The following is a 57,671-nucleotide window of genomic DNA, read 5'->3' on the forward strand; positions in this document are numbered from 1 at the left end:
ACGATGGGCGGCGTGAATACGATCACGCTCTCTAGGATCGTATCTGCATTGAGATCACGCTGAACAATTTGGGCGCCAGAGGTGAGCGCTGTGGGATGGAGTTCAACCGTTACGGCGTCGCCGAGTGGATCATGCGCGATGATTGGGATTTCCGCTTCTGTTCTGATCGGTACGCGAACCCACGGCGCGACATCAAGGGTCGGGAATGCATCAAGGGTGGGGGCGAGCGTAAATGTTTGGGAAGCTCCGCTGCCGCGACCATCCTCAACGGCCACCGTGACGTCGATCGCCCCAGTGCCAGCTGGCGTCCAGGACAGCAGTCCTGTGGTCGAGTCAATCGACACTCCGGATGATATGGATGCCGGATCTACTGAGAAGAGTAGAGTGTCACCATCCGGATCCGTGGCGACTACCTGGTAGACTACCGGCACGTCGACCGCAGCCGTCCTCGGAGGTGTGCTGGTGATGGTCGGGGCTTGGTTGGCAAACGTAAACTCTGGGGAGAACGTCTGGCGAGCAAAGCCGCTTTTGCCATCGGATACCTGTACCGTGATCGTTCCCACCTGGGCAGTGTGAGGTTCAGGCAGCCAGCGAATTAGACCAGTGATGGGATCAATCGTGATGCCATCGGGGCCATCGAGCAATTGGTAAGTAAGTCGATCTCCATCAGGATCCGTCGCATCCACGTCGTACAGGAACGGCTCAAAGTATCGTGCGGCGAGACCAGGGGTTGTGTTGATGAGAGGGGCGGTGTTCAGACGCGGCCGGGTGTCGACTAGGAAGTCCAACTGAGTGACCGCCTCCGCAGAGGAGACAGTGCCTTGATAAACCAGCGAAGTTGGAGAGATCGTCGCCCACTGATCCCCCCGTACAAAACCAACGCGATAGTCGCCTGCGGGCGAGTCGATGTGATAGATTCCCGCAACATCTGTAGTAGTCGATGCCTCGCCGACATCAAACCGCAAATTGCTGTTGGAATCGAGGTAGACAATGGTGTTTTCCAATGGGGTATCCGTCCCACTGTCGAATATCGCGTTTCCGTTGACATCGTGATAGACGCGACCGCCGAGCTTCGCCGGTGCAGCGTCAATTCCGGCAAGCGTGAATACTTGAAGCGTCGTGTGTCCACGACCATCGCTCACTTGCAGGACGAAATCGTAGGTGGATTCGGCGCCACCAGGCACGTCGAACGACAGCACGCCTGTGGTGCTCATGGCCGCACCTGCGGGACCATGCCGAAGCGAGATCGTTAGCAGGTCACCATCCGGATCCAAGGCGGATGCTTGGTAGTGATAGCTCGTGCCGGTTATGGCTGATGGTGTGGGCAGAGACGTGAATACGGGGGCGTGATTGCCTGCGACAGGCCCTAGTCGTAGCGTATACCGCTGTTTCGCATCGCCGCCACGACCGTCGTCGGCGGTAACAATGACTGCATAATCACCTGCGTCGACTCCATCGGGCAACCAGTTGATTTTGCCCGTGTTGGGGTTGATCGTAATATCGGCATCACTACCAACGACCCCGGCAAGTTGAATAGTCAAGGGATCGTCAATGCTAACGACCGACAAGGAATATTCGAGCACGTCACCATCGGCATCGCGAGCGAACGAGTCATAGGTATAGCGTTGTTCGGCGTCGGACTCGGTCGCAGGTAGGGAGGTAAAAACGGGCGGACGGTTGATCGACCCATCAATGATTGAGATTACGAACGACTGAACGGATTCGGCTCCATGAGAATCACTTAGGCGGAGCGATACCGGATAATTCGATAAGTCAGCTGGGACGTTGTCCCACTGCAAATATCCACTACCATTGCCGATATCGACGAAGGTCATGCCTGCGGGGCCGCTCAAGATTTCGAGCGTCACCGCGTCGCTGTCCGGATCATAGCTGCTCACCCCAGCTGAGTACGTCTCACCAATTCCGCCTCGGGCCGAAATCACGGGGGTTGATGTAAACACGGGTGCTTCGTTCATTGCTCCAAGCAAAACCAGTTCATAGTCGAACGGTTGCCTCTCAGGTACGTGAAACGTGATGGATTCGAGGGTGGTGCTGCCACCGGGAAGTAGCTGATCTGTGTCGACGAGGGGTGACAGGTCGTAGTATGGCGTGCCATCGGTCCATATCCCGTCGAAATCAATTAATTCCACGCTCGGATCGGAGACATTGCGGACGCCAATCCACAGAGGATTCGAAACGGGGGTGTTGCCGCGATTGACAATACTCAGTTCCGCATAAAGCTGGTTGAGCCGTTGGTTGAATGAGGTCGTCGCGTACTGCTCAAGAATCGCCGAAACATCGATCATGGATTCGAGGGCGGAGTTGGCACGATGCGGAAGTAAACCTTCGAGGCGATGAGTGGTGGTCGCCGAGGCACCGAGACTGTTGATTACCTCAAAGTCGTAATGCGATTTACCAAAGGGGAGTTCAATCGAAGTGAAGAAATTGCCTGCCGCATCCACCGTTTCAATGCGCTGGCCATCGATGCTCAGCGAGACAATCGTCGCGTCCTCACTTCCACTACTTGCTCGCCCGCTGATCAGCACGGTCTGCCCAGTCGGGATCGCAGCCCCATCGCTCGGCGACATGACTTCAATGGTAGGCGTCGCGCCGAACCACTCGACCGTTGCTGTGTCGATAACGCCCATAGCGGTCGCAGTAATACTATCAATACCAGCAAACTGACCATCGACCAGGATTGTTGCTCGACCAAAGGCATCGGTGCGGAGGGAGCCCACCTCAGCGTTGGAACCGGCAATGGTATAGTCGACACGAACGCCCGGGAGCGGGATTCCTTGTTGGCCCGAAAGTGTGGCGACGACATGGTGCTGGTTTCCGATGGGCAGCCGCAAGATACTCGGATCGAGATTGATTTCAGGAGCGGCGTCGATGGGAACGAATGACTGACCACCCACGTAGCCATAGGATTCATCATAGCTGTACCCATACGCCGTTACGCCGAATGGAAGTGGGCCGGTGACGCTGTGGCCCGCCTCATCGACGCTGAGGTTCGCGACGGAATACTCTGTTCCCGCGACAGAAACGAAGTGAGTCGGGTCGACGAATAACCCATTGATCTTGATCTCACTGATGACCGAGCTTGGAACGGTCAATCCTAAATAACTATCATTATTTCTCGGGAATTCGGACGAGACCATGTATGACGACAAAAACTGCTCGGTCGGTGGCACGAGCATCATAAACGGATCACCCACCTGGTCATTCTGCGAACCGGTCGCGAACTGAGTCAGCTGAATCGGTTGGTTGGAGATGACGGATGTTGATGCGGCCAGCGTCGCTTCGTGCACATCTCCGGCACTTAATGAGACCTGCGTCTCGCCAATCCAAACCTCTGTCGAATCGTAGACGGCGACGGCTCGGATGACATCAGGGCCTTTGCTCGCGAGTTTGTTTAAAACAAACTGCTTGCCGAGTGTTTCCAGCGGTGGGAGCTGTTCGATTAGCGTGTCGCACGTCGTCAATCCGATGGGCACATTGGCGCAAGTGTGGCCAGAGAGGACGGCTACTTTTTCAGAGGCGTGGATGAGCGTGCCGGTGAAGTCAGCGAGCGCGCGACTGTCCTTTAGCGAGTAGACCTCGCCGCGATCAAGATGCAGCATCGCTCGAGTGCCATCGGGCGAAGTGATTTCGACACTGGTTTGATCGACTGTGCCAATGACCTGAAATTGTGTGCCGAGATTTCCCCCCAGCCGTGGATCGGTGGGATAGGACGTCAAAATATAGTTCTGTCCGATGGTATCAGTGGGCAACGCCATGAATCCATCGGTCGAAGCGAACTGAGCGGCCAGCCCATACACCGCAATTTCGTGGTCTGCAGTTATTCGTATGGCACTTGGCAAGATGGTTCCCTCACCTGTGACACCGGTTGTCCCGCTGCCAATCGGTTCAAGCGATGCCGGCAGATAAAACTGCTGTGTCTCACCTGCCGCGAGTTCAAAATTAATGTCCACCTCTGACCAAGGGGCAGAAATATTCCCAGCCGTATCGAACTCGCTTACCAAGACAACTAAGAATCCATCGCGATCACCGTCTTCATTCGCCGGAGGTTCCTGGTAGGCATTTGCGTTTGGAGGAATGGCAAGAAAGAATTCTCTTCCAAGGTTATCGGGGATTCCAGAATAGTCGTCGTCCACGATGGTGATCGTGGCGGTTTGATTGAGAAGAGTCCCTGCTACTGGTGATGAAAGCGAAACGAAGAAATCTCGCGTGGGGTTGGCGTCTCTATTTCCCGGTGTGGGAATCTCGATCACCCCTTCGCGCTGGCCGGCGGCGATGACGAGCGTTCCACTGGTGTGCTGGTAGTCAACGCCGGCAATCGCCAGCCCATCGCTAGTCGCGTAGTCCATTGATACGGGATACCGGGCTGGGGCATCGAGTGTCACCGGGACAGCGATAACTCGGCTGGGATCGTTGCCCTCAATGGTTCGAATGTCATTGACGACGATCCCAGGACCAGAGTGGCGCAAGACAACTTCGTTACCGGTTCCGCCAGCGTAGGTGAGTCTGAACACTTCACCATCGAGAATCCAAGGCTTCCATTCATCCTTAGCTGCGAAGGTTCCTATCACAGGATCGACCGTATTCTGACCTTGGCCCTCGTCGCGATGATCGTCTTCGTTAACCCATAGTGTGAACTGGTCTCCGATCTGGGTCTGCCCGACACGTTGGATCTCAAGATCACCATCAAGATGGAGCGATCCTGTGACTTGGATCTGTTCGTGGACTGGCCCCAACGCTGCATCCATGACCCTGAGGATTGTTGTCCCCCTGGAGGACTGGATGAAGTTTCCGTCAACCTGGAGAGTTCTGGAAGCATCGCTTATTGAAAAATGGGCGTGATTTTCAATGCTGCCTGCGATTCGACCGCTGACGATAGCCTGTCCCCCATCGATCAGTAGTGTATTGTAATTGTTTTCGTAGTAGCTCGATGCCAGTTGCAACGTGGCGTTATCGAGCGTGAAAAGGCCGTCGCTCATAATGATGGGTTCGTCGGAACCGAGTGCGAGTGTCTTGGTTGGTGCAACGTAAACGTTCCCGCTGGTCTGAAAGGGAAGGTCGATAGAGAACAGATTTGTGCCGTCATGGTTGATCAAGCCCTCGTTGATGAAACTCGCTGTGGAGTTCGGAACACCGAAGTCATCGACGGCGGAAACGACCGCCCCGTCGCCGGTTACATTGAGAGTCCCCAAATTGAGTATTTGAGATGCTCCGTCGACGATGATTCTGCCATGAACCCATTGAGTCGTTCCCTCGAGAAGCAGCCGATGGTCGATCAATTCGGGACTGCCCGTCCACGGCGTCGCCCCAACCCGCATCGTGCCGACAACTCGTGTTGTTGCATCGCCCGTGAGCCTAGGAGTGCCGCTGATTTCGAATTCGTTCTGAATCGTCAGCCCAGAATCATTGTCCAATGTGCCACTCGATAGAGTGACATCGTCAATCGAAACTGGTGCGGAGACGTCAACGCGAACGCTGCCACCGCTGATTTGTAACGAGTGTGCTTGCAGAGTTCCGTCGAAACTCACCCCACCGCTGCTGACGAGGACTGCGCCGACATTCACATCGCTTGATATCTCGCTTACACCTTGGGCGATCTCCAGCGTCCCGTCTCCAGTAACAGCGGCGGTTGGCAAAAGTTTCAGCTGGGGACTGTCCAGGTCCACGGTCCCATAGCTGTCCGCATCCGCCTGAGGCGCCAGTTGCAGGGTGTGATTATTCTCGATAAAGAACTTACCCGAAGACACGCCTATGCCACGGAGTTGCAGTGTTCCCGATTCCACACTCACCAGGCCATTTGAATTCATGCTGCCATCGTTACGAAAGGGAACGTCGATGACAGTAAGTTGGGTTCCCTGCGTTTTCTTGATAGTTCCTTCGTTGTGAAACAGACTGCTGGAGCTCGCCGCGTTGATCGTGTAGTTAGCATCAAACGCATCGATGACGTCTGCGTCAGAACGGATGTCAATTGTCCCGCCAGAGCGATTGTGCCAGGTGCCTGGTTGGTATTCGTATTCGTATTGATCGGACAACAGCAAGCGACCAATGGTGACGTTTCCAGAATCTTGCAGAATGAGCTCACCATCGTTGATCAGGGTCGTTGCTACTGATTTATTTGCTGTCCCATGAATCCATCCAGCTTGAGCTACGGTCAATGACCCGGGACCGACGATCACACCTCCCGACCAATCGAAATTCGCCTCCACTTGCACTTCGCCGTTGCTGTGCAGAATTCCTCCAAACATCGAAAGACTTGCTATCTTTGCGACACCGCCAAGACTGATCGTGCCGTTGGTCGTCAGCGAGGCAATCTCGACGGTACCAGTAACGGAGAGCTGACCCCCAGTGTCGACAGTGATGGGCTCTTCGGAATACAGACTCGCGGCATTGGTACCCGACGACGAACCGCTGTCGATCCGCACGGGAGCGTGACCAGGAACATCGATGAGGACGCTATCGGTACCTGTCGGGACTCGGTGGACCGCTGCTAAATCCGTGGTTGTCCAGTTGCCGGGTTCGTCCCAATGATCATCTACTGCACCTGTCCAGATGATTGTCGGGTTAAACTCTGCGGGAGGTGGATCGGCGATGCCATACGGATTTCGGTTATTTGCATCGAGGGAGAATGTCGCAGCATTGGCATGACTGCCATGTCGAAACGACGTGCCATATGGGAAGTAGTAGACTGCGTCGGTTTTTTTGTCGACCATCCACAGTTCAGTTCCACCTTGCGGATTCGTGGTGATTCCTTGCAAATCGTGATTGCCACGACCGACATCCACTCTCCAGTCGCCTAGATACTCGCCAGCGAGCGTGTACACGAATACTCGGGGAGCGTGATTTTTATCGTTGAGGACGAATAGGCGAGTGCCATCGGTCGCGATACCAGATGAGTCTCGGTTGCTGGGGTGCAGATCGAATTGGCTGGTAGCTCTAATGTCTCCAGCACGATGCGCCGCACCTTCGGCAAAGTAGAGGACTTTGTCTTTGGCTCGATCAACCGCCCAAAGATGGCGACCGTCGGTAGCAATGCCTTCGGCAGCGTTTAAGTTCTTGGCATTCTTCTTCGTGCCGTTGGCTCTGGCCTGCCATCGACCGATTTCGTTGCCGTCGGGTGTGTAAACAACAATCTCGTGGCCTGCGGTGATGGTCCACAGGGTATCGCCTGCTGCATCGGCGGTGATGCCACGCGCGCGGTCGTTGTTGGCATAGTCCCAGTTCTCAATGAAGTCGCCGTTGTCACCGTACTTGAAGATTTCATGGCGACTATGGTCGACGACGTAAAACTTTGCGAACTCCTGCACCGATGCGACGTTGATCGTGATCGTCGCCGGCGCCGAGGTGGTGGCCCCGTCGGTAATTGTGTACTCCCACGTGACCTTGCCATCAAATCCGGGGCTCGGAAGAAAATGAAACGAACCATCCGGACTGGTGCGAAGGATTCCAGCGGATGCGGGAAATGCATCTGTGACAGTGCTGATTCGAATTTCGTCAGCGTCCGAGTCCCAGTCGTTTGCGGTCAGGCCCTCGGAACTTCCGACGTGTAACGCGACACCTGCGTCAGTGACGTAGCCATCATTGATCGCCACGGGAGCATCGTTGACACTGTGAACCGTCAGGTAGACGGTCGCGACGGCTGAGTGAACGTGTCCGTCGAAGACACGATAGGTGAACTGGTCGCTGCCGTGGTAGTTCTCAGCAGGCGTGTAGGTGAACGCGTTGTCCTCAAGGAGTGCGGTGTTTCCGTGAGCGGGATGCGTCATCAGGACCGGGGTGAGAGCGTCACCGTCGCCGTCGAAATCGTTATGGAGAAGGCTCGTGATATCGAGTTGCGTGTCTTCGTCGGTTTCAAAGATATCATCATTCGCTACCGGGGCTTCGTTATAATCGTGTACATTGACGTTGACGGTGTTGGAGCGGTAGCCTCCGCCAGCGACGTACGTTCCACCATCCATGACACCAGAGGGAGTGAATTCGCTGTCGCGACTGAGCGCAATCGTATCCACTGCCGTTCCGTCTTCTCGCATCCACATGTTGAGAGCATGAATGCCGGGCGAGTCAAACGTGATTGTCACGCGGTCGTCTCCGGAGCGATTGTTGACCGCGTTTACCCACGTCCAATCTCCTGAATTGTCAGTCATGCCCAAGTTGCCGAAGGTGACTGGCGTGCCATCAACCCCCAGGTGAACTGAGTCGTCACTATCCGACACACCTTTCAACCGCACCCATACGTAGAACGTTCCTGGTTGGTCGATCTTGATGGAATAGTCGCGGCGCGGACCCTCGGTACTGTCTCCTGTATTCAGCGAAGAATTTGGTGCGGCGAGGAGGTACTGGCCTGATGACGCTTGTTGGTCATACCGTACCGCCCAGTCATGGTTGGCTGCAGTCCCGCTCCCACCGCTTGCGTGTTGGAAATTCTCTGCTTCAACGAGGACCTGCCCTGCTGCTTCATGGAAGAGTCCATCGTGCGGGGCATCCTCGTCGAAGGCTGTGGCATGAATGAAATAAGACCCGGGCTCTGCGAAACGGTGGGCGACCAAATTTGGATTGCCGCCAATCCATTGATCCGGCGTGCCATCACCCCAGTTGATTTGCCATGCATAGATCGTATCTTCGCCGGGATCGATCTCGTGGAGGTCGAGGTCGAATACATCGCCCTGCCGGACCGTGAGGGGAGCGGTAATTGTCAGGAGCGGATCGACATTTTTGACCGTCACTGAAGTGCGAGTCGAGTAGATGCCCGATGTGGTCTCCGCCCAGAAAAACACGTCGCGAGCGACATCGCCGTCGTCGTACACATGGCTCGCGGACATTGATCCATTGGAGATCATTTCATTCGCGCTGTCTCCCCAATCGACGAACCACTGCGTCACCACCTCGGTTGAATGAAGCTGCACAGAGACTGGCGAACCTTCGTCAACCGCGACGGGCATGGCATAATTAACGGGAGGGTCAACATCAGTGCAGAACTGCAGATCCGTTACCGCTCCGCTGCCAGCGAAGACGACCTCCATCCTGGAGACATTTTTTGTATCAAGAGCGAGTCGTTGGAATCCATTGTCACCGACATTGGACGCTTCAACGCGGGCGAGCAGATTATTCTGATTGTCAAAGAGCCGCACTTCGTTTCGACCGTTGTCTACGTCGAGTAAACCGATGGATGTGATCGCGGCGGGGTCATCGAAGTGGAAGAGTAACTTTCCGCCTCTGGCGTTGTCGTCAGGGTCCCCCGAGTCACCGTCTTCGCTGATGATCAGAACCATGCCGAGTGCCGCATCATTCGCGCCAGGAGCGCCTGCCCGTCCGCCACTGCCAATTCCTGGGCCACCGAAGTCTCGGTTGGCCGTCCCTAGATCAGGGTCGCCACCGGTAGGTTGGGCGGAATCGAATAGCATGGGTGGATTGGATGCTTGCGAGCTTTCGATCGTGATGCCCCACTCTGCCCACACGTTTCTGGCAATCATTCCAGCAACATTGTCGGAACCGTCGGAAGCGCTGTCAAAGTTTAGAGCTGGATAGCAAACTGACTCGTGAACGCTCGGGTTGATCGTGACTACGACCGTCCCCACCTCGGTTTGGCCCAGGACATCAGTAGCCCGATAGGTGAAAGTATCGACGCCTGAGTACCTATCGCCGGGCGTGTAGGTAAACCTCCCATTTCCTTCATCAATCACCACACCGTACGTCGCGTCATTCCCTATCGTGTGCACTGTCGAAGCGGAAAAGGTATCGTTGGCAGTGACGTCGCCACTGACAGGAGTTTGGTAGTCAGTAACAAATACATCGTCCAACACGTCTTTGGCAGATGCGATCAATACCGAGACCGTGACAATGTCCGAGCTGTGCAATCCGTCATGGGCTCGATACGTAAAGCTATCGCTGCCATGATAGTCGCCATCGGGCATGTAGGTGAACGAACCGTCGCTAGCAAACTCAAGCGATCCATGTGCAGGCTGAGTTTCGATGACTGCGGTCAGATGATCTCCATCGATGTCGGCGTCATTTGTTAGAACGCCAGGAGCATCTACAACCAGTTGCACGTCCTCCGTACCGTGGTAGGTGTTCGGGCTACCAATGGGTGGCAAATTTGCGCGATCGACGGTAATGTGGACTGTCGCCGCATTGGCGCTACTGAAGACTCCGTTGGATGCGTGATAGTTGAAAAAGTCATCGCCAAAAAATCCTGGATCAGGGGCATAGACGAATTCGCCATTGGAATCGACTGACACGCTGCCATGGGAAGGCTCGGTGACCGACCCCGGGGCTACGGTGATCGCACGCCCCTCCTCATCGAAATCGTTGGAGATCAGTGCCGGGGCGTTTCCAACGAGAACCCTATCTTGGACGGTCGTGTAGTAATCATCCGATGCGGTAGGAATGGGGTGATCGCATGTGATTCGGAACCAAGAGCCGCTATCGCCATCGTTATTCACCAGGCGTAAAACAAGCGACAGTTCTTGACCGACATTCAGCTGGGAAATATCGAGATCCACATATCCGCTGAGGTAGTCATCGGGATCGTTTCGATAGTGGTACGTTGTATCGCCTTCAATCGCTCCCATGCTTTCGGTGATATTGAAGTAGCTGTCACGGTTCAGTTCGATAGTTGGTACCACGCTGTAACCATCTTGATCGAGCAGAGCGACCTCAAACGCATCGTTGATACGATCATTGGCGGTTTCATCAAATAATGCCTCGAAGCCAAACATCAGCCACGATGGATCGTCGGGAACCGTGATTGAACGGGTAATTGAAACTAAGAGCGAATCCCCCTCGCTTACCAAAACTTCAGGCCCATCGGCCACCACTGTTCCGCGACCCGTATCCGTTCCGCCAAACTGTGAGGCCGTCCAGCCGTCTAGCGGATCGCCACCAGCGCAAGACATCGAGATTGAGCCGGCATAGCCGGGGCCGCCAGGATCGATAATGACTCCGTTTGCGATGCCATCGTCGTCGCCTCGACCACCGTCCTGGATGTAGAGCGTGAATCCAGATTGTGTTTGGATCGCACCCGTCGTTCCGTCGAAATAAAACTCACTCAGTCTGCCAGTGATCGGATCTTCCTTGTACCACCCATCGACGGGCTGGTCGTTTGGCAAGTGGACTGTAACCATTTGCACCCCACCGAGAGGAACCTCATGGAGTTCAAACTCAAACAGTCCCAGCGGCAGACGGTGATCCGACATGGCATCCATCGGTGTAACGCTACGCACGCCGTTGAGAGCCACCCCGTTCGCGTCGATGGTCGTTGGTCTTCCCGAGTAAGTATCGGGGATCGTGGCAACGTCCGCTTGGATTGCGTCCAAAATGCCATCGTTGTTTCCGTCACCATCGCTGGCCAGCCGTTCCAGTTCTTCTGGCACTCCATCGTGATCTCCGTCATGACTACTCTCAACTCTGTAGAGTTCTGATACCGAGCCCATGGAACCATCGGCGGGTGCAGCATGCACAAAAATTTCGTCGCCGATGTTGATCTTGCCAGTCCCAACCAATCGGAAAGTACCCGCGTCACCGCCGGAGTCATCCAGAATGGCATCTCCGAGTGAACGGATCAGATCATCCTGGATACTGTAGACATGTAGCTCGTGATTGATTGCTAGCTCATGCGACATACTGCCAGTGACCAAAAATCGTCCGGCGCCACGAGCGTCAGTGGTGGCCGCCAGTTCAATGGTGGGCGAGTTGGGAGCCTTTCCCGCTGCCTCCAATAAATCAGCAGCCGTGTAGCTCGACGGACCGCCGATGAGATCGTTGTCCACGGATGCATCCGAGGTGGGGATTGCATTGACATCACTCTCGTGAGTGCTGCTGCCTTCGCCGTCTTTAGCAATGAATGCCGGGGTGTTGCGCGCGTTCGATAGACTCGCTTCCTGGATGGGGGAATCCGTAGTGAGAACCGGTGCCTCCGTTGCACCAACTGTTTCGATCGTGGGCGTATCGGCACCGCCTATGCTCTGCACTTCCTCAATACTGCCCCCGGTGCTGGTTGTATTGTCGCTACTCGACTGAGAGAACCTAAAATTCATGGCGGTCCCTGCGCGATCGGCAGCTTGGTGCGGAGAGTTGGAGAATCCGCCTCCAGTCGCCCCACCACCGGTCATCCCGCCCCCCAACGAGCCCCCACCGGTGCCCGATCCGATGGAAGATCGTCCGGTAGCAGCTGCCGCTGGAGATCCAAGCGGTTCGTTAATCCCCGCGACCAGAAACGAATCCGAGATCGCCCCCTGCAGCGGACTGGCAATCAATGGATGAGTGCGTGGTCGGGGAAAAAGCAGCGCGTCAATCGCTCTTGCGCGCTGTGCGTGATAGCTGCCACGGTCGCCCAGTGGAGGTTCGGTATGAATCGATGCTCTCTGTGGCTCCCACCGATGGTCGGCGAACGGCTTGGTGAATCGCGAACGTTTGACACCCTGCAAAACTTCGGACTGTTCACGGCTAATCCGCGTGTCCTCAGCGATTCGTAGCATTCGGTCCAGGGGATCTCTGCTCTCGCCCTCCGGCTGTCCCAAAAGCGCGATGGCGGAAATTTCCAGCAGACTGCCGGGATGATCGCGGCGTTCCAGAGTCTCGACGAGATGTTGACGAGCGGGGTGACGAGCCGGGTGATCTGGCTTCCGTCGACGCTTTTCTCGCGCTGCTCGAGTATCGCAGCCTGACGGGTTTTGGCTTAAGAATCGCGACATTGTGGGAGCCTCTTCAAGTTCTACCCAACGAATGCAATGTCCGCCTAAATCCGGTTCAAAGCGTCATTCCAGCGCCGCAACATCACCTTAGCGACGTCTTGTAGTCCCTACAGTCTGCCCGTCCTTATGGGTGTGAAGCTAAGGGGCCACTCAGGCGTTGTCAACAAAATTAATTAATATTTTGCTAATTACTTAATTGATGTGCCGGAGAGTCAGGTCTTCAAACTCTCAATTCGAAGGCGCGATGCGGGTATTCTATTGAGACTGTCCGCGCCCTCACGCAACACACCGACGAGCGATCGCGGTCATCAATAAAACCATCCCCGCTTTCGAAGACAGCAACGACGTTCGATACCGGGTTGCTATCATTGCCCGATGAGAGGTTAGTGGGAATCCAATCGCCGTTCGATGTCGACAAATGCGTCGAGGCAATCTCGGAGCACATCCGTTTCATGGAGCATCCCCGTGTCGTGGCCACTCATCTTGGAAAGGGCTTGCTCGATGGCTGTTCGTCGAATTCTGACGTGCTCGAGGGGCGTGAGCCCTTCTCCATTCTTTAACGAGGCATCGACGCCGTGTCGAAGTAAACTCGAGACGACCGCCGCTGATTGAACGATGACGGCTTGGTGCAAAAGCGATCCGTTGATCGGATCGAATTCGTGTGGATCAGCGCCGATTTCAATCAATGCCACCACGTTCTCGGCGTTGCCCGATTGCACCGCAAGCCGCAGCGGTGACGCTCCGTCGCGGCCCGTCTGCTGCAAATCGGCTCCTAGCGAGACGAGCGTGCGGATCGTTGCGGGACTTGCGTAACTCGCGGCCATCGCGAGGGCGGTGACGGTGAATCCTCGAGGGATGCCGTTGATATCAACTCCGTTGGCGATCAATTGCTCGATGGTCTCAATATCATTGCTAGCTGCGGCCGAATGCAGGGCGGCTCCCCGAAGATCGACTGTTGGCTCATTGTCATCCATGGCGTGATGTTGGTCACCTGACGCGTCTGGATGCTCATAAAGCAGGTGACAGTGCTGTGTCAAAGTTTGCGCTGCTGGATCCTCCAGCCAGTAGCGGTAGCTCAGTTGCGCCAGCGATGAATCACATCCCAACAGGGAGAGAAATGCGGCTAATCCCGCTTCGCCCGTTACGAGCGAGAAGTTTTCAAGCGACGACAGATCGACTGGTTTCAGGACGTCTTCCAACTCCGCGCGCGTCGTCTCGCCGCGGAGGCAATCTTTGAGCAGCTTCCAACGATCCTTAAGGCTCACCGTAGGTTCATGAGGATATCCATCGGCCTCATCATCAATCTCGCCGAGAACGCTGCCAAAATACTCACTTTCGTCCATGCTCGTGAACTGATCGATCGTCAGGCCAGATCGAAAAAATGCATAGGTCCAGAAATCGCTATCGTGGACATGAAAATTGAAGGCGCTGGTGTCGAGAGCTCGCGACAGCGCGGCAGGGGAATCGCTGACCATCGCCGCTGAATCGATTACCGCCACCCAACCGCCACAGGGCTGGCAAACAATGATTCCGCGACGCAAACCGCCGACTCCCCACGTGTCCTCGTCAGCGAGTGGCGTCGTACTCGGCTGCCACCCCTCGTCCGCCATTAGACGCTTGAGTTCGCCGGCGACAGCCTCCGCATCGGAACTGCGGACCAAATAACTTGCTGAAAACCCACCCATATTCAGAACTCCTCAAAACGCAATGTCATCAATCGAGAGCACGATTCTTCTTTGATCTCCTCGCCCCCCACTGTGAACTCAGTCGACGGATTGCGCAGTCTAACAGGATCGTTTGTCAGTATGCCGTCCGCCCACTGCCGGCGAGCTCAAAAACTTTCCGGGCGATTTCACCCGGTCGAAGGGTGTGGTGAGCAACCCTGATGTGGCTGCGTGAGCGGTGGGGCGCCCCTGTGCGAGTTTGGACCCTCGTCGGCAACGTGTTCCCGGCGGGCGCACGATGGGGCGGCTCTTTTTTTTCGAGCGCGGATGATTGACAGATGTGGGACGCGTCGTCATTCTGTGATGAGAATCATTATCACTAAGGTTCGCTCGATCGGAGTTTCATCTCGAGGTCTGCGACAGTGCCACGTCAGGTACTTTCGTAGCCCGCAGGGGACTCTGGCTGTTGGTGCGAACGATAGTTGAGATTGATCGCCGACGACGCAGCCAGCCTCATTGGATGTATCGAGCCACTCTGCCACAGCAGATTACGTTTGCTCGAACTTCTTGCCAGCCACGCTCGGAACTGTAACTGACGCTTCACCGTGAACCGTACAGTAATTCCGTTTTGGTTTTTCCCGGTACAGTGCGCCCGCCATGCCTACGAGCATGCTGTGGCACCTCAGCGAGCCGGGAGTTTGCAAGGAGAATTCGATGAGAATTACAAGTGTGTCTGGTCATCCGCATTCCACTCGACGTGGTTTTACATTGGTTGAGTTGTTGGTGGTCATAGCGATCATCGGCGTATTGGTCGGCCTGCTTTTGCCCGCAGTCCAGTCCGCTCGGGAAGCGGCGCGGCGCATGTCATGTCAAAACAACATGAAGCAGATTGGATTGGCGGTCCACAACTACCACAGCACGTTTAACCGGTTTCCCAACGTCGATGCCAATGGTTCGCTCAGCGGCGGCAGCATCTTCACCTCGGTGTTGCCGATGATCGAACAGGGATCCGCATTCGAGAAATACGATTTCTCCCTGAGCAATTCGGATCCCAAAAACGTGGCCGTGACGGGGCAACAGATACCGTTCTTTCTTTGTCCCTCGTCGCCGATGCGGCGGGAGGTGCCATCGTGCAGTTCCGACTCGGGACGCGCACCGGGCAACTACGCGGCGTCGATCGGATCCAAAGATTACAACCAATACTGGTCCTACTACGGGACACCGCGACCGCAACTCAACGGTGCGATTGTCTATAGCGACACCGTCGACAAGCAGACTGGGTTTCGAGACTTTTTAGATGGATCGTCCAACACACTGATGATCGGCGAAACAGCATACAACCTGCCCGACTATAAGTTCAGCAGCGGCGACTGCGCCGGTTCATCGCGGTTCTCGTTCACCTACTGGGGAAACCCCTATCCTGGTTCAACTGGCATCACAACCCAGTTCGCGTTCAATCCAAAAGACGTGGCCAACGATGGCATCTACGATAGCAACTGGGTTCGCTCGTTCCGCAGCGATCACGTCGGCGGACTGCAATTTCTCTACGCTGATGGATCTGTTCACTTTTTGACCGATAGCTTGGACGCAACCATCATTGATTCACTCGCAACCCGCAATGGCAGTGAGGTTATCGATGCGTTCTAAGCCAAACTCCATGAGCCTGCAGAGCTCGTGGTGTTATTGGGCATCGATTGCGGCGATCTTACTTTGTGGGGGTTGCCGATCCCGCGTGGAGAAAGACTGGGAGACGGCTTCTATCCGTGGCAGTGTGACTGTCGATGGCAAGCCACTCGAAGATGGAACGATTCGATTCGTACCGACCGGTGTTACGCTGGGCCCTAAAACGACATTTGAGATTCACGCGGGTGCGTTTCAAGCTGATGCCGAACATGGACCCAGCGTTGGTAATCACCGTATCGAGATCGAATACGCTGACGACCAGCAACTTGCTTTTGACGACGAGCAGGCATTGGCAGAACTGAAAGGCAAACGGATGAAGCGGGGGGCATATCCGATCCTCCCAGCCATCTATAACACGCAGAGTAGATTGACCGCGACCGTCGAGGCGGAAATGGAGCCGCTCGAATTTTCACTTCGGAGCAAGTAAGCAGACCATGTCTCACATCGCCCCATTTTCTAAATTAAGTTTGGAACCTCGCATGCCGCGCACTCGTCATTTCGCTTTGATGCCAACGGTACTTGCCGCCGGTTTCGGTGCTGTCACTGCGTTCGCTGTTCTCGCTAACGGGCCGGTTTTAGCCGACACATCGGTTTGGCCAGAGTTCCAAAACGGTGGCCAACCTCAGCCAGATAAGTTAGATCTACCGCTCCACTGGACGCCGGAAGCCAACATCGCGTGGACTGCCAGCATTCCGGGGTACGGGCAATCAGCACCGATCGTCGCCCATGATCAAATTGTGGTCACATCCACCAGTGGCGAGAACAAAGACAGCTATCACGTATGCTCCTACGAAATTGAATCGGGCAAACCGAAGTGGCAGATCGATCTCGCGAATCCGTCTCCCTTTAAGAATTCGTCGATGGTCAGCCGCGCTGCACCGACTGCGGTGGCAACGCAGCAAGGCTTCATCGCGTTTTTTGAGGGTGGAATATTGGTCTCAGTCTCAGCCACAGGCGAGCGGCAGTGGGAGAAAAACCTAGTTGATCAGTTCGGTGAGATTGAAGCTCGTCACGGATTGGCAGCGTCTTTAACCCAAGATGCTGAACGCATCTTCGTTTGGGTTGAGCGTAGTGAGGATCCCTATCTGGTGGCGATGGACAAACAGAGTGGCGATCTCGTCTGGAAAGTCGCCGGTCTGGGAACTACATCCTGGGCCTCACCGCGGTTAATCAGCGTTGACCACAAACCTCATTTGGTATGCAGTGGCAGCGGAAAGATTGTTGGACTCAATCCCACCACTGGCGAACGTTTGTGGGAGTTTACCGATATTGCGAATAACAGCTCATGCACGCCGATGCCCGTAGGCGAAAACCTGTTTTTGATCGGAGCATCCGATGGGCGTGGAGAAACCTCCGGTGGATCAGGCGCGGCGTCCAACGGCTTGGTCGAAGTCACCAAGCAGGCTGATGGAAGCTTTCAAGCGGCATTTAAATGGCAAGCCAAGAAAGCGACATCAACGTTTGGAAGCCCGGTCGTAGCGGGAAACACCGCAGCGATCGTTAATCGTACCGGTGTGCTCTATCGCATCGATTTGGAATCAGGGGATCAGGTGTCCATGGATCGCGTCAGCGCAGGCGGCATCTGGGCCACTCCAATCGTTAACGGCGATGTGATCTATGTTTTCGGCCACAAGGGCACGACGTCTGTGATCTCACTGACCAATGGCGATGAGGTCGCCAAGAACCGATGTTGGGCGGAAGCAGGCGACGAAGCTCCTGCCAACGGTAACGAAACGACCAGCGCCAAAGTTTTGTATGCCGCTGCGGCGGCGTCACCGTACCTGATTATCCGCAGCGGCGACGAATTGTTTGCCATCAAGAATTAACTCACTCAGCCTCCGATCGTCGAGATAGAAATCCATGAACAAACGAAACACAATCCTGCTGCTCGCTGCCCTTTCAGCGTGTTTAGTGTCCACGAATCCACTGAGGGCGCAGGACTCTATTGCCGATGCTGCGGCTTCAGCTCCCGCCGGTCTCTACCCCGCTGGAAGCCCTGCGGCCATGATGCTTGCCGGACACAACTCACGTGCTGTGTGGGAGAACTTCCCCGGCTTCACCGCCGATCTTGTGGTGATCACTGACAGCGCATCGCATTCAACGAAGCTGAGGGTGGAGAGCGACTTTGAGTACAGCTACCAACTGCCCGCTGATGCCGACGAGCCTTGGGTGGATGCGAAACTGCGGTCTGTGATTTCGCATCGTCGCCCGGATGACGCCCCCGCCTATGACGTGGTGTTTCTGGATCACAATGAGACGAGTCCGATCGGGCGTTTGATCGGTCAGCGAAACGGATCGGGTGAGTTTCGAATTCAGGACGGTGTGATTCGGGAGGTTCATCGAAAATCAGAGACTTCCTGGATGGAGATCACGAACGTCGAACAGTTTAAAACCACCAACGGCCAGTTCTTACCTGAAACGACCTCGGTAACTTTCCGAGATCCTGGCACGGGCAACTTGAAGTCCAATGGCAGCAACCGCTTCACATGGACGCAAGTCGGTGATTTCTACCTGCCCGAAAGCTCTTTTACAGTTCAGGTCGGTGTGGATGGGGAAAGAGAAATTCGAGAGCTTCATTTCAGCAACCACAAACTGTTGCCAGCGGAATAGTCTTGTCGTTCGTTTGGCACTCCTCGCCGCAATGCGGCGGGGGTTTCGCTGCGAGGTCGTCGTTATTCCGCCAGGGTAGCGGGAGAGAATCCAAACCAGCGACTCCAATGCATTTCAAAGTCGATACGACGCAGAGCGACATCGAGGATCAGTAGGAATGCGGCAGCGGTAAGCAGCCATGGCCACAACGGAGTAGGGCGGTTAGCGATGGCGTCGGTGGTGCGGAACAGCTCAGCAGCGACGGGGTTGTACCGACCGCCAGAGACTTCGGCGATCTGTTTCAGCAGTGTCTCGTCGGTCGGGCGGATGCGCAGTTCGTCGCTGTAACCACGCATCACGCCGCGAGATTGCCGGTACACCGTTTGCCCGTTTTGTTGGACATTGATTTCCATGTGATAGGATCCCGGTGCAGGCAACTCAAAATCGCCTGTATAGCGACCTGGCGCGGATTGCGCGACCGTCATCAGCTGCCGTTTCAAATTAGGATCGATCACCGTCAGTTCGACTTCAGCGTCATTAAGAAACTGGCCGACTTCGTTTGCCGCATCGATGTCGACATGAATGCGGTCAGCCTCACGGACGGTGTGAACTTCGATCCCGCGGGTATCGCTCTTACGCATGACCTGTCGGATCACCTGAGTCCAAAATTTGCCATATCCCGGCCATGTCATCCATTCGGCCGCCCAACGAGATTTTGCATCGGACGTGAATGCTGCCGTCATTCCCAAGCCGTATCGCCACCACGCTAAGAGCGGGTCTCCTTTCTCGGTCGCCAAAATCACTTCGCTCGTCGGCTTGGGTCGCGTCATCACGTATCCCAGCAGAAACGGAGCAGATTCCATATCCAGATCGGCGAGTGCGTGGGTAGCACGGATGACGACGGGGAGAAACGGTTGCTCGTCGATCGCCGATTTACTTGCCGTGACGGTTTCCTTCGCAAAGATCTGTGGCACTTGGGCTGGATCGTCGGTGAAGTAGTAGCGTCCCTTACCAGTACGGGCGATCTGCTCGAGCAGCTCCGTATCGGCCCCGCTACCTGCTGCGACGGTCGACACGGTCATTTTCAACGACGCCATCTGCTGGGCCATCCCTTCAAAGTCGCCTGGAGTAGAGACACCATCGGTCAGCAGGATCACGTGCTTCAGTTTGGCTGATACCGCTTGCAACATACTGAAGGACATTTCCATCGCGGGATACATGCTTGTTCCGCCGCCCGCTTCGATCCTCGCGATTTCGTCACTAATCTTGAGTGAGCTGCTCGCCGGCTGCATATCGCTGATCACAAACGTTTCTCCATCGAACGCAAGTACAGCGACCTTATCTCGACGACCTAACAGCTCGACTGCGGCGCGGGCAGCGGACTTTGCCATCTCGATGGGATCGCCTTGCATCGATCCCGATTTATCGATCACCAATACCATCGCGAGCGAAGGTTTCTCTTTTTCCTTTTCAAAGTCGCTGCGGACTGGCAAGACATCCTCGAGGGCGCTTTTGTAGTAGCCGCCCAACCCAAACGATTGCTCACCTCCGAGCATGATCAACCCACCACCCAATTCCTGAACCCAGGTCCGGGCGATCTGCATCTGCGTCTGCGACAATGCCGTCGCAGGAACATTGGATAACATCAAGCATTCGTAGTTTTGCAGATCAGCCAATGATTCCGGCATTCCCTGAGGAGGGCGGACGTCGACCATGATGCCTTCATCTTCCAGCGCATAGGCAAGTTCGCGAATCAGGTTGGGATCGCTTTCAATAATCAGCACGCGTGGCTTGCCCGCTGAATAAACCAGGCCAATATCAGAGTTATTGTCCAGCAAGGTGTCTTCCTTGACTCCCGATACACGGACCGTGAATGCGGCTAAGCGGTCTCGTTCGATCGATTGTTGAAACTGAAATCGATTCTCGCCCTTCGCGAACTGTTTTGTTTCGCTGATCACCTTGTGGTCGCCGCGGTAGACTTCAACGAGTCCTTCGTCGTCATGATTGGACTGGACCACCACACCGACGTTGAACGGCTCGCCCTCCCGAACTTCTGCTGGCACATCGACAGCCGCAACTTGAATCTCTGGTTCACTCATCGACGGGAGTGCGATGGTCGTGATCGGAACCCGACTCTGTGAGGCGGCTCCGACAGCATCCCCCGCCGTTTGATTCCCGTCGGTTACCAGCACAATCTGAGGAACATAGCCAGGGGGAATGTAGCCGGCCGCTGCTTCGATCGCAGCCGCCACGTTCGTGCCGTCGCGTCGCTGCTTCTCCTCGTCCGCATTCGCGGCATCCTCATTTCCGATGTCGTCCTCGGAAATTTTGCCAACTGCTCGCGGTGGAGGGATTGATGCCTCATCGCTGAGTGAGTGAATGGGGCCGGCCGACGACGCAAATGAAAGCATGGCAAGTTCATTGCCACCCTTACTCGCGACCGCCTGCCGGACAAATTCATCAAGCTGCTGTTGGGCGTCGTCATCAATGCTCAGGCTATCGTCTGTCAGCAGAATGACAAACTGTTCTTGGGTGTCTCGCAATAGCGTCAAACCCGCCAGTGCGGCAACTAACAATGTCGCGATCACCACGCGGACGAAGAGCGAAATCATCCGCTGGCGTGGCGGGAAGTCCGATAGAGAACGGCGGAAATAGACCAAGATCACGACCAAGATCGGAATCAGGGCGAGTAGGAACCACGGTCGTGTCCATTCCAACGGAATCATGGGACTATCCGATCAGCCGGCGTTGATACAAAAACCATTCCACCACCAACAAGAAAAGTGCTAGGCATGCGCAGTAGAACCAAATCGGGCGGGTAAACCAAAACGCCGCGGTGGAGGACGGGCGGTCCGCTTGGGTAGCGGCAGCGGGCCGCAGATCCGATTCAACTGCGTTCGCCAAATTGACCGCAACTTTCTTTTCGGTGATATTCCCCTGGACCGACCAGATGCCCACTTCCGCCAAGGGTCCGACTAGATCGCCGGATACTGGCGAGCGTTCTCCCGACGGTGAAACGAGCGTACGCTTATCATCGGTACTGAACTTGACGGATGCCATCTCTCCAGATGCGATCGCCGGCTCCAGCTCACCGGATTGGTCCGCAAACCATGCGAGCGAGTTCGTAATTAGGATGGGAAATGCCGTGCGGAATGCCAAGTCGCTCTGTTCCAAATTCACGCTCAGGACCAACGCCTTGCCCCCGTCTCGATCGAGCGAGACGTAAATTGGGTCGTCACTCACGGTGGCTGCGAGTGCGTGGACATCCCCCTTGAATTGAAGCTGGCGAGCTTCCGGTACGAGCACATTATCCAGCCGAATGTAAGTCATCAGCGGCGATGTTTCATCCTGCTCAGTCACGATGGGGTTGGCAATGAGTCCGCCCACATCCCACAAATCGCTGCTCGATTCCGGATCAATCATCAGGAAATCATTCGCCGGCATCTGTTCGGGAACGAGTCTGTGCAGCACGACGATCGTGTCATCAGGCCAGGTAGCGGGGATCTCGTCAGCGATGGTCACGCGCACCAAAGGGTTCGCTTCGAAGACCTTTTGCAAAAATAGGTTCCCGGGTGAGACAATCAGCACTTTCTGTAACTCGCGCGGCGGCACGATCGCCCACGCTATGTCGTCGGTCGATAGGTAGTCGGGCTGTGCCAATTGTGTCAACGTCGCCGTGAGCTCACCGCCTTCGAGCGACGTCTTCTCAATGGTGCGTGCCCAAGACTGGTCTGGCTCGAGATCGAAGGGCAACACGTCAATCGGGACGCCGTCGAGCTCCAGCTCCAATCGTCCACGGGCTGGCTCGTCGGACGCGTTCTTCACCTCGACGAGTACTTCATAGCCAACCGGATCGACAAAACTGCGGCGGGTCTGTAACTGCGTGATGCCGAGGTTCCTTGCCGGCGTGCCGACGAAGCGTTGATCGACATCAGCCGGTACCTCCTGCGTACCGTCGCTGATCACGACAACCACCCCGTGAGGATGATCGCCGATGAGTTGTCGCCCCAGTATGACCGCAGAATCAATTGACGACGGCGCATCGGTGGGACGAATCGAATCGAGAGCGCGCCGCAGCGTGGGAGCGTGATTGGCCATCCCTGTGACGACCTTTGGCACGCTCCCGGCCGAGACAATCGCGACCTGATCGTGATCGCGGACGCCATCGACAACGCGGTGCGCCTCGTCGATCGCCAGATCGAAACGTGTGGGTTCCACATCGGTCGCCTGCATACTGGCGGAAGTATCGATGACGATCACCATCCGCCGCGCCCGGGCTGCTTGCCAAGCCAGATAAGGGTCGGCGACGGCGAGCACGAGTAATGCGAGCAACAGCAACTGGGCCAACAACGACAGCCAGTGCCGTAGATTTTGCCACAACGATCGTGGCGGCTTCTCGTCGTAGACCTGTCGCCAAAACATATTGGTCGAAACTGGAATCCGACGCAGTCGGACCTTCAAAATATACAGCCCAATGATCGGCACTGCCAAAGCTGCCAATGTCAAGGCAATCGGTGCGGCAAACGACATGGTGGTTATTCTCCCGTCGCCGAAGTGCGCATCATGCTCAACACCAGTTTATCAAACGGGATTGTTGACGGTGACTGCGTGCACCCCAATCCATAGTTCGCACAGTACTCACGTACCGATTGCTGGTGCGTCTGAAACAGCTTTTTATAGGTGCGGAGGTGTTTCTCAGTAACGGTGACCATGCGAATGGAATCAGTTTCAACGTCAACTAATTCTGCATCACCGAGCAGCATCGGGTCGGCCTCTTTGGGATCATGCAATTGCAACACGTGTGCATCAAAACGCCGCGATCGCAGCAGGTCCAGTCCGGGTTGAAACCCATGGGGGTCAAAGAAGTCGCTGATCACGACCGCCATGCCGGACCGGGCGCCGCGATGAACCAGCCCCTGCACAGCACGCGACAGATTGGTGTCGTGGCCAGCGGTCGAAAGCGACTCTAGAAACCGCATCAGTGTCAAAATGCGTGCCTTGCCACGGGTCACTGGGAACTCTTGCACAATCCCATCGGCATATGCGAGCACTGCGATGCGGTCGAGATCTGCGAGCGCAATGTAGGCCAACGCCGCCGTCAGGTGCCGTGCCAAATCAAACTTTGCCGGATTTCCCACCGCCATACTGGGCGAACAATCGAGCATCAGATAAACGTGTAGATCCTGTTCCTCCTGAAACCGCTTGAGGAGGAGGTCACCATGACGGGCGTAGATATTCCAGTCGAGATAGCGCAGGTCATCGCCGGGTGTGTATTCACGGTGATCCGAGAACTCAATTCCCGAGCCCATCTGTGTCGTCCGGCGTTGGGCCAGGAGAGTGCCCCGGAAGACCCGCTTGGACATGATGGAAAGGTATTCCAATCGCGTCAGAAAATCAGTTGGGAAGAGCACGCTCACGCCACCGCCAATGAATCTTCGGCGACGTCAGCAATGATCTTGCTGATCACGTCGTCAGCACTGATGCCCTCGGCTTGTCCCTCAAAGTTCAATATCAATCGATGCCGCAATACTGGGGTTGCCATCTCACGCAAATCCTCGCGTGCGACATGGTAGCGATTGTCCAAGATCGCTCGGATTTTTGCACCGAGAATTAACGATTGTAGGCCCCGCGGTGAGGCCCCATAGCGTACGTACTTTTTAGTCGACTCGGCTGCCAGCTCGTGATCCGGGTGAGTCGCTACCACCATTGCAATGCCATACCGTCGTACATCCGCAGCGATTGGAATCAGTCGTGACAACGCAGACATCTCTAGAATTCGTTCGCCCGTCATGACCGCCTGAGCTTGCGTTTGCAGCGACTCGGTGGTGCGATCCAAGATCGACTCGAGATCATGGACGCTGGGATACTTGACCAGCAGCTTGCAAAAAAATCGGTCCAATTGGGCTTCGGGCAGCGGATAGGTGCCTTCCATCTCGAGCGGATTCTGGGTCGCCATGACAAAGAACGGCTCGGCCAACCGGTGGGTCGTTCCCGCGACCGTGACGCTGTGCTCCTGCATCGCTTCGAGCAGCGCCGACTGTGTCTTTGGAGTCGCACGATTGATCTCGTCGGCCAACAGCACGTTGGCAAATAACGGACCACGTTGGAACTCGAACCCTTTACGGCCGTCCGCCGATTCCACAATCACTTGAGTGCCAATCAAATCGGCAGGCATCAAATCAGGTGTGAATTGTATGCGGTGAAATTCAAGATGCAGCGCATCAGCCAACGTGCGCACGGTTAAGGTCTTGCCGAGCCCTGGGACCCCTTCGAGTAGTACGTGCCCACCAGCGATCAGCGAGATCAGCATGTCATCGAGGATCTCGTTCTGCCCCACGATCACCTTGGAGATCTCGGATTTCAGCAAGTGAAAATCACGACGAAAGTCGTCGAGTTGCTGTTTCAGTTGATCGTCGATGTTCATCGATGGTTCTCGCGGGGTGTGGGAGGTCATCTCGATTCTATCGGGAATCGTGACATGCTGCAGTTGCGTTGTGTTATTTTATAGGTTGCTCGACTCTCCGAGCCGACGGGGTTAAAGAGTCAGGCGGCGGGCCAAGTGGGCCAAGTGGGTCGGTAAGTCGGTGAGTCGGTGAGTCGGTGGTCAGTAGCTTAAGGTCTTCCACGCGCGATGTGTTTCGCCGCCGAAGAACACGGCCAGCTCTGACTGACTTAGTATATGTTTCGCAGTTGGCTCGGGCCTCCCTGCGACATTCCAACGAGTGGCGAAAGTTTCTATTCAAAGGTTACCAGATGAAGTCGATGAGCGGTTCGAACTGGTTTAGTTTGAGTTTACTCGTGCTCTGCACCACGATCACCTCACCAGGACGCGAGGTGGCCGCGGCACCGCAGAATGCGGCGGATTCTATTTCTGCCGACGCGGACGAACTCTCGGAAGACGAACTTCGCCAGATCAAAACAGCGGAAAGATTCCTGTTCATTTTGAAGCGGAATCCGCGGCGCGGGACGGCTCTTGATCGGGTATACGGGCACCACATCGAATTTGGCACCCTCGATGACTTGATCGATTCGCTTGCGATAGAGGCGACAGAGTCATCTGACGACGGTGCGGCGTGGATGTTGCTGGGGCTCTTTGAATCGCAACGCGGCAACGACGGTGCAGCAGTCGACGCCTTCAAGCACGCTGAATCGCTGCGGCCCGAAGATGCACTGGCACCTTATTACCTCGCGCAATCGCAACTGCGTATTGGCCAGTCCGTCGAGGCTGTCGCATCTATGGAGCGCGCGATCGATTGTCAACCTCCTCGTGCCGACCTGCTAGAAATCTACCAGCAACTTGGACGCGTCCATCAACGCGCCCAGCGCACCGATGAAGCGATGGAAGTGTGGCAACGATTGGAATCGCTGTTTCCGGAGGACCCACGTGTACTGGAACAGATCGCGGCAACGCTGGCCGATGAGGGACAGGCGGCCCAGGCGCTGCCGCGTTATGAAAAGCTGGCCACGCTCGTTAACGATGACTACCGACGTGTGGTCTACGAAGTCGCTGCCGCCGAGTTACGGATTAAATCAGGGAGGCGTGATGCTGGCATCGCCGAACTTGAACAGGTGATGTCGGACTTGAATCCGGATAGCTGGCTGTACCGGGATGTGCGCCGCCGCATCGACGACGTTTTTCTGCGATCGGGTGACCAAGATAACTTAGTGAAGTACTACGAACGGTGGCTCGAGACGCATCCAGATGACATTGACGGAATGTCGCGATTGGCTCGATTCCTGGCTTCGTCGGCGCGGATGCCGGAGGCGATGCAGTGGATGGAGAAGGCCCTTAAACTGGCGCCCTCACGCACCGACCTACGGAAATCGTTCATCGATCAATTGGTCAACGACCGTCAGTTTGACAAAGCGATCTCGCAGTATGAAACGCTTGTGGAAGCCGCGCCGGGGAACCCTGACTTTCTACGGGAGTGGGGCAAGTTAGTACTGCGAAATAAAGACATGCCGCAAGGAGAACGCCAGCAAGAAGCCGAGCGGATTTGGAATCGCATGCTAGCCGGCCACCGCGACGACGCGGTCACCGTCTCACAGGTGGCTGATCTGTATCGGCAGAACAACCTCAACCCGCAGGCCGAACGACTGTACCGCGAAGCGATTGAGCTGGCGCCGAACGACCCGCAGTATCGAGAATACTTGGGCGAGTTTCTCTTCATTCAAAAACGCCCCGAAGAAGCGTTGCAGGTTTGGGCGGGGATTGCGGCAGACGATCGAGCGACCGCGATCAACTTGACCCGGCTCGCTGAGGTGTACAACAGTTTTGGGTTTCCCGAAAAGGCAATTGCGGAAATCGCCGCGGCAGTCAAACTCGATCCAAAGAGTTTCAACCTGCAGATTCGGGCCGCCGACTATCACAGCCGCGCGGGGCGATTTGACGAAGCTCTCGCATACATTGATCAAGCCAAACAGCTCGCGTCGAGCGATGACGAGCATGAGGCGGTGGTAACGCAAAGGATCGAGGTTTTACAAACCAGCCAGCGGCTGGATGAGGAATCGGAGCGATTGGCGGCCGAGGTAAGTGGTAATTCAAAGTCGACTTCCGCAGATTGGTATCGTCTGGCACGTTATTACGAGGCGGCCCGGCGATGGCCGGATGCGACGGCAGCGATCGACACCGCGATTGAGCGCGACCCCAAATCCATCGTTGCGTTGACCGCTGCGGCGCGAATTGCTGAAACATCCGGTGATTATGGCCGTGCGGCAGAGACGAGCCGCAAACTCGCGGTAATTGATCGACGCTCGCGTGGCGATCACCTGATGAACGTGTCGCGTTTGGAAGCACAGCTCGGCCGTGCCGACGAGGCGCTAGCCGCCGCCAAGGAGTTGATCGTGTCGGCCCCCGGCAATACCGACCACTACGAGTTCTACGCCCAGATGTGTTTCCGCATGGGGAGATCCGATGATGGCCTCGAAGCATTGCGGAAAGCGGTTCGTATTAACCCCAACGAGCCACATCTGATCATGGCACTGGCGGCAGCCCTCGCTGATCAGTTGCGTACTGACGAAGCGATCGAAGTGTACTGGCGCGCGTTCGATAAATCCGATGAAGTGGAAGATAAAGTCAGTCTCACCATCAAACTGGCAAACCTCTATCAGCAGACAAATCAATTCGACAAATTGATCGAACGGTTTGAACGCGAACGTCGGGAGGACGACAAACGGCGAGAACTGACGATCTGCTTGGCCCAGGCCTGGCACACCACGGGCGATTTTGGTGCGGCACGGCAAGAACTCGAGAGCTTGCTCAGCGAAGACACCCGGGACACGAATCTCCTCAATCAGCTGGCCAAACTCTGCCAAGACGGTGCCGAACTCGATGCGGCGATCGGCTACCAACGCCAACTCGTCGCAATCGCGCCTGGCCACGAGACCGAGTTTCCCCTTGCCACGATGCTGATGTCCAACGGTCAAATCGACGAGGCGCGGGACATTTTCGTCAAGCTAACTCGGCGCGAAGAGGATCCCATCCGGCAAATCAAAGCAATCGACTCGTTGCTGCGACAGGGCAACAATGAAGCGGTGATTGACGTGATCGAACCGCTGTTGGCTCAGTCACGCGAAGATTGGGAACTTTTGTACCGCGAGGCCGTCGCGTGGGCGAACCTGGAAAAGACTGACGAAGCGAAGAACCGGTTTGACCGAATTCTGTCGCTCAGTTTGCCGTACGACTCCCTGGGCAGGTCGGCCGAGGCACAGTGGCAGCGAGACCAAGCGAAAGCGAAGTCCGACAATCTGAGAGGCGTGACTTCGGTAGCACCGCAGCGGCAGTCTCCGTTGGCAATGCGGACTTCAGCGGGGCAAGTCCGGCAGGCTGCGGGACTGATCGCCGACAATCGCTATTATCAACCTGGGCAGACGCCGCCGACCTGGACGCCTGACGTCTACGGCGTGGCCCGGATGGCTGCGATCGGATGGCTAGTGAAATTCGGACAGGATGCTGAACGTGGAACGGAAACCGACGAGGTCGAGGCAGATGCGACTTCCCACGATTCGATGCCAATTGTCGATCGCCTCTACGAAGCAGGTGACGCTGAGGACGCCCCTCGTAACGCCATCTACGACGCCGTTTATGCAGCATCGGTCACGGAAGACAGCAGGAAGCTATACGAGATCGCTCGAAGATTGGCGAAAGAGGGAGAGAGTGAGGGACAACGATTCTTCCTTGGATCGCTCTCGCTACGCGACGCGCAGCCTACCACGACTCGCCAGAACGCAGAGGGTACCAGCACTCCGCTCTCAGAAGATGATCTGCAGTTGGTTCGCGATTGCTACGCAGCGATTGAAGAAAAGAATAAAAATGTAGATCTGAGGGCGATCTATGGTGGCAACATTGCGTTTGGTACGAACGGGCAGGCCTATATATTGAGCGGTGGCAGCTACCAGATGTTGCCAGGCGTGTTCAAAGGAGAGGGAGCGTTCTTGAACACATTCGTTGGGGAACTTCGCCTAGCGGGTCACGACGGGGAGGCCAAGGAGTTGATCGATCAGCATTTGCAGGAGGCCGAGACCGCTGAGCAACTTGCTAGCGCGATTTCCTTGCTTATGAAAGAGGAGCGAGATGAGGAAGTCGTTGCGTACTTTGAGCGTTGGAAAATGGCGGCGCTGAAGCAGATTGCCGCCGCACCGGTCGAGGCTCCCTCGCGCCGTGGAAACCGCTCGGCAAGCGCTGGAAGCACCGCCAGCGCAAATGTGCTTTCAGCGGCAACCTATACGATCCAGCGGTGGATGGGTGAACTGGCTGCCGAGGAAGAAAACGCACGTCTCTTGACGATCTTAAATGCTGTACTCGATGTGTCGGTTGCCGAAGCAAAACATCGTCGGCTCGTGGATGCGCTCAACACGAGAAAACGCCAGGCCGCCAATAGCGCCTCCGTGAGCGGGCGGACGCAGATTGTTTATGGCAAGGAGACGAGTTATACCAATATCGCGTTTCCCCCGACGAGTCTGTATCTCGATCAGGCTACGCTGACGCTGTTACGGCAAGTCCATGAGAATCTTGTCAAGAACGATGTGGCGAGTGATCTCGTGGACGAATTGCGATCACGAGCGAGTGGCACCAGCGAGTCGCGATCCGATGAAGCATTGTGCAGTCAACTCTACCTCGCCGCGGCTTTATGGTGGGCAGATGACCAGGACGGGGCAATCGAGTCGATGGCCAAGGTCACCGAGGCATTGCCAGATGATCTGCCGATGCGATTCGATATGGCAGCGATGTATGAACAACGCGGCGATTTTGAGGATGCATTGACGTTGATTGAATCCGTGCAACCTCGCGATCAGCAGGTCCTCCAGCGCAAGGAGATCGCGGTACTGCAATTGGCTGAACGGATTGGCGATATCGATCGGGCCCGCACGGCGGCCGAACGCTTGTTTGGGCTGCGGTTAAGTCCTCAACTCCAGCTCAGCCTTGTCGAGCGAATGCGAAGACTGGGGTTGAGCGAAATGGCCGATGCGGTCATCTCACGAATTGAACGGACCAGTAGCAATCAAACGACCTCGATGGCGTCGTTGATGATGCTTTACCAGGGCCAAGGCAAAACGGACAAAGCGAACCAGGTAGCTCATATCCTGCTCCGCCGCACCACTTCGCCAATGTCGATTAACGCGAGATCGTCACGAAGTCCGTTGCAGTACAGCAGCAGTGAGAGCGGAGTGCGTACGCAAGCAATCAATGTGTTGCAGCGGTCGGGCGCGTTGAAAGAAGTCATCACGCAATTAGAGGAACAGTACAACCGCTCGCCTGACTCGGACAAGCTGGTCGAACAATTGCTCGAGTTCTACACCGTCACCGGCCGGAAAGACGCGGCATTGACGCTGGTGCAAGAGGCTGTCGAGCGACGCCCCAATTCACCGATGCTGCGTCTGCAGTTGGCCAAGCAATGGGAATCGGCGGGCAAACGAAGTGAAGCGTGCGACGAGTATCTTGCCGTGCTCCGATTGCAGCCCAACTGGGTCACGTCGGAACTCTACCAGATCGAGCGGGTATTCAGCCAAGCCAAACGCCGTGTCGAGTTGGTCAAAGCACTTAGCGAAATTGACCTGAAACAAGTCACGCAACCGTACTACCTCGCGCGAGCAGCGACGTCACTGTTGCAGGAGGGTGAGAACGTTGACGTTGCGATGGCGTTGCTGGAACGTGCGTTCGATGCGCTACCTCAATATCGTCAATACTTCGTTCAGAATTTCCGCGATCCCAAGCTGCTACAGAATCCCCGTGTCTACGCTTTCGCCAAAAAGATGGTAGTGCCGACGCCTCTGGACATCAAAGCCAATCGATGGACGGGGATGGATTCTATTTACTCCTATTCGGGCGATGGCAATGTCATCACCCACTTCGGCGAATTGTTAAACGGCCTGAAGTCGACTGACAAAATCGAGGATCTCCAAGAAACCATCCGAACGGCTACAGACGCGCATCCGGAATGGTTGGGCGGCCAAGCCATGCTCGCCTTGATTGAGCTGGCGACGGAGAAATCTGAAGCGGGACGCAAGCGTTTGAAGTCCATCGTTGATGATGAGAAAGTGATGAAGACGATTCCGGCGGAAACGTGTTGGATCATTGGCCAGGAACTCGATCAAGACGAGGAAACTCGAGCCCTGGCGTTGAACCTGTTTGAAATAGCAGTGAACAAGCCGCCTCAGAATCGCATGGACCAATTGCAGTATTCTCCCGTCGCGAAACTGGTCATCGCTTACGATGCAACTGGCCGCCGAGACGAGGCGCGAGAGCTATTGCTAAAACAGCTCGATGGTGACGGATCCGATATGTACGATCAGTCTTACGCATCCTACCAACGCCTCCAAAACATGCAGTGGGTGGGTGAACGCTTGCTGGGGATGGACTTCCCTGTTGACGCGATTCGGCTTTATCGTGAGACACTTGACGACACCGACGGGATGAAGGCAGCTGCTCAGTTCACCAGCCGCGGTGATCAGTTCAAGCAGCAGGCGGAAGCGGGCATCAAAAAGGCGCTTGCCGCGATGAAGCCAGAGAAGGCCGACGAGATGATCTCGCAGCTGTTGAAGATCCCAGAGGAAGTCAATCCGGATGCGGCGGCGATTGACTTGATGGTCGGCATTTCAGCAGCTGACGCGTCCACGATCAAACCAATGGATAGCGCCTACGTGGCGTTGTTGAGTCAATTGTCACAGGATCTGCAGACCGAAAACGCAATTGCGAGTCGATTTGATTCCCTGTCCAACCAGTATTCGCAAGATACCTCCCTTGCGATTGCGGTCGCTGATTGGAAGTTGCAGTCCGATCGAGACGATGCCCAAGCTGCCGTTGAGCGATTGGTTTCGATCGTTCAAAATCAGCCTCTCGAGCCAATCGCAGAAGGCCGACGTCCCAATTCCAGGCAGCGCCGCGAGGCAGCCGAGTTGGTACCGATCTGGCTCGTGGCGCGACAGTGCCTGGGCCGTGATGATCTGCGGGACGTTGGAGCCACACTCGCAGAGGTCGCGCTGTCCGCGGCTGAGCGTCAAGTTTCCTTTCAAGAACAGGCTGCCATCTTGTTCGAATGGGGCCAACGTCTCGCCGAGAAGGGCGATACCGAGGGCGGACGCCAGCGGTGGGAGCAGTTGCTCGACGCAGTGACCATTCGTCCTACACGCTCACAGAAAACGGGTGATAAGTCGGCTGACCCCGCGACAGCGTTCGTGCCGCCCTTAACGGTTTCCCAGTTTCGAGTTGCCAGCTTGATCGGGAAGGCCGCAGCGCGGCACGGGATGCCGCAGCTTTCTCGGAGGGCGGTCCAAGAATCTCTACGCGGTGGATTTCCCGTCGCTGACTTATCCGATGATAACTTAAGCACTTCGCAATCGGCAAGCTACGCTCGCGTCGTCACCAGCAGCGAGTCCGCTGCCAATCCGATGGAGGCCGAGGTCGTGGAATCTTTAAAAGAAATCGTCGGACTGTGGACGGGCGACGACTATCCACCGACCGAAACTTTCGACGTCCTGACCGCGATGGTATTGCCTGCCCATCGAGCCACTGAGATCATGATGTACGTCAACGCGGACGTGTTTGACGGCAATGCGAGTAGTTTGGCTGAACCCTTGGTTGCCAGTGCCGTCGCCTCTGACCAACTAGACGAATTGGTACGGCAACTCGATCAGCGAGCAGGCAATCCGGCCACGCGGGTCTCAGTGCCTGTGATGAAAACGCTGGTGGCGATCGCGCAAGATGAGCGTGAGGAGGCCAAGAAGAACCTCGATGAGCTTGCGGCGTTGTCCGCAGCGGGACTGCCAACAGCTGATGCAGGGGCTGCTTTCCTGGCAGCACTACGCGCATTCGATCACCGTGAGCTGAAATCGGCAGCGTTTCCGATCCTACGACGATCTCTCCAAGACCAGATGCAGCAGGCGTCTGGTAACGGAACATCGGAATTGAACCTCTCAGCGGCGCTGCCAAAGCTTGTCAACGAGTACCTCGCATCAACAGGCGATACAAAGTCGGTCAAGGAATACATCGAGACACTCTTGTCCAGCAGGCAGAGCTACTATAGTCGCTTCAGTGGCGACTACGGACTCTACCAACAATGGCGAGATCTAGCCGAGATCGCTAGCCAGACAGCGTCGCTGAATCTGCCGGATCTGACGCTCGATCTCATTGGCCGGGCCATGGATTTTGATGCCGAAAGTTTCTCGCGACCAGACTTGGCGATGCCGCTCTCTGCAGTTGCGACATCTCTGCGAACCGCCACCGCTCAGGAACGCTACCGAGCATGGAAGAAGTGGACGCTGCCCGACGAGGGTCGCCAGACGATTCGGTTCTTAACCGAGATTACCAGGCAACGTTATGTCCCACCTGTGTTCCGCACCGATGGCACAGAAGAGAATAACCTGTCGTCGCCGCGGTTGATGAGCAATTTCACGGAATTGGTCGGTGCGGCGATGGCCGCCGGTCAGCTTGAGGGCCTGCGTGGTGAGCTGGAATCGCTCGTGAAAGCAGAAATAGCCGACGCCGAGTCGCTGTTGGGACTGATTGCAGTTGCCATGGGTGACCAAGAGATCGCGATGGCAACCTACCAATCCTTGTCGAGTTCGATGAAGGAGCGTAGCAAGACGGTGAATACACGTCGCGGAACGCCGATGCTCTTCGGTGATTATCTCTTGCTTCAAGCTTGTCTAAGCTCGGAGGCAATGTCACCGGAGTTTGATGGTCGGTACGCCCAGGTGCGAGCTCAGTTGATCGACGCAAATCAAAGGGACCTCCTGGTTTTTTGGGCACGTGATTGGAATCACCGCAAGTCGTCATCGGCACCGAACGCAGGCGAAGATCTAAAGCTGGCGTACTGGATCTCATCATCGGCAGAAGGGGACAGTGGTACTAGCGAACCATGGTGGACGTCATACGAAAATCAATTGGTTCACCTCGACGGTATCGGCCATGATCGGTTGTTCCTGAAATTTCCCCTGACGGGCGATTTCACTCTTTCGATTGATCGATTCGACGAAAGTTGGGCGGAGTCGAGCATTGGATTCGGGGGGATCAATATTGGAACGGATAATCGCACCACGATCAGCTCCATGGTCGGGCATGAGTCATTCAGCCGGAATGAGTCGCTGAATCGATCCCGCCCAACCTTTGACACGGTCACATTCACGCGTAGGGATGGGGATTTGACCTATGCGATCAACGGACAGACTATCTACGAAGAGGAAGCGGCGACGACGAGCCCTTGGCTAACATTGTCAACGCTGGATGTTCGATCTGCTGCGATGCGAAATCTGCGCATTGCTGGTGAACCGATGATCCCACGCGAAGTCTCACTGATCGGAAAGGGGCGGCTGGACGGTTGGGATTGTTCTGCGTTCGGGGAGTCGCAACCACGGCACCGCTTGATGGCTGAAACTGTGGGAGACGAAAACTCAGCGATTGCATATTATCAGAAGCAGGAGCCGTCTGAATTTGATTGGACTGCTGCGGATGGAGTGCTGAAGGGACGCGCGATTCCTGCTGCGGGCGGGCCACCGCAACAGAGTTGGATTCAGTACGCGCGGCCCCTGGTCGATGGCGATCAAGTGTCGTACGAGTTCTTCTACGTGCCCGGGCAATCGGTGGCTCATCCCACGATTGGCGGTTTGGCGATGATGTTGTTAGGCGATGGAGTAGCGAGTCATTGGGTCACGGTACCGTCATGGGACGGCCCCACACCGCTGGCACCGGACAACTCAGTCATTGAGTCGGACTATCGACGCGGTCCGCAGGAACTCCCGCTCAAGCCCAACGCGTGGAATGCAGTGAACGTGCAGTTGAGTGAATCTGTTGTCCACGTTTCCATCAATGGGGAAATGGTGTTCGAGCGACCTATCGATCCGCAGCTGTCGACCCGGTTGGGTATCTTCCGTTACAAGAATCAAGCGACTCAGGTTCGCAACATGATACTCAGTGGCGACTGGCCGGAGCAGTGGAGTGAGGAGTTAGCGGCCAATATCACCGAGCTCGACCAAGCACCCTCCGACGCCCAGCGGAGCGAAATCGGTACGATGGTCGATGATGTGTCCATTGCATTGCTGGCTGGCGAGGTAGTGGAATTGGCGCGGGATCAAAGTCCCGAAGATGCTTTCCAAATGTTGAGATCATGGGTGCTGCCAAACCCCGATCACGCGAACACGCGGATGTACTTTTCGGTGGGTGAACCGAATGAGAGTGCCGTGCTCGCAAATGTGCTGTGTCCCGCCGTGGAACTGGTCCGCCTGGCCGATGAACTCGATCAACTTGATGAGTTGTCGGCAGAGATTGCGGAGCTAGCCAACGAGGACGGAGCCGGCCTCGACACCCACAATCAGATCGCTTTGAGCGGCTTGATTGTGCTGCGAAAGGGTGCCGAAGAGGGCGTGCGTTTAGCTTTGCAGCAGGCGTGGCGTCTGCTACGCGATCACGCGACCGATGAATGGACATCGCGGGCCAGGGCAGCCGAATTTGTGCTCGCCTGGCAGGCAGCCCACGAACAAAAATATCGCACCGCAGCACTGGATATCGTGCGGGAGCTGCGTTTCGCCGAGCGAGATGGCAAACGCAAATCTGGCGATGACACGTTCTCACGGTACGTTCATGCCCTGTATGGCGATATCGAATTACTGCAAAAGTACCCTGCACCTGAGCGAGCGAAGCTCGCCGGCGAGGGGCTCAATCAGTGGCAAGCGACAACCTACACGGGGCCGGCTGATCGATGGAAAGGGTATCGCCCTTCAACTTGGCGGGGGGCCCAGGGGACGGTGCAACATTTCCCGTCGGAAACATGGAGCCAATTATTCTTTCAGTCGCCACTGCAAGGTGAGTTCACCGTGGAAGCCGAACACTCAAACTTCGGTCATGAGGAAGTCAGTATTGCCTACAGCGAGCATGCCGCCCAACCCTCCTATGATCTTCATGGCGTAAAGGTTTACACAGTCATGCACGGATCAAAAACGGTTGGTGACGATGTGGCACTGCCGCATTGGGATCATCGTGCCAAAACTCGATTCGAAGTTGACGGCAACAAGATTACCACGTTCAGCAATGGAGTGAAAATTCATGAGGAGCAATTCAATTCACCCGCCAATCCGTGGCTGATGTTGCAAGTAAATTGGCCGTCGGACTACGCAACAATTAGCGATCTGCGGATCACGGGTACTCCCGAGATCCCAGACGAGATTGACTTGATCGACATTAATAATCTGTCTGGATGGCGCGCCGACATCTATGGCGGGTGGCATTCCACCGACCGTGCGTCCGGCGCGCCATGGATTCGTGATGGTGACGAGATCGTTGGCAAGCCCCCAGTCAATACCCAAGCTACCGATGTGGAGGGTTTGATTCAGTATCAACGTCCTATGTTTGAAGATGGTGTGATTGAGTTGGAGTACTGGTACGAACCGGGCGTCTTCGAAGTCCATCCGGCTCTCGGACCAGAGGCATTTCAGATCTCGCCGGAGGGAATTCGCCGTCATCTTCTGACGGCTGGACAATACGAGTTAGGTCGCTTGACAGCGGATAACAAGGCTGAGATTGAAGGCGCCGCCGCATCCGTGCCGCTGCGTGAGAAAGATTGGAACCAAGTACGCCTGCAGCTCGCAGGAGATCGATTGACGATCACGGTCAACGATACAGAGGTCGCGAGCGTTGACGTGGAATCGCCGAGCTCTGAGCGACATTTCGGCCTGTTCCGATATGTCAATCGCACAAAGTGCCGCGTGCGGAATGTGATTTATCGTGGGCAATGGCCCAAGACTTTGCCGAAAGTCGATGATCAAGATCTCGCCGCACCGACTGGCGGGGCGTTCAGATTGGAGGGAAAGGCTACTACCTTGAGCACACTCGCGGAGATGAAATCAGCGGGCTTCCAGGTGTTGGGGCCAGCCGATCGAACTATCGACTCTCCCAACGGCGTCAACATGTCCTTGCACGACAGTGAAGGATATTCGTCACTTCCGGGCGTAATCCGACGCCGCGTGATCGAGGGCGATTTTCAAGTCACCGCGGACTACGCCGACCTGACCATGACCCCGGTTAAACAGGGGTGGGGGATCGCGACAGGACTGCGGGTTCAGATGAATGATCCGGAACAATCCGTGTTTGAGCTACAGTTGTCATTGGACGAGCAAGATCGCCTCACCTGTCGCGCTCGGACGGCTCATAACTTTCCCGATCCACAAGAGAAGTATTATGGCGGATTTTCAGTTCACGAGGCGTTGCCATCGGGACGTCTCCGGATGATCCGTCGCGACGGACAAATGCACTGTTTGATCGCAAGTCCTGACTCCGAGGATTTCCGTTGGTTGGCGGCATTCCCTATCGGATCTGCCGCAATCCGGACGGTCGAATTTGGCTGTAAATGCTCTGATAGCGCGTGTACTGCTGAAGTGACGCTGGAGCAATTGAGTCTGATAGATGAAAAATAGTGCGATATTTCTCTCCCCCACCCGGGGCGCTAACGGATATACTTCACAGGGATGAACGGCTCGGCCACTCCACATTGATGGAGCTGGAATCCTTCCATCGATCGGATTACGGCTGCGTTAACGCCCGCGATTCCATTAATTCCGCGACGCCGCTCACACACCCTGACCGATCCACGAATTCGTGAAGCACGATCACACAAGTAACCTTCTCCGTTAGGACTTCTGCTCATGACTCGATTGCAACAACAGATCGAAACCGTTCGTCGCCGCCAACAGCGACAGTGGCAGTGGCGTTGCATCAGCGCAGGACTGCTGGTCAGCGGCACCATTGCCTGTCTGATCGGCGTCGCCGGTTTGTTGTCGAGCGAGGGCGTCGCCCGGATTTGGATCGCGACTGCGGTCGCTGCCGGTCCGCTGATGGGATTGATCTATGCATCGGTTTCCGCACGCTCGACGCGGCATGCCGCAGCGGCGATTGACCGTGTTGGGGGCTTGAAGGACCGCACCAAGACCGCGTTGCAATTTGATGGCGTGACGAAAAGTGAATCCGCCTCGGCCCTCCAACGGCTGCAGCTCGCTGACGCCGATGAACATGTATCGCGGATGAAGGCGGAACAAGTCGCTCCGCTCGCTCGTCCTTCCTCGTGGCCCATTGCGATCGCGATTAGCATTGCGGCAATCGTGTTGGCCATTTTCGCCGGGCCCAAAACAAAATTGACGGCCGCAGAAGTCCGCAACGACGTCGTCAGCCAGCAGGCACTGCGTGTTGAACATGACTTGGACGATCTCAAGGAATTGCAAGAAAAATCGGACGACCCCGAGTTGAAGGAATTGGTTTCGGACCTCGAGGCTCTGATCGAACAGCTGAAAGAACCCGGCCTGGATCCAAAGGAGGCCCTCGCGACGTTGTCGGAGATGGAAGCTTCGCTGCAAGAGATGCAGCAGCAGCTGGATGATCCACAAGTCGCAGCGGAACTGCAACAGGTTGGCAGTGCGTTGGCATTGTCCGAGGCTATGGCCAAAGCAGGGCAATCGCTCGCCAAGGGCGAGATGGAAAAAGCTGCTGAGGAGCTGGAGAAGCTAGAAATGCCGGATCTTGATCGCAAAACCGAGAAAGCGATCACCGAAAAACTCGATAAACTTCAACAGGCTGCGGGTGACGGGAATCAAAAGAAATCGGTCGCCGAAGCAGCCAGCAAGATTAGCCAGGGACTCGGCGAAGGCAAACGCGGCAAGTTCAGCGACGGGATGAAAGGCCTCGCTGGTGAGGCACGCAAACAAGCCCGTCGCAAGTTACTTTCGGATATCCTCAAAAAACAATGCAAGTGCTTGAGCGAGTGCAAGTCCGAATGTGAGAGCGAGTGTCGTAGCCAGAGCGAGTCCAACAAAAAAGGTGGTAGTAAAGCCGGCAGCGGCAAAAGCAACAATGAACCGGGGCTCAAGACTGCTCAATTGAAAACCAATCCCCAGATGAACCTGAAGGGCCAGGAATCCTTGCAAGGCGACGTCGATGTCGAGACCGAGTCGAGCGACCCCAATCAGCAGCAAGCTGTCCGCACTTATCGTGAAAAGGCCGATGAATACGAAGCCCTGAGTGAATCGGTGTTAGATTCCGAATCAATCCCCCTGGGACACCGCCAAACGATTCGAAAGTACTTCGAAATGATCCGCCCCACCGGCGCTGAAGTGGACGCGGTCAACGAAAGTATGCAGTAACAATCGCCGGGACGCGTGTACTTCCGAGGCTGGGAATTTCGGAACGCAGGGATTTCCAAGGCGGGGATTTCCAAGGCGGGTATTTCCGAGTCGGGGATTTCCAAGGCGGTTGTATTTTGGAAGGCGGCTCGCGTTTGCCGCCGCGAAAATTGACTAGGATGCAGCTGCAGGCACAGTACTTTGCGGGACTGCGTGGGGATTCGGCCGCGTTCGTGAGCCGCTGCCAGTCACCGGTCTCGCGGTCCTGCCGGGTTTGGTCGGCTCGGTCTCGCCCACTCAAGTGCACACGACCTCTACGGTTAGTGACTCATACGCTTTGAGAAAAAAATTGGGCACGTCGTCATCAGTTTTATTGGCGTAGCCGGCCGCAGAACGCGAAAAAATGTCGCGGTGTGACGCGCAATCAGGAAGGGTAGTTTCACGGGAGACTCTGAATTCGTTACTCTTTAAGACGTTATTCACCGCTTCGTTTTCTCGCTATCGATTTGCATGATGTCTCAACCCGCAGATGCTACCGTCTCGAACGATTCCATCCGTCCTATTCGCAAGTTGTTGGCGGCTAACCGCAGTGAAATTGCGACCCGAGTGTTTCGTTCGGCTACGGAACTGGGCATTCGCACCGTGGCGATTTATTCTCACGAGGACCGCTACGCTCTGCACCGATTCAAGGCTGACGAGGCGTACCAAATCGGGCAACCGGGCGAGCCGATTCGCTCGTATTTGAATATCGACGCGATCGTCGACATTTGCAAGAAACACGACATCGATGCCGTTCACCCCGGGTATGGGTTCCTGTCGGAAAACCCTGATTTTGCCCAGGCACTTGAGGATGCGGGGATTCTGTTCGTCGGACCCAGCGTGCGATCCCTTCGAGACCTGGGTGACAAAACCAGTGCCCGGCATTTGGCGGAAGTAGCTGGGGTGCCCGTCCTCAGTGGTACTGCGGGAGCCGTTGCCTCACTCGACGAAGCAGAGCAGGCCGCAACGAAACTCGGCTATCCAATCATTCTCAAGGCGTCCAAGGGTGGTGGTGGCCGCGGGATGCGCGTCGTGCAAAAACCAGCAGATCTCGCTCCCGCACTCGAAGCGGCCCAGCGAGAAGCCAAAACCGCCTTTGGCAGCGACGAGGTATTTTTAGAAAAGTTTGTCCAGCGTGCACGACATCTCGAAGTCCAGTTGCTCGGCGACCGACACGGTAATCTCGTTCATCTATGGGAGCGGGACTGCAGCGTTCAACGCCGGCATCAGAAAGTCGTCGAGCTCGCTCCGGCGCCGAATCTATCCCCCGAGATGCGGAAAGACCTGTGCGAAGCCGCCCTCAAAATCGGCCGTGCGGTCGGTGGGGGCACGGGGTATGAAAACGCCGGCACGGTGGAATTCTTACTCGATGTCGATGAAAACAAGTTTTATTTCATCGAAGTCAATCCACGGATCCAAGTCGAACACACCGTCACCGAAGAAGTCACGGGCATCGATATCGTCAGCAGCCAAATCATGATCGCGCAAGGCAGACGGCTTGGCAGTGATGAGGTTGGGCTGGGATCGCAGGACGCGATTCGGACCAATGGCTTTGCAATGCAGTGCCGCGTGACCACGGAAGACCCGGCCGCAGAATTTCGGCCGGACTACGGCCGGATCAGTCACTATCGGTCGGCCGCGGGACTGGGAATCCGACTCGATGCTGGGAGTGCTTACAGCGGCGCCGTTGTGAATCCCTTTTACGATTCCATGTTGGTGAAAGTTACCGCCCGCGCCCCAACGCTCGCCGCCGCTGCCTCACGGATGGATCGTGTGCTGCAGGAGTTCCGAGTTCGCGGAGTGAAGACCAACATTCCTTTCCTACTCAAATTGGTCAATCATCCAACATTTCTCGCCGGTGAAGCGACGACTCGGTTGATTGACACCACGCCCGAACTGTTCCGTTTACCCCGTCGCCGCGACCGGGCGACGAAGCTATTGACGTTCCTGGCCGAAACGATTGTCAACGGCAACCCACTCGTGGCCGGACGCCCCGTCGCCGTACGTACCGAGCCGGCACCGATCCCCGAGTATCCGCAGCGGTCCAAGCCGCCACGTGGTACCGCCGATATCTTCCGTGAAGAGGGAATCGATGGTCTGACCCGCTGGATCGGCCAACAAAAAGGCCTGCTGATCACGGACACGACGATGCGCGACGCTCATCAATCGCTGCTCGCCACCCGGGTCCGTAGTTATGACATGCTGCAGATTGGTCCCGCATACGCCCATCTGGCCCCGGAGTTGTTCTCACTCGAAATGTGGGGTGGGGCAACGTTTGACACCAGCATGCGATTTCTCAACGAATCACCTTGGCAGCGGCTGGCCGATCTCCGCGCCACCGTCCCGAATATTCTGACCCAGATGCTGCTGCGGGCCAGTAACGCGGTCGGCTATACGAACTATCCCGATAACGTCGTCCGCGCATTCGTGCACGAGGCCGTCCAAGCGGGCATGGATATCTTCCGCGTATTCGATGCGTTGAACTGGGAAGAGAACATGCGCGTGGCGATGGATGCTGTTCTCGCCGAAGGCGGGATTTGCGAGGCATCGATCTGCTACACAGGGGATTTGCAGAACCCGGGCCGTACGAAATATGACCTCAAGTACTACGTCGACTTAGCTAAGAAGCTCGAAGCGGGTGGCGCCCACCTGCTCGCCATCAAAGACATGGCGGGACTGCTCAAGCCGGCCGCTGCGGTAACGTTGATGCGGGCCTTGCGTGAAGAAATCGGCATCCCGATCCACCTGCACACCCACGACACTGCCGGGATTCAAGCGTCAACACTATTGGCCGCCGCTAGTGAAGGACTCCAGATCGCCGACGCGGCATTGGCGCCAATGTCTGGTGGCACCAGCCAAGTGAATCTGAATACGCTCGTCGAAGCGCTTCGTTTTACCGAGCGAGAATCGGTACTGAGCACGAACGCACTAACAGACTTGGCCACCTACTGGCAAGCAGCACGTGAGTTCTATCGACCATTTGAAAGTGACGTGCTGCCAGCAACTGGCGATTTGTACGACCACGAAATGCCCGGCGGTCAGTACACCAACCTCTTCCAACAAGCCCGCGCGCTCGGTCTGGCGGATCGCTGGTCGGGGGTGTGCCGCGCTTACGCGGACGTCAATCGCTTGTTCGGCGACATTGTCAAAGTCACGCCAACGAGCAAGGCGGTCGGTGATATGGCGCTGTTTTTAGTTGCCAATGAAATGTCCGCTGATGAAGTCCTGACCTCCAACAAGCAGCACGCATACCCCGCGAGCGTGCTCGACCTGATCGGTGGTCGGATGGGGCAACCACCAGGCGGTTTTCCCACGGAAGTCACGAAGGTCATCTTAGCCGGCGAAGCTCCATTGACCGAGCGTCCGGGTGCCACCATGCCCGCTGCCGATCTGGATGCCGCTCGCGCCACCGCCGCAGAGATGACTAAGGAAAAACCGAGTGACCGGGATGCCGTGACGTACCTGCTTTATCCCAAGGTATTCAAAGAGTTCGCCGCACATCGCGAAAAATTCGGCGATGTCGCTATTCTGCCAACGCCTAACTTCTTGTATGGCCAAGAACCTGGCGACGAGATCGCCGTCGATATCGAGCCTGGCAAACGCTTGATTGTCAAGTTCCTCGCCGTCGGCCAACCGCATCCTGACGGCAGCCGCACTGTGTTCTTTGAACTTAACGGTCAGCCGCGAGAAGTCGCTGTCGTCGATCGATCGCTGGACGTCCAAGTGAAAGCAGCCATTCAAGCGGATGCCGATGATCCAACACACATCGCTGCGTCCATGCCCGGGATGGTGATCACCGTCGCCGTTGCCGTGGGAGATAAGGTCAAAGCAGGACAGAAACTCTTTGTTCTCGAGGCGATGAAGATGGAAACCACCATCAATGCATCGCTCGACGGGACCGTGGAAACGATCCATACGCCCGCGGGAACGCAGGTCGAAGCTGGTAACCTGTTGGCGATTGTCAAATAGGTAAATGGGGTATCATCGTCGTGGCGTCGAAGCCGAAGCTAACGACGTATGGCATTCCTCACCTTTTGCGGTGCGAGAACGCGTCCTCCCGACTGTCGATCCAATCGACTTTGATGACGCGGTTCCGAGTCCTCGCTCCGGAAGATGTCAGTGTTAAGGCGTTCGCGCCTCGCCTGGCACGTACGGATTTCTCTGAGAGTAACCTCTCTGAAATGGATCGCGGGATTTCGTGGTCCAGTGGGCGCAAAGAGCGACGGCGTTAGGACTTAGAGCTGAGCCGTCACCGGCCTCCAGAGGGGAAATGATTGTGCAATCAGTACAATCCTTCCCCGTGAAACGGAGAAATTTCGAGAATTTTGGATCTACGTCCTGACACCTATTGCATGACTCAGCAGCATCGATATACTTCCACCCACACGAACGAAGGAGTCACCCAAGACACTTTCGCTCGACGCCTTTTTCGAAAGGCAAAGCCTCATATGAAGGCGCGGTAGCTCAATTGGTTAGAGCCCCGGACTGTCGATCCGGAGGTTGCGGGTTCGAGTCCCGTCCGCGTCGCTTACGTTTTTTCTCAACTCCACCGCGATGGATGGAGTATTGGCAGGGACGCCACTCGAACTGAAACAGGAGTGGTTATGGCAGAAAACTTTCACCAATTCAATCGCATCGATCAAATCGTTGCGGTGCGAATATCCGAGGTCGAGCAGGTAACGTTTCACTCTGCTGACACCTGTACTGTGCGATTCAAGAGCGGGGCAGTCGAAAAGATCACTCGCAATCAAGGATTCGATCTATCCAGGAAGCTTGGCTTTTCAGTTGACGGGATCCTGCTGGAGAGACTTTCACAGGATCGGAGTACGAGAAGTACGAGCGATGACAATCCTTCTGCGGTGATTGTCTAAAACGAACCACGCGAATCAGGCCTGGTGCGCTAACACTAGTCCGCTAAGATTCGTTGGCGGCGAAAGCCGTTGGCCAGCCCCCGACATCTCTTCAGGTGTTTTGTTACAACCGGGGCGCTGGCTTTTTTCTTTCTCCGTCAAGCTGAATGATCCTCGCGAATGCGAACAAACACGTGACCCTCTTGGGCAGTCACTGGTTGTGGATCTTCCACCGTCGCAGCGATGCGATGGTTAACGACATTGCGATAGTTTCGCATCCGCTAGACAGGGACGTTTGGCGTTCTATTCGAGAACGAGAAATGGAATGTAACCTGTGACTTGTGTAACTGACGGGAACTACTTCCCCGTGCTGCGGCAGAAGAAGTATGAACTGCAAGCGATTGAAAACTTAGCAGCGATCCCAGACGCGGTGGTTTGCCCTGTTATTTCGATAAAGCCGGGATCGGTGAAAGAAAAGCCGAAGGGCCAGCGACAAACCATTGTCGAAACATGGGCGCAAACAGCGACGGAATACCCGATCGTGCTTTGTATCAGTTCCGAGGACTGGCCTAACGCCGAATCTCGCTTGCTCTCATTGCCAAGGGAGCTGAAGGTTGTCGGCGGATGCTACGCCAAGGATCTTCCCGTTTGCCGTGCCTCGCTTAAACGGATGGACGATCGCTTCCGGTGCGGCGTGGCAGTTTTAGGCAATAGTGGAACTCCGGATCAACGATCCGATTCGAAACATCTGGAGCAAATAGCGAAAGAAAGACGCACGCAGTTTATCTGCGAACTCGGCCCATGGGAACGCAGCTTAAGTGACCTAAATCATTGTCTCGCTTCACTTGTGCCGAAACTGTCGAGACTGACGGAAGAAACTCCGGCAATCGTTGCGGGCTCCTATCCGAAGGATCACTCCGGGATTGCGTACAACTCGATAGAAACGATTGAGAGGATCGAATGGTCTGCGTTTTTGCAATCAGATTCGAACGCGATTTACAAGTTTGGCGACTATGGAACTGTTTGGGGCGACCCGGACGAGGGCCAGGGAGGCAACACGTTGGTTTACCCTTCGCTTCGATACACGATAAACGGCCACCATCTCGTGTTCCGAAGCGAAGGCTGCTTTATGAACAAGAACCAGCAAAAGACGCACGACTTAATTCGGACACTCGTTCAAGATAAAAGATTCTGCGGAGCTTCGTTCAGTTGGGGCGACCAGCACTTTGCGGATGCAGCGGTGGGATCACCAACGGCTCTGTCGAACGTGCGTGGACTGGCCCGCCCCTTCGAGTGGAACCATCACTTGGCGTACGTTGCAAGAGACGTTGCCGCTCTCGCCTCGCCGCCAGAGATAGGCGGAGTTCGTCAAGAAGTTCGTTGACCTTGAGACGTTGAACTAAAAACTCTCGTCGCGATTTCCCGTCGAGCTTGCGATTTCCTCGAAGCCACCCGCGACGTTCCATCGCTTCGCCCAGTTCGTCGTACCAGATGAGCTGGGCGATTTTCATTGGATCAATGTCGATTCGAAGGGTAGGTCGAGTTTGCTTTAGCGCGATGGTTCCTGAACGAGTTCGCCTGCCAACGACGATTCCGACGCGCGGCGAAGCGAATTCAGTGACGCCGATAACGTGACGGCTCGTCGTCGCGACGGTCACTGTGTGAAAGTAATCTTCGTAGTGCTCGAGCTGGTTGGGCAATCGAGAGAGATTATCACGATCGCTCTTAATCTCAACACAATGCAGGGCGCCGTTGACCACGGCAAGATCTGCTCGCGCCGAATGTCTTGCTACGCCTAATTCGTCGACGATGAGTGTCGGCGTCTTGACGTGCTTTCGCTGAAGTCGGGCACGCATCGCCTCGCGCAATTCCGTTTCGGTGATCGGCTCGTCCATATGGGAAGTAGTACCATAGAGAGGCAGGAACCGTCTACCGAGATAAAAATAACGCCCCCTGATTGACACGGGCGGCGCAGAGTCTATCGTCGCGGGTGTAACAAAACACCTGCGGCTTGCGTCGCGTGGCTTTAGCGAGCCTTCGGTTTTAGCGAACCGAATATCTAAGACGCGGACCAAGGGTAACACTCAACCCTTGTCGACCCCCATTTCGAAGCGTGGCAATTCGTTGCTGCGCCGAAGATTCGCGGGGTTAATTCGCTATGCGATCAACGGATATCGCCCGCCATCGGTTCAGCCGACCTAGCCTTTCGTGGCTGCCGGTATGGATAGGTGCCAATACATGGATAACAAGATCGCTGCCTGCGCGTGTGGATGATAGGAACGAGCGCGGCAGCAAGACCATTTTGAGGCAACAAGATGAGCCAGGCAACATTGACCGACAAACCGCGCCGAACTCGGCAAAGGGAAGCGACGGCCGAGCCTACCACGAAGACCGACGAACAGAACGCGAGCCTTGCAACGATGCAGGAGTATCTCGACGAAACTTTCATTCCAGAAGCGGAACAACGCGGGCTATCTCGCGACCGGATCGGAGAAATCAGACAAGCCGCGCACCGCTGGCAATGGTGGAGCGAAACCAAGTACCGGATAGCCCGTCCTCTACTTGTGGACGTGACGGCGCGCGGGCTTTCCGAGTTCCGCCGCGAGGTGATCGGCACGGAAATACCAGGGCGAGACGGGAAAATCCGGAAGGTATCGCCGCGGAGTTTGAACAAAACGCTACAAGCGATCGAGCAGATTATCGCGGCCGCGGTGGACGACGGGACGCTGGACGATTCGCGGGGCTTGCTTCGCGTGAAAAAAGTTCAGCAGCCGGAGCAAATCGACAAGTTGATAATTCCAGACGCGGAGCTGTCGCGAATCATGGAAGCCGCGGCCGACGCGAAATGGCCGCGGGAAACCGTCGACGGCCGGCCGATGTCGCCTGGCGTAATGTGGCAAACTGCGGTCGTGCTCTTCGCGACGTACGGGATGAGAACACAAGACTTGATCCGCTACGACTCGACAATGCGCCCGATACGCTGGGGCTGTGTCCGCGGTCCGGGATTGTCGCCGGCCGAAGACGGCGTGATGGAATGCGAACACGGCTGGCTGTCGTGGGTGCCGAACAAGACGCGACGAAAGAAAAACTTCGCGATGTGTTTACCCCTGACACCGGCCGCGAGACACCAGCTAGACCGATGGCGGGAAGCGATGAAGCCGGCCGACGAAGCCGAACCGCTGATGCCGGTCCCGATGACTCGCGACAAAGTTTATCAACAGTGGCGCGAGATACTGAGCGCGGCGAAGGCGAAACCGAAACCGAAGTTAACCTTCGACGAAGACGGGATCCCGCTTTCGATGGATCGCGAGTACAAAATTCGACACCTGCGATGCACGGCAGCAACGCGAGCGGACGAACACGGCGCGAAGCTGTCGCACGGCAGCGTGGGCCGATGGGTGACGGGACACGTCAGCAACGACGTTTTCAGCCGACACTACCGAGGCATGGAACGGCCGATCGTCGAAACTCTAACCTCGTTACCGATGCCCGCGGGATTCTCCCCGGAACCGGAGCCGGACCGACCGCGGCTTCGCGTCGTTGGCTGATCGCTCGAATTCCCCAAACTAAAACCCAGACCCGGCCACGTTCGCGCAGACTGCGCGGGCGTGGCTTTTCTTATGCGCAGGAGGAGACGCCAATGGCAAACGATGGAACCCGGATGATGATCCGAAACCCCTTTGATTGTGTTAGCCGAATAGGACGCGGCGCGAAAGTCGAAAGCTTCGCTTCGATGCTGTGCGTTGATGATCCCGCCGAGTGGCTGGCGGTAATCGGCGGCGCGCTTGTGATGCGAACGAGCACGCAAGACCAAAACGAACCGGACGAAATGGTCCAAGAACTCGCAAAGCTCGACGTGATCGTAACGCGAGCATTCACACCAGAGCAGGAAGCCGAAATTTTCGGAATCTGAGGACAGAAGAAGAAAACCCCAACCCTAGAAACAAAAAGGTAACAACATGCTAGTTTTAAGCCGTCGCGTAGGTGAAACAATTCTGATCGGAAACGGAGTCCAGATCGCAGTAACGCGAATACAAGGAAAGAGCGTAACTATCGGAGTAGTCGCACCGGACGAAGTGAAGGTTCTGCGCGGCGAGATCGAAAACAAATCGCCGCGGCGAAGTGAAGCCTTGCGGCGAGAGCTTTCGCGAGGATCGCGAAAGGTGGTGCGAGATGCCAAATAAAGGCTATTCGGAAACGTGGTTTGCGATCGACGCGAACAACTTGCTTTTCCCTGACGTGTGCATGGGCGACAAGTCGGCTAAGAACTTCGCGGCGCGACTCCAGACATTAAACCGCCAATGGGAGCCCGAGCGAACTATAGTCGCGTTTGATTCAAGCGAGAGCTTTCGCCGAAAGCTTTTCCCTGAATACAAGGCAAAGCGAGGAGCGAAGCCGGAAGGGATCGACGACGCACTAAAAGCCGCGAAGGAAGCCTGCTGGGACGAGTGCGTGGATTGTGTCGCGGTCCCGGAATTCGAAGCCGACGACGTATTGGCGACGATCGCCGCGGCCGCGACTGCAACCGGGCGCCGATGTGTACTGTTCAGCAGCGACAAGGACATGCGCCAACTATTGCGAGCCGGAAAGGTGACCCAGTGTCGGAAGCTAAATCGCGATCGCGATCGCTTTACGGCCGAATGGATGACCGCGGACGACGTGAAACGAAACTTTGACGTGACCGCGGAGCAGTGGGTGGAATTCCAAATGCTCGTTGGCGACGCTTCGGATAATTATCCGGGAGTCGACGGGATCGGACCGAAAACCGCAAAAAGCCTGCTCGCGAAGTACGGGACGCTAGGAAACCTATTCGCAAAAGAGGAACGCGAACAAATTCGACCGCGAGAGGTAAAGAAGCTTTTCGCCGCTCGCGAAAACGGAACGCTCGACCTGATGCGGAAGATTGCAACGCTGCGCGACGATGTCCCGATCAGCGAGGCACTTCTAGAAATGGAGGCGACCCGATGAGCTGCGACCCAGGATTCCCAGACCTGAGCACAGAGCGCCAGCGGTCGCTATGCAATTTGCTGGACCGCGTGAACGATCGCCACAAAAAAACGGCCGAACTGCTCGCGGCAATGGTCGAAGATAAAAGCTACGGCGCAGGAGTGATAAAGAAGGCGCAGGAGACGCGGAAACTTTACGAAGGGCTAGCGGAGCTGATCTGCTTGCAATTCCCATATCGAAGAGTGGAACGCCGCGGAACATTCGGGCCTGAAAGCGCTTGCACGAACGAAGACCTGCTTTCTTCGATGAAGCGACTAGACAGCGAGATCGCTTTCCTAAGCGGAACACAAATACAAGACTTGCGGGCCTGGTTCGATCGCGGATTCGCGATGCCGAGGCTTGCACCGCTGTTCGTAACCGAAGGAAATAAGCGAGAAGCGAAGCGGATTCGCGAGAAGCTGAAAGCGAGGCGCGAAAAAGCATGAACGCCGAAAGCATGACGCTAGACGAAGCGGTGGAACTCGCGAAGCGAGTACAGCAAACAAACGGCTTGAAGCTTCAAGCGATTGGCCGTTTTCTGCCTGATGCCGAACTAACGACGACGCCGGAGCGATGGGGAGTGTCGATCGTGCTCGCGGATGGAAAGCGTAAAGTTCTATGGAATAGCCTGTCGCTCGCGATGATCACGCCACCAGCCAAAGCAAACGCACCGAAAGCGAAGCCGGCGAGACGACGAAGCGCCGACGATCGGCAGGAGGTGCTGTTTTGACCAAGCAAGGCACAGACGACCTGCTAACACTCGCAGAAGAACGCGACGCCGCGGAACGTGAAGCGGCCGCGATCGCGACGGCTAGACGCGCGATGGCTCGCGACCGAATCGCGAGAATGAAAGCCGCACTAGACGAAGCGGAAATATACGAGGGGACGAGTTACTGGAACGTCGCCGTATTGATCGCGAAAGTAAGCGAGAATTGGGAGCCGCTAAAGTGGTCGCTTGACCGCCTCGCGATGGACGAAGACATCGGAAGCGGAAGCGGCGAGATAACATCCCGGAAACGCATTGTCCGACGCGCTCTAAAGCGGCTGAGCGATCGCGGGATAATCCAGAGCGAGCTAAAAACGGTAGGAGTCGGCCGGGCGGCGAAGACGACCGTAACGGCTACCGCTTGCCGATCAGTAGTAACCGCGGGAAGGCCAGACGCAAGGTGTGAAATTATGCCAGATTCCATGCCAACAAACCGGGACAACTTGCGGGACAACAACCGGGACAACAACCGGGACAACAACCGGGACAAAACCGGGACAACTTGCGGGACAAAACCGGGACAAATGAGCACCGACACTGTTATATATTCCAATTCCAAAAATTCCGGTCCTCTTTCCCCATTCGGAACCACAAACCGAGAGGGGGAAGAGGACCAAAGATTTTTGACGACTGCGGAAGCGACCGCGCCGCGAACCGCTCGACTGATGGCGACGCTTGGCTGGCCAAATGGCGACGTGAAGACGGTCTGGCAAGTCGCCGCGGCGTGCAATGCCGGGATGATCACCGACGGCGACGCAGACGGAGCCGCACAAATGGCGAGAGACTACGCGAACCGCTCGACCGTGGGGCTATTCCGAACCAAGCTTGCCGAGCGGCTTAAGTTGGACGGCGCGACGCTGTCGAGGATTCTAAACCGCGTGACGATGCCGGGAGGATTCCCGGCCGACGCACCCGTGCGACGCGTGGAACCTTCCAAAAACGCGCCGGCCGGAAAGCTGAGACGCGCGGATCCGGAGCCGGCGAAGATGAGCGAAAGAGCGACGCAGCGAGCGGCGCAAAACATCATAAGAACCCTAGCAAAAATGGAACTGAGCCGATGAGAGACGAAAACAAAAACACCGCGGCAGTGATCGCGGCAGCGGTATTCAAAGGCGAGCTAGGACGCAAGCCGATAAGAATGATCACCGTTGACGAAGCCGGACGGATTGTGAATACCTGGACACTCCACGAAGCAACCGAAGCGATCGAAAAAACAGTCGAAGCCGTCCGGAACTTCGACCAACGAAAACGCTATCAGCGAGAAGGAAGAAGGGCGACGCAAAAACCGCCGCGGTAAAAGTGGTCGAACGTGCGACACGGCCGAACCATCCCCGGATGGAGGCAACCAGGATCACAACCGGGGCTGCTACCAAAGAACCCGCAGCGATTCGAACGGCAGACCTTCAAAGCGAGGCTTGCCGAAAGAACTTTATCGCTGCATCGAACGCAACGGCCGACAGATATTTGCCGGCATCGAACACAACAAGAAACAGCGGGCTGAATCATGGCTGGGGGACCGGGACGCCTATTGTGAGATCATAAACGCTGACCATCGCCGCGAGTGAAGGATCCGGACCGCTCGCGACTGGGGACAACGTCGCCGAAAAGTCGTCCATGTAATGACCAGGAAACGGTCCGAAGACTTGCGACGTTTCTCCAAATGTAGGGCCCGCGGGATAGGTTGGAATTTCGAACAATGCGCCGGGCTGAGGCTTGAGAGCGAAAACGCCCGCCTTGAGATCAGCAAGCGAAAAATTTTCAACGGCCAAACCCTCGCGAAGTTCAATAGTTGCGAAAGCCGCGGCCGACCAGAATCCTACGCGCGGCTGGGTGATGTCGAGCCGGATCGTAACGGAAACCTTTAAGTAAAGGAATTGCCAAGCATAGTCAGGAGAACCGGTCGGACCAAACTTAAAATAATCGTTCCGAGTGAATTGATAGCCACCAGACGGGAGCCCGAATTCTTGGCCGTATAGATAGCGATAGCCTTCCAGATAATCACTACCGAAAAGAGGTAGAGAATAACCTCGAAAGGGCAGCGAGGCGGGACCACCAACGAGCGACCCCGTATACTTCGCGAAGGGAGTCGAGCGAAACACCGCTTCCCGCTGCATCGGAGGCGCCCCAAGATGACAAAGCGGCAGCGAAGGAGTAACCGAGTTGCCGGCTATGACATTGACGCCGGGAAATGAATCGGAATCAGATAACCCCGTGAACTTGACACCAACACGACGACCAGGAAGCGCCGAAAAGTCCTGCGGCGAATCCGAGAGCAAGAGGCTAGTTGACTGATGCGGTTCACCGGCGCCGAAAACGACGTCGTTGAATTCGGCCGCGGAAACCTCTTGCCAGCTATCCGGATGATCGAAGTTGAAAACATCGACGAGCCGGTAAACGCTTCCCTTCGAAGCCGAAAGCGAACCATTCGAACCGGCATCAATCAAAACGTCGTCGACAGCAAGAAAATAATCGCCCTCAAAAAAAGGATTGAATTCGCGGCCGATGAGTCCGCCGAAATGTGAGATAGGGATATTGGCCCCGACAACTTCCTTGATCATCCCAAACGGCGACACCAATTGACTTTGCAGCGAGTTAGGAAAGCCGGCGCCAGTTGCCAAGACGTGATCCTCGCCATCAATGCAAACGCCAACACGAACCGCGGCCGTTTTTTGCGTAAATCCGGCCGGGCCGTCGATGATCTGCAAATCTAGGAAACAATGGTCGCCGACCGTCGCGAGCCCGTCAGAGATCGACGCGGAAACTCGCGTCATAATCCGGACCGAAACGCCATCAAGACGTGGCAGAGCATTACCAACGCCGACCGAGGAATAAGCCACCGACCCGTTGAGATATGCGAAGAACGGAACCGGGCTCTTGCAGAAAACCTCCTCGCGGCTGATCAATGTGCAATCGGAGACGATCCGAGGCGCCGCGGCCGACTGCGCCGGAGAAACCGCGGCCGTCGGAATCCAATCGAGAAAACCGCCGGAGCCGTCGGGCTGGAAACCTAGAATTGATTGTTCACAATTGCAGCCGCAACAACATGACGGCGAAAACCGATTAGCCAATGCCCTAACCTCCGCGGGCGGTTTTGCGAGAGTGGCAAGGCTTGCAGAGCCCTTGCCAATTAGAGCGGCGCCAGAAAAGTTTTAAGTCGCCGCGATGGGGGACGATATGGTCGACCTCGACCGCGATCGCGTCGCCGCAACCCTTGCAAACGTGGTTTACAGGATCGGAGAGAAACGCGATCCTCGCAAGTCTCCACTTGCGACCATAGCCACGTTTCGCCGCGGACGGTCGGCGCCGATCGACCGGCCGCGGCGTGGGCTGGGCCGCGCCGCCGCAAGTGGTGCAACGCGGAGAGCGGTTAATGTGTGCTCGACCACATCGGACGCAAGCGCGGCGGGCGCGGGGTACGGACATTATTCGAAAGGATTCGCGGGCTTCGCGGATGAAGCCGGCGAAGCAGACGGGCCGGGATCGCTAATGGCGCGAAGTTCCGCGAAAAGCGAAGCCTTCGCTTTGTCGCGGCGATGATCGTCCAGAGCATCCGCTAGAAGTTGCTTTTCCCATTCAGAGGCGCGGGGCGGCTGATCACCGGGAGCGGTGAACGGCAGCAAGGGAATCGCATTACCGGATCCAGTGAACCGCGAAAAGACACCGCGGCGAACCGCGACGAACAAAGCGAAGGCGATAAAAAATACAACAATAGCAGTAGTCATCGGGCGGGCCGTGGAGGTGTGAGTAAGTGAGCGAGCAACAACGCCGCGACGACCGCGAGAGCGACCAGGACTGCGGAGTCGGAACGAATTCGAGAGAGTGAACTATTGATGCCGTCCAATTCGCGACGGATCGCGGGAAGCTTCCCGAGGCTATCGAGCAGACGACCACCGAGACGAGCTCGCCCACCGTCGCGAGTTTCCGCGCCGTCGCTGCCTTCACCCGCGAGGCGATAGCAAGTCCGCAAGTCGGAATAGAACGCATCGGCCGAAGCGGGCAAACTGTCACGAGTCGCCAAGTACAAAACGCCGGAATCAGGACGCGCGAAAATAAACGCCGGAGGCGAGGAGCCGGCCGGCATCGACTTTGCAAATCGCGTTTTGAAAAGCGTATCGTCGACCGAATAGCGGACCACTCGGCACTTCGAAGCGAGCGAGCGGAGCCCGGAGTGCTCGCGGAAAAACTCCGCGAATTCGCCGGAGTCCCCGACGAAGATGAGCTGATAGCGGCCGCTATCGTCAGCCGGAGTGCCCGCCGGCGAGACGGAACACGAGAGCAACGCGACACAAACCAAAAACGCGAAACGCAGAAACATTAGAACGCCGTAAATTACCGGATAGCGGACTTGAGCCGATCACCGATGGCAGAGCCAGCGGTGTTCGTTCTTTGAAGATAGACGTTAAGAAAACCGAGCCGCTCAGACGGCGAAAGTTTTCCCCAGCACGACTCACAGAGGAACAACGCAGAGTCGCCGGAATCGGTAACTAAGTTATGCCAACCATCGCCGACGGTAGGCTTTCGACATCGAACGCAACCATACGAGCCGGTTTTAACTTCGTTAAGTTTCGAGCTATCGACCGGACTTGCGGCCGCTTTCCTGGAGATTTCGACATGACAAGTCCCGAGGCATTGCACGGCGTGACGAGAGACGAGAGCGGCCGCGGCGCGATCGGCAGAAACCGTAGTTGTTGAACCGATGCTGCCCCGATCACATGGACAAGAGCCGTCCGAGCAATCGGCCGGACACTCCCCGCCGGGACAATCGGCCGGACACTCCCCGCCGGGACAATCGAAGTCGTTCGAGTCGAAGGAATCACCGCGATCGCGGTTGAAGAACCCGTCGCGATCGCGATCGCGTCGCGGGAACTGATCGCTTGCGGAATCAGGGCTGCCGATGAGCAGGCAACCTGTCGACATGGAGCAGAGGAGAGCAAAGCCGAGCCCGAAGACGAACCGAGGCAATAGCGAGGGGGAGCGGAGACGTTTAAGGTTTTGCATGGAATCCATCGTTCATAGAAAGGAGCGGGCGCGGGGGCCCCGAGTGCAGTTAAAGCAAACCCACCATACCGACGCCAGTTTGTCACAAACTCATTGACTGGAATCGAAAGCGGGGTCTTCGTCCGGTTGTTATCGAGCAACACAGCGACGGTGTCGCCATTTTTGGTACCAAACCCGCAGAACGTGACGGCGTGAGCCGTGAAGTACCACACGACCGCACCGCGACGTGTTCGACTTGCCCACTTTAAGAATTCAACATCGCCGCTTTCCGTAGCGGCAAACGGTATACGCTCCGCGCTGCAAATCGCCTTTAAGCTTCGCGCAGTTTGCCCGCCGCCGTAGGTGCGACGGATTCGCGCCGCTCGCGCTGTGTCATTTTGCCAGTTGATATGACTAATGAGCGACGCGACGGCGCAGGAGCCTTCCCCGCGGTGGAGCCAGTTAACCTGCCGCATGGAAAACGGCAGATTGACCGCGGGTGGAAACTCGACCGAGGGTGGGGAAAAGACAAAAGCCGGCCGCGGTTGCAAGTCAGCGCAACCAGCCAAGAGCGAGACCCCTAGCAGGCACAACAAGAAGAACGGGCGAGAGATGCTTCGCATTGCAAACAAACCTGAGTATTGATGAGCGAGCCGCAGCCGCGGCAGCGTAACGGGCGCGGCCGATGGCCACCGACCGTCATCCTGTCGCGTATGACACAAACCGTGCTGTGATGCACGCCCGCGGCAATCGCGATCTGACGGAGCGAAGCTTGCCCGCTGTCGATCGCGTCGCGGATTTTCCGCTTCTGATCTTCCGACAAAGTCGGCCGGCGAATCGGCGGACTGAGTGTGTCGACGTGAACCCATCGCCAAGCCGTTGACACCGAGACGCCCGCAAGCCTTGCGGCCTCGATGTAAGAAAGGCCGGCATTGACCGAGGCGACTATTTCGCCGCGTGTTGCAACTCGCATTGAAGCTCCGCTAATGCAAAAAGAGGAACGCGCCCGACTTCATGCCGCACGCATGGCGGAAAAAACATACCGCGAGCAATGGAACGGAAAACCCGACAATTGGCTGCTTTTCCGGAGATTCTCCCCGACCCTCCAAAAGTCCGACGGGCGAAAGCTTTCGCGGATGATCAACGCGAAAGCAAGTAACACACACCGCGAGCGACTACAGACCGATGGGCAAACGTGGACCACTACCGAAGCCGACCGCCAGAAAACGCCTCGAAGGAAATCCCGGCCACAGACAATTGCCCGACGATGAGCCGGAGCCGCGAACACTGTCGGAAGTACCAGACGCGCCAGGGTGGCTGCCGCCGCTCGCGTGCGACGCGTGGCAACTAGTAACCGAAGAACTTCACGCCGTCGAAATGCTCGCGACGCTCGATCTACCTATCCTCGAAATGTGGTGCATATCGTACGCATCCTGGCGAGAGATGTTTAACGACGTGACGAAGAACGGATACACGCAGGAGTTTTTCGACGCCGAGGGAAATTTGAAATACTCACAGCCGACGCCGGCCGCGACGCTACTTGGAAAATTCGCGAGCGATTGCAATCGCTGGGCAAAAGTGCTGGGGCTGGGGCCGGCATATCGCGTTGGCTTGCGCATCGGCGACGGACCAAAGTCAAAAGCATCAGCCGTCGACCCCATCGCAGCCGTTCTAGCGGGCGTGGGGATGCAGGGCGCAGCAGTGAACCCGCCGCCGAAGAAAGCCGCGGGAAAGCGAGCCGCTAGAACCGTCGCGAAGAGCCCGCGAAAGAAACGCAAAGCGGCCGCGACGAAAGCGAAGAATTGACCAGTGGCCGCAAAACCGAAATACACACCCACACGGGCGCAACTTAAACGCGCAGCCGATGAAGGCTGGGCCGATTGGATCCAGACCCCACAGGATGAAGTAGCCGTCGCTCGCGGTTGCTACTTCGACATCGGCGCCGCGATGGCGACGCGGAACCTATTCGAAAGCGTATTGACACACGGAAAGGCGCCCTTCGACGGGAAACCGTTCTTGTTGCTCGACTGGCAATGGCACGGGCTGATCGGTCCGCTATACGGATGGAGGATGCCCGACGGAACGCGACGCTTCCTAAGTTGCTTCACGTTCATACCGAAGAAGAACGGCAAAACGCAGCTAGCCGCAGGGATCGCGATCCGCGAGGCACTGGAGCAAGTCGGCGCGCGAGTGTTCATGACCGCCGTCGCGAGATCACAAGCGGCCGACTGTTTCGACGAAGCCGCCGGAATGATCGAACGAAGCGACGCACTTTCCAAAATCTTCGACGTGCGACGCTCGACCTACAGAGCCATCCACCAGACGCGCAACGCGGTTATCGCAGCAATAACCGCGAGCGGAGGGAGTTCGCAAGGGAAGAACGCAAACTGCTTGATCCTTGACGAACTGCACGAGTGGAAAGACCGCTCGTTTTTCGGATCGCTGCTGTATGCAACATCGGCGCGACTGAATTCGCTGGTTTTTATGATCACCACCGCCGGCGATAACCTGACCTCGATCTGCTATGAGGAATACGAGCGAGCGAAGCGAATCAGCGAGGGTAAAGATATGTCGATCGACCATTTACCGCTAATTTTCGAAGCGCCGGCCGATGCGGATTGGAAGAAGACCGCGACGTGGAAGAAAGCGAACCCGTCCTACGGAATCACACTACCCGAGCGACAAATCGAAGCCGCGATAAACCAGGCAAAGGGATCGCCGCAACGAATCGGCGACTTGAAACGCTACCGGTTGAATCAGTGGACGCAACCGAGGGACGCCTGGCTTGATGTTTCGGCGTGGGACGCACTACCCG

The 57,671-nt window shown here is 56.3% G+C and carries 31 protein-coding genes, 1 tRNA gene and 1 pseudogene (2 of these 33 running past the window's edge); 20 read left to right on the top strand and 13 right to left on the bottom strand.

Annotated features, from left to right (window positions below; all coding sequences use genetic code 11):
• Together Poly21_RS07845 and Poly21_RS07850 are read right to left on the bottom strand one after the other, a co-directional pair.
• Nucleotides 1-12,704, bottom strand: the 5' portion of a protein-coding gene (locus Poly21_RS07845) for an Ig-like domain-containing protein (protein ID WP_302118053.1). 889 nt of this gene lie to the left of the window's left edge; only the first 12,704 of its 13,593 coding nucleotides appear in the window; it begins with the start codon at nt 12,702-12,704; the stop codon falls past the left edge of the window.
• A 383-nt stretch (nt 12,705-13,087) separates the two neighbouring features.
• Nucleotides 13,088-14,389, bottom strand: coding sequence for an ankyrin repeat domain-containing protein (locus tag Poly21_RS07850; RefSeq protein WP_146406306.1), 1,302 nt, complete (start codon nt 14,387-14,389; stop codon nt 13,088-13,090).
• 693 nt (nt 14,390-15,082) lie between these two features.
• On the opposite strand from Poly21_RS07850, the gene Poly21_RS07855 reads away from it, so the two are divergent.
• From Poly21_RS07855 to Poly21_RS07870, 4 genes are read left to right on the top strand one after another with little or no spacing between them, the layout of a single operon-like run.
• Complete coding sequence (locus Poly21_RS07855) at nt 15,083-16,015, top strand: DUF1559 domain-containing protein (RefSeq protein ID WP_146406307.1); 933 nt, start codon at nt 15,083-15,085, stop codon at nt 16,013-16,015.
• Between the two features lie 10 nt (nt 16,016-16,025).
• Nucleotides 16,026-16,478 carry a pirin family protein gene (locus tag Poly21_RS07860; protein ID WP_146406308.1) on the top strand — a complete coding sequence of 151 codons (453 nt, stop codon included), beginning with the start codon at nt 16,026-16,028 and terminating at the stop codon, nt 16,476-16,478.
• Nucleotides 16,479-16,530: 52 nt separating this feature from the next.
• A complete protein-coding gene (locus Poly21_RS07865) occupies nt 16,531-17,877 on the top strand; it encodes an outer membrane protein assembly factor BamB family protein (RefSeq protein ID WP_302118056.1) in 1,347 nt (448 codons plus the stop codon).
• Between the two features lie 34 nt (nt 17,878-17,911).
• Nucleotides 17,912-18,661, top strand: a complete 750-nt coding sequence (locus Poly21_RS07870) for a DUF3386 family protein (RefSeq protein WP_146406309.1) — start codon at nt 17,912-17,914, stop codon at nt 18,659-18,661.
• A gap of 62 nt (nt 18,662-18,723) precedes the next feature.
• Here the strand turns inward: Poly21_RS07870 and Poly21_RS07875 are convergent, their stop codons facing one another.
• The 4 genes from Poly21_RS07875 to Poly21_RS07890 are packed head-to-tail and all read right to left on the bottom strand — an operon-like array spanning nt 18,724 to nt 25,094.
• Complete coding sequence (locus tag Poly21_RS07875; RefSeq protein ID WP_302118059.1) at nt 18,724-21,366, bottom strand: VWA domain-containing protein; 2,643 nt, start codon at nt 21,364-21,366, stop codon at nt 18,724-18,726.
• Between the two features lie 4 nt (nt 21,367-21,370).
• Nucleotides 21,371-23,170: a VWA domain-containing protein gene (locus Poly21_RS07880; RefSeq protein ID WP_146406310.1), complete on the bottom strand. Its 1,800-nt coding sequence runs from the start codon at nt 23,168-23,170 to the stop codon at nt 21,371-21,373.
• Nucleotides 23,171-23,175: 5 nt separating this feature from the next.
• Nucleotides 23,176-24,003: a DUF58 domain-containing protein gene (locus tag Poly21_RS07885; RefSeq protein WP_146406311.1), complete on the bottom strand. Its 828-nt coding sequence runs from the start codon at nt 24,001-24,003 to the stop codon at nt 23,176-23,178.
• 50 nt (nt 24,004-24,053) lie between these two features.
• Complete coding sequence (locus Poly21_RS07890; RefSeq protein WP_367302533.1) at nt 24,054-25,094, bottom strand: AAA family ATPase; 1,041 nt, start codon at nt 25,092-25,094, stop codon at nt 24,054-24,056.
• 299 nt (nt 25,095-25,393) lie between these two features.
• Here Poly21_RS07890 and Poly21_RS07895 point away from each other — a divergent pair, with 299 nt between their 5' ends.
• The 6 genes from Poly21_RS07895 to Poly21_RS07915 all read left to right on the top strand — a co-directional run bounded on the left by Poly21_RS07895 (nt 25,394) and on the right by Poly21_RS07915 (nt 45,511).
• On the top strand, nt 25,394-37,543 hold the full coding sequence (locus tag Poly21_RS07895) for a DUF1583 domain-containing protein (protein ID WP_146406312.1): 12,150 nt from the start codon (nt 25,394-25,396) through the stop codon (nt 37,541-37,543).
• A 228-nt stretch (nt 37,544-37,771) separates the two neighbouring features.
• Entirely contained in the window at nt 37,772-39,259 is a 1,488-nt protein-coding gene (locus Poly21_RS07900) for a DUF8809 domain-containing protein (protein WP_146406313.1), read from the top strand.
• A 489-nt stretch (nt 39,260-39,748) separates the two neighbouring features.
• Nucleotides 39,749-43,246, top strand: coding sequence for a pyruvate carboxylase (locus Poly21_RS07905; RefSeq protein WP_146406314.1), 3,498 nt, complete (start codon nt 39,749-39,751; stop codon nt 43,244-43,246).
• A 484-nt stretch (nt 43,247-43,730) separates the two neighbouring features.
• Nucleotides 43,731-43,804 (top strand) — tRNA-Asp (locus tag Poly21_RS07910).
• Nucleotides 43,805-43,881: 77 nt separating this feature from the next.
• Nucleotides 43,882-44,148: a hypothetical protein gene (locus Poly21_RS27245; RefSeq protein ID WP_302118063.1), complete on the top strand. Its 267-nt coding sequence runs from the start codon at nt 43,882-43,884 to the stop codon at nt 44,146-44,148.
• Between the two features lie 346 nt (nt 44,149-44,494).
• Nucleotides 44,495-45,511, top strand: coding sequence for a beta family protein (locus Poly21_RS07915; protein WP_496109472.1), 1,017 nt, complete (start codon nt 44,495-44,497; stop codon nt 45,509-45,511).
• Here Poly21_RS07915 and Poly21_RS28260 read toward each other — a convergent pair.
• Nucleotides 45,504-46,022 (bottom strand): annotated as a pseudogene (locus Poly21_RS28260) (sce7726 family protein); the annotation flags it as partial. The gene Poly21_RS07915 and the pseudogene Poly21_RS28260 overlap by 8 nt on opposite strands.
• Nucleotides 46,023-46,442: 420 nt before the next feature.
• Between Poly21_RS28260 and Poly21_RS07925 the strand changes: the two are divergent.
• The 8 genes from Poly21_RS07925 to Poly21_RS07955 all read left to right on the top strand — a co-directional run bounded on the left by Poly21_RS07925 (nt 46,443) and on the right by Poly21_RS07955 (nt 51,176).
• Nucleotides 46,443-47,675, top strand: a complete 1,233-nt coding sequence (locus tag Poly21_RS07925; protein WP_146406317.1) for a site-specific integrase — start codon at nt 46,443-46,445, stop codon at nt 47,673-47,675.
• Nucleotides 47,676-47,767: 92 nt separating this feature from the next.
• Nucleotides 47,768-48,040 carry a hypothetical protein gene (locus tag Poly21_RS07930; protein WP_302118066.1) on the top strand — a complete coding sequence of 91 codons (273 nt, stop codon included), beginning with the start codon at nt 47,768-47,770 and terminating at the stop codon, nt 48,038-48,040.
• A 46-nt stretch (nt 48,041-48,086) separates the two neighbouring features.
• Nucleotides 48,087-48,311, top strand: coding sequence for a carbon storage regulator (locus tag Poly21_RS07935; protein WP_146406319.1), 225 nt, complete (start codon nt 48,087-48,089; stop codon nt 48,309-48,311).
• Nucleotides 48,301-49,095 (top strand): 5'-3' exonuclease, encoded by a 795-nt coding sequence (locus Poly21_RS07940; RefSeq protein WP_146406320.1) that lies wholly within the window; start codon nt 48,301-48,303, stop codon nt 49,093-49,095. The genes Poly21_RS07935 and Poly21_RS07940 overlap by 11 nt, the downstream gene beginning before the upstream one ends.
• Nucleotides 49,092-49,559: a hypothetical protein gene (locus tag Poly21_RS07945; RefSeq protein WP_146406321.1), complete on the top strand. Its 468-nt coding sequence runs from the start codon at nt 49,092-49,094 to the stop codon at nt 49,557-49,559. The genes Poly21_RS07940 and Poly21_RS07945 overlap by 4 nt, the downstream gene beginning before the upstream one ends.
• Nucleotides 49,556-49,843, top strand: coding sequence for a hypothetical protein (locus Poly21_RS07950; RefSeq protein ID WP_146406322.1), 288 nt, complete (start codon nt 49,556-49,558; stop codon nt 49,841-49,843). Before Poly21_RS07945 ends, Poly21_RS07950 begins: the two co-directional genes overlap by 4 nt.
• 659 nt (nt 49,844-50,502) lie before the next feature.
• Nucleotides 50,503-50,940, top strand: coding sequence for a hypothetical protein (locus Poly21_RS27250; protein ID WP_302118068.1), 438 nt, complete (start codon nt 50,503-50,505; stop codon nt 50,938-50,940).
• Entirely contained in the window at nt 50,937-51,176 is a 240-nt protein-coding gene (locus Poly21_RS07955) for a hypothetical protein (RefSeq protein WP_146406323.1), read from the top strand. Before Poly21_RS27250 ends, Poly21_RS07955 begins: the two co-directional genes overlap by 4 nt.
• 205 nt (nt 51,177-51,381) lie before the next feature.
• On the opposite strand, the gene Poly21_RS07960 is transcribed toward Poly21_RS07955, so the two are convergent.
• The 6 genes from Poly21_RS07960 to Poly21_RS28270 all read right to left on the bottom strand — a co-directional run bounded on the left by Poly21_RS07960 (nt 51,382) and on the right by Poly21_RS28270 (nt 55,829).
• The gene (locus tag Poly21_RS07960; RefSeq protein ID WP_146406324.1) at nt 51,382-52,650 is read right to left on the bottom strand and encodes a hypothetical protein; all 1,269 of its coding nucleotides are present in this window, start codon (nt 52,648-52,650) and stop codon (nt 51,382-51,384) included.
• A 301-nt stretch (nt 52,651-52,951) separates the two neighbouring features.
• Complete coding sequence (locus Poly21_RS28265) at nt 52,952-53,302, bottom strand: HNH endonuclease signature motif containing protein (protein WP_146406325.1); 351 nt, start codon at nt 53,300-53,302, stop codon at nt 52,952-52,954.
• Entirely contained in the window at nt 53,302-53,601 is a 300-nt protein-coding gene (locus tag Poly21_RS07970; protein WP_146406326.1) for a hypothetical protein, read from the bottom strand. Before Poly21_RS07970 ends, Poly21_RS28265 begins: the two co-directional genes overlap by 1 nt.
• Nucleotides 53,598-54,194: a hypothetical protein gene (locus Poly21_RS07975; RefSeq protein WP_146406327.1), complete on the bottom strand. Its 597-nt coding sequence runs from the start codon at nt 54,192-54,194 to the stop codon at nt 53,598-53,600. Before Poly21_RS07975 ends, Poly21_RS07970 begins: the two co-directional genes overlap by 4 nt.
• A gap of 169 nt (nt 54,195-54,363) precedes the next feature.
• On the bottom strand, nt 54,364-55,479 hold the full coding sequence (locus Poly21_RS07980; RefSeq protein ID WP_146406328.1) for a hypothetical protein: 1,116 nt from the start codon (nt 55,477-55,479) through the stop codon (nt 54,364-54,366).
• Nucleotides 55,437-55,829, bottom strand: a complete 393-nt coding sequence (locus Poly21_RS28270; RefSeq protein ID WP_367302534.1) for a helix-turn-helix domain-containing protein — start codon at nt 55,827-55,829, stop codon at nt 55,437-55,439. Before Poly21_RS28270 ends, Poly21_RS07980 begins: the two co-directional genes overlap by 43 nt.
• Before the next feature lie 212 nt (nt 55,830-56,041).
• Between Poly21_RS28270 and Poly21_RS07985 the strand changes: the two genes are divergently transcribed.
• Together Poly21_RS07985 and Poly21_RS07990 are read left to right on the top strand one after the other, a co-directional pair.
• Entirely contained in the window at nt 56,042-56,662 is a 621-nt protein-coding gene (locus Poly21_RS07985; protein WP_146406329.1) for a phage terminase small subunit P27 family, read from the top strand.
• 3 nt (nt 56,663-56,665) lie between these two features.
• Nucleotides 56,666-57,671 carry the 5' portion of a terminase large subunit gene (locus tag Poly21_RS07990; protein ID WP_146406330.1) on the top strand. Its footprint extends 656 nt past the window's final position, so the window shows 1,006 of its 1,662 coding nt (coding positions 1-1,006); it begins with the start codon at nt 56,666-56,668; the stop codon falls past the right edge of the window.

This window comes from Allorhodopirellula heiligendammensis (assembly GCF_007860105.1).
GTDB classification, from domain to species: Bacteria; Planctomycetota; Planctomycetia; order Pirellulales; family Pirellulaceae; genus Rhodopirellula; species Rhodopirellula heiligendammensis.

What these genes read in the sequence shown, in the direction of transcription:
- Poly21_RS07850 (WP_146406306.1), bottom strand. Translation starts at nt 14,389, where the DNA reads ATGGGTGGGTTTTCAGCAAGTTATTTGGTCCGCAGTTCCGATGCGGAG.
- Poly21_RS07855 (WP_146406307.1), top strand. Translation starts at nt 15,083, where the DNA reads ATGAGAATTACAAGTGTGTCTGGTCATCCGCATTCCACTCGACGTGGT.
- Poly21_RS07860 (WP_146406308.1), top strand. Translation starts at nt 16,026, where the DNA reads ATGAGCCTGCAGAGCTCGTGGTGTTATTGGGCATCGATTGCGGCGATC.
- Poly21_RS07865 (WP_302118056.1), top strand. Translation starts at nt 16,531, where the DNA reads ATGCCGCGCACTCGTCATTTCGCTTTGATGCCAACGGTACTTGCCGCC.
- Poly21_RS07870 (WP_146406309.1), top strand. Translation starts at nt 17,912, where the DNA reads ATGAACAAACGAAACACAATCCTGCTGCTCGCTGCCCTTTCAGCGTGT.
- Poly21_RS07875 (WP_302118059.1), bottom strand. Translation starts at nt 21,366, where the DNA reads ATGATTCCGTTGGAATGGACACGACCGTGGTTCCTACTCGCCCTGATT.
- Poly21_RS07880 (WP_146406310.1), bottom strand. Translation starts at nt 23,170, where the DNA reads ATGTCGTTTGCCGCACCGATTGCCTTGACATTGGCAGCTTTGGCAGTG.
- Poly21_RS07885 (WP_146406311.1), bottom strand. Translation starts at nt 24,003, where the DNA reads ATGTCCAAGCGGGTCTTCCGGGGCACTCTCCTGGCCCAACGCCGGACG.
- Poly21_RS07890 (WP_367302533.1), bottom strand. Translation starts at nt 25,094, where the DNA reads ATGACCTCCCACACCCCGCGAGAACCATCGATGAACATCGACGATCAA.
- Poly21_RS07895 (WP_146406312.1), top strand. Translation starts at nt 25,394, where the DNA reads ATGAAGTCGATGAGCGGTTCGAACTGGTTTAGTTTGAGTTTACTCGTG.
- Poly21_RS07900 (WP_146406313.1), top strand. Translation starts at nt 37,772, where the DNA reads ATGACTCGATTGCAACAACAGATCGAAACCGTTCGTCGCCGCCAACAG.
- Poly21_RS07905 (WP_146406314.1), top strand. Translation starts at nt 39,749, where the DNA reads ATGATGTCTCAACCCGCAGATGCTACCGTCTCGAACGATTCCATCCGT.
- Poly21_RS27245 (WP_302118063.1), top strand. Translation starts at nt 43,882, where the DNA reads ATGGCAGAAAACTTTCACCAATTCAATCGCATCGATCAAATCGTTGCG.
- Poly21_RS07925 (WP_146406317.1), top strand. Translation starts at nt 46,443, where the DNA reads ATGAGCCAGGCAACATTGACCGACAAACCGCGCCGAACTCGGCAAAGG.
- Poly21_RS07930 (WP_302118066.1), top strand. Translation starts at nt 47,768, where the DNA reads ATGGCAAACGATGGAACCCGGATGATGATCCGAAACCCCTTTGATTGT.
- Poly21_RS07935 (WP_146406319.1), top strand. Translation starts at nt 48,087, where the DNA reads ATGCTAGTTTTAAGCCGTCGCGTAGGTGAAACAATTCTGATCGGAAAC.
- Poly21_RS07940 (WP_146406320.1), top strand. Translation starts at nt 48,301, where the DNA reads ATGCCAAATAAAGGCTATTCGGAAACGTGGTTTGCGATCGACGCGAAC.
- Poly21_RS07945 (WP_146406321.1), top strand. Translation starts at nt 49,092, where the DNA reads ATGAGCTGCGACCCAGGATTCCCAGACCTGAGCACAGAGCGCCAGCGG.
- Poly21_RS07950 (WP_146406322.1), top strand. Translation starts at nt 49,556, where the DNA reads ATGAACGCCGAAAGCATGACGCTAGACGAAGCGGTGGAACTCGCGAAG.
- Poly21_RS07955 (WP_146406323.1), top strand. Translation starts at nt 50,937, where the DNA reads ATGAGAGACGAAAACAAAAACACCGCGGCAGTGATCGCGGCAGCGGTA.
- Poly21_RS07960 (WP_146406324.1), bottom strand. Translation starts at nt 52,650, where the DNA reads ATGACGCGAGTTTCCGCGTCGATCTCTGACGGGCTCGCGACGGTCGGC.
- Poly21_RS28265 (WP_146406325.1), bottom strand. Translation starts at nt 53,302, where the DNA reads ATGTCCGTACCCCGCGCCCGCCGCGCTTGCGTCCGATGTGGTCGAGCA.
- Poly21_RS07970 (WP_146406326.1), bottom strand. Translation starts at nt 53,601, where the DNA reads ATGACTACTGCTATTGTTGTATTTTTTATCGCCTTCGCTTTGTTCGTC.
- Poly21_RS07975 (WP_146406327.1), bottom strand. Translation starts at nt 54,194, where the DNA reads ATGTTTCTGCGTTTCGCGTTTTTGGTTTGTGTCGCGTTGCTCTCGTGT.
- Poly21_RS07980 (WP_146406328.1), bottom strand. Translation starts at nt 55,479, where the DNA reads ATGCGAAGCATCTCTCGCCCGTTCTTCTTGTTGTGCCTGCTAGGGGTC.
- Poly21_RS28270 (WP_367302534.1), bottom strand. Translation starts at nt 55,829, where the DNA reads ATGCGAGTTGCAACACGCGGCGAAATAGTCGCCTCGGTCAATGCCGGC.
- Poly21_RS07985 (WP_146406329.1), top strand. Translation starts at nt 56,042, where the DNA reads ATGGGCAAACGTGGACCACTACCGAAGCCGACCGCCAGAAAACGCCTC.